The organism is Bowmanella yangjiangensis (assembly GCF_018531185.1).
GTDB lineage: Bacteria > Pseudomonadota > Gammaproteobacteria > Enterobacterales > Alteromonadaceae > Bowmanella > Bowmanella yangjiangensis.
Map to the genome: position 1 here is coordinate 288,358 of NZ_JAHDJU010000002.1, position 55,658 is coordinate 344,015.

The window sequence follows — 55,658 nt, forward strand, 5'->3', positions numbered from 1 at the left end:
ATTTCAGTATTCTGGTTGGCAGAGTGGCGCTGCTCGGCGAGTTTCTCCGGCTGACACATATAAGTGGACAACGCCATGATACCAGCCAGTTTGTGCTCAAAGCGCAAACCAAGGTGGTAAGCAATAACCCCCCCCTGAGAGAAGCCGGCCAACAGAATGCGTTCTGAGGGAATGCCACTGGCCATCTGCGCTTCAACCAATTCTCTCACCAGTGCCATCGACTCGGTGACGCCTTCAACATCGGCGCGGTTTTCAAAGTCCAGTGACTTGATGTCATACCAGGCGCGCATTTGCATACCATTGTTGATGGTCACCGGGCGCACCGGTGCATGGGGAAACAAGAAGCGGATATTTAAGCTTTCCGGTAACTTAAGCTCCGGCACTATAGGGGCAAAACCATTACCTGAATCGCCCAGCCCATGCAGCCAGATAACCACGGCGTCCGCTTTGCCTTTGGGATTAACTTCTACGTATGGCAGGGTTGAACTCATATAGTGCTCCTTGTCGGTGTGGGTCCGCTGCTTGCGGTTATTGGTTTGATATGCATGTAAAAACTTATGCTAACATTGCTTTTTTGTAGCCTCACGAGTTTTTATCTGCCCATGGCTTCTGGAAACCTGTTTATCCTCGCGGCGCCTTCTGGTGCCGGTAAGTCCAGCTTAATTAAGGCCCTGCTTGAACGTCATCAGGACCGTTCTATGCAAGTGTCTGTGTCTCATACCACTCGTCAGCCGAGACCGGGTGAGCAGAACGGTGTGCATTATCATTTCGTTGATAAGAGCGAGTTCGAACAATTAATTAAGCAAGACGCGTTTTTTGAGTGGGCCGAGGTATTTGGTAACTATTACGGTACATCTAAACAAGCCATTGCTGACACCCTTGAGCGCGGTATTGATGTGTTTCTGGATATCGACTGGCAGGGCGCTCGTCAAGTTAAGGCCTTGATGCCACAAACCATTACGGTATTTATCGCGCCGCCATCTCGTGCCGAGTTGTTGCGTCGTTTGCAATCACGGGGTCAGGATAGCGAGGCAGTGATTGCTGATCGTATGGACAAAGCCCGGGCGGAAATTTCCCACTACAACGAGTTTGACTATGTGGTGGTCAACGAAGATTTTGATCGCGCGCTGAATGAGATTGAAGCTTTGGTTATCAGCCAGCGCTTGCAACAAAGCAAGCAAGCCGTTCGTCATGCGGAATTGTTTAGCGAGTTATTGAAAGAAGACTGAGTAATAAGGCCTATTGTTTAAGCTTTGACCTTTTCATTGGTCGCGAATATCGGTAAACTACGCGACCTTTTTCGAATCATGCCTGACGGAGTGTTTAATGGCCCGTGTAACCGTAGAAGATGCAGTAGAACAGATTGGCAATCGTTTTGACCTAGTGCTGGTCGCCGCCCGTCGTGCGCGCCAACTGGCCACCGAAGGCAGAGACGCCAAAGTTGAATGGGAAAATGACAAGCCTACCGTTGTCGCCCTGCGCGAAATCGAAAAAGGCCTGGTCACTGCTGACAGCATGGACGCCGATGAAATCCGCGTTCAGGAAGAACAAGAGCGCGCTGAATTCGCCTCTGTTGCCAATATCCTGGCTGGCCAGCAATAAGGTCATTCCTTTCTGGTGGAACGTTAATCGCCTGGGCCTATTGTCCCGATTGACGTTCCGTCATTGGCTTCACGCCAAAATCTCCGTATTCTATCCACAAACCCTGCAGCTGATTTGAAACAACGTGTATCTGTTTGAAGGACTGAAGCTAAAAGTCTCCGAGTATCTGCCTGCTGAGCAGGTGTCAGATATACAGCGCGCCTATGTGGTCGCGCGGGATGCCCACGACGGGCAAATGCGTTCAAGTGGCGACCCTTATATCACTCACCCTGTTGCCGTTGCTGGCATCCTGGCAGATATGCGCCTGGATCATGAAACCCTGATGTCGGCCTTATTGCACGACACCATCGAAGATACGCCAATTTCCAAAGCCGACCTGATTGATCATTTTGGCGAATCTGTTGCCGATTTGGTGGAAGGGGTAAGTAAGCTGGACAAGATCCAGTTTCGCAGCAAAAAAGAAGCTCAGGCCGAGAATTTCCGTAAAATGATCATGGCCATGACTCAGGATATCCGGGTTATTCTGATCAAGCTGGCGGATCGCACTCACAATATGCGCACCCTGGGCTCACTGCGCCCGGATAAGCGCCGCCGTATTGCCCTGGAAACCCTCGAAATTTACGCGCCAATTGCCCACCGTCTGGGTATTCACGACATTAAAAACGAATTGGAAGACCTTGGTTTTCAGGCCATGTATCCAATGCGTTACCGTGCCTTGAAGTCGGCGGTTAAACAAGCGCGTGGCAACCGTAAAGAGATTATTGAAAACACCCAGGGCGAGATTGAATCGCGTCTGCAGGAAAGTGGCCTGTATGCCGAAGTAAAAGGCCGGGAAAAACACCTTTATTCCATATACCGCAAGATGAAGAACAAAGAGCTGTTGTTCAATGAGGTGATGGATATTTATGCCTTTAGACTGATAGTGGAAAGCATCGACAGTTGCTACCGGGCACTGGGCTCAATGCACGGTTTGTATAAGCCTATCGAAGGGCGTTTTAAAGATTACATCGCCATTCCCCGTACCAATGGTTATCAGTCACTGCATACCTCGCTGGTCGGCCCTCATGGTATTCCGGTAGAGATTCAGATCCGTACCCTGGAAATGGATCATATGGCCGACAAAGGGGTAGCCGCCCACTGGTTGTATAAAGAGCCGGGGGATACCCGTGGCACCACCGCGCAGGTCCGGGCCAGAAAATGGATGCAGTCGCTGCTGGAATTGCAACACAGTGCCAGCTCGTCGGTGGAGTTTATTGAGAACGTTAAAACCGACCTGTTCCCTGAAGAGATTTATGTGTTTACCCCGGATGGCCGGATTATCGAATTACCCATGGGCGCCACAGCAGTGGATTTTGCCTATGCAGTGCATTCCGATATCGGCAATTCCTGTGTGGGTGTGCGGGTCGACAGGCGTAATTACTCGTTAAACCGACCACTGGAAAACGGTCAGTCGGTAGAAATTATTACCTCGCCGCGGGCCAAACCTAATGCCAGTTGGCTGAACTTTGTGGTGAGCGCCAAGGCCCGTTCCTATATTCGCCAATACCTTAAAAAGCAGCGTTCGGAAGAAGCCATCAGCATGGGCGGTCGATTGCTGCGTCATGCTCTGGGTAGTGTAAAGCTGGACGATATTCCTGAAGCGGATATCGACAGAGTGGTAAAAGAAACCAAACACGATAACTTCTATTCATTGCTGGCAGATATCGGCCTGGGTAACGAATTGTCGGCTATTGTGGCCCGTCGCTTACTGGGCGATAACGACCCGGATGCCTCTGATCGTAGCCGTAAAGTGGCGATTAAAGGCACCGAAGGTTTGCTGGTTAGCTATGGTCGCTGTTGCCATCCAATCCCAGGGGACGATATTATCGCCATCCTTAGCCCAGGCAGGGGCATGGTAATTCACCAGAGCGGGTGTCGTAATATCCGCAAACTGGCGAAGGAAGAACCCCACAGGGTGTTGCCAATGAACTGGGAAGCAGATGCCCAGGGTGAATTTAAGGCATCGGTTCGGGTTGAGCTGGTAAACCGTCAGGGTACCCTGGCCAAGCTGACCAATGCCATTGCAGCGGCTGATGCCGATGTCATCAGCCTGCAGACAGAAGAAAAAGAAAGTAACATTTACTATATTGATTTGGAGCTTACGACAAGCAACCGCATCCATCTGGCAAATATCATGCGAAAGATTCGCACCATGCCGGAAGTGCAAAAAGTCTCTCGTCATAGCCAATCAAAACAAAATTCCTAAGGAAGTTTTTATGTCTAAGTCCGTTATTCACACAGACCGGGCCCCCAAAGCTATTGGTACTTACAGCCAGGCCGTTAAGTCTGGAACCACCGTTTACCTGTCAGGCCAGATCCCGCTGGTACCTGAAACCATGGAAATGGTCTCTGAAGACTTTGAAGCCCAGGCGCGTCAGGTGTTTGAAAACGTCAAAGCCGTGTGTGAAGCCGCTGGTGGTAGCACTAACGATCTGACCAAGGTCAATATTTTCCTGACTGACCTGTCAAACTTTGCCAAAGTTAACGAGATCATGAGCCAGTACTTCAAGCAGCCCTATCCGGCTCGTGCGGCCATTGGCGTGAAAGAGCTGCCAAAAGGTTCACAGATCGAAATCGACGGCGTGATGGAACTGCCGGAGTAAGGCAGGCCAGTGACTCCGAATCGTTATCGGCGCATCCGCCATATGCTGGGGTTGCGCCAACCTGACCTGGCCGTGTGCCTGGAAAAGGTTCACAAGCCGCATAATCTGGCGGCCATGATGAGAAACTGCGACGCCACCGGTGTTCACCACCTGCACGCTATCTGGGCAACCAAGCATCAGATCCGGCGTGGCACCGCGGTGGGTAGCCAAAACTGGTTGAAGTTGCACTCCCACAAAACCACGGCTGATGCCCTGGCGCATTTTAAAGCGCAGGGGATGCAGGTGTTGGTCACCCACCTGTCTGACAAAGCGGTGGATTTTCGTGAGGTGGATTACACCAAGCCAACCGCCATACTCTTTGGTCAGGAACGCACCGGTGCCAGCGACGAAGCCATCGCTGCGGCAGATCAGGAAATCATTATTCCTATGCTGGGTATGGTGCAGTCCCTGAATGTCTCAGTGGCGGGTTCGCTTATCCTCTACGAAGCCCAGCGTCAGCGCCAGCAGGCCGGTATGTTTGCACAGCCGCGGCTGGACGAAACGGAATGCCAGCGCATTTTGTTTGAAGGGGGTTACCCCAAGCTTGCTTATATGTGCCGTTTAAAAGGCCTGGACTACCCGCATATCGACGATGAAGGCCAGATTCAAGCCGATGCCGAGTGGTGGCTGGTGATGCAGCAGGATGGCCGGGTGGAGCTGGAAGAACAAATCAGCATACGTACTGGCTGGCAACGTAAGATGGCCGAGTCCGGTCAGGCTGATTAAAGCTGATATCTAACGCGGCTTTTGAAAGAAAGCCGTCATATCCAAGGTCAATAGAGGGTCTTAATAAAAAACGGAGCCCTCCAATATGTTGATTCGACGTCTGGCCCTAATCTTGGTGCTGATCGCCAGCCCCTTGTATGCCCTTGATCGCAGCCAGGTGGCTGACAGCCCCGAAAATGTGACCCCACTTTTAAATGGTCAGCAGATCCCGGATATCACTCTTAAAACGGCCCAGGGTGAAGCGGTAAACCTGCGTGAGCTGGTGGCCAGCAAGCCCACAGTTATCCTGTTTTATCGTGGCGGCTGGTGCCCATACTGCAATGCGCAGCTAGCCGGTTTTCAGCCGGTGGAAAAACAGTTTACTGCGCTGGGCTATCAGATCCTGGCGGTGTCACCTGACTCACCCGAACGCCTAAACGAGCAAAAGTTTGATACTGACTATCAGGTCAAGCTATTGTCTGACCCTACTCTTGAGGCTATTCGCGCCTTTGGTCTGGCGTTTTATCTGCCGGATGACGTAGCGGCAAAGTACCGCGAATGGAAAGGCAATACCTTCCCCACCCTGCCTGGCAGTGACCGTATTGTGTTACCGGTACCGGCGGCTTACGTGCTGGATAAAGACGGAATGATTCAATTTCAGTACGTGAACCCTAACTACAAGGTACGAGTCGACCCGCAGTTGATGTATTATGCGGCCAAACTGGCGATAAAATCATGATGGATGCAGTCACTGGCATATCGGAAAGTTACCGAACTTAAAGGGGTAGGAAGCAAGGTCGCGGAAAAGCTGCAGAAGCTTGGCTTAGTGACAGTGCAGGATTTGCTGTTTCATCTGCCACTGCGCTACGAAGATCGCACCCGTATCTATCCTATTGCGAACTTGATGCCGCTGATCCACGCCACCATAGAGGCCGAGATTCAGTCCAGCGACATCCAGTTTGGTAAAAAACGAATGCTGACCGTCAGGGTCAAGGATGCCACCGGCAGCCTGACCCTGAGGTTTTTTCATTTTAACGCTGCCCAGCGTGAAGCCCTCAAACCGGGTCTGAGTATTCGTTGTTTTGGCGAGGTCAGACGCGGCAAATACGGTCTGGAAATGATGCATCCGGAATACCGGGTGCAGCGCGAAGACAGCCTTGACCAGCCGGTTGAAGACGCTTACACACCGATCTATCCCACCACCGAAGGGCTCAAGCAGCTAAGTTTGCGCAGTCTCACCGACCAGGCCCTGGCCTTATTACAAAAAGGTGGCCTGGCTGAGCTGCTGCCGGATGGTATGTACAACAACCAAATCAGCCTGGAAAAGGCCCTGATGTTGGTACACCGTCCCGGTCCTGATGTCAGTTTGGCGTTATTGGAAAATGGCGAACACCCGGCCCAGCAGCGGCTGATTCTGGAAGAGCTGCTGGCTCACCACCTTAGCGTACTTAAGGTCAGACAGAACAGCGATGCCCAACTGGCGTTGTCGCTCAAACCAGATTTTGCCCTGCTGGAACGCTTTCTTGGCAGCTTGCCTTTTTCACCCACCAACGCCCAGCGCCGGGTGGTGGAAGAAATTCAGCAAGACTTACTCAAGCCTTGCCCCATGATGCGCTTGGTGCAAGGGGATGTTGGCTCGGGTAAAACCCTGGTGGCGGCATTGGCGGCGTTAACCGCCATAGGCAACGGCTATCAGGTAGCGCTGATGGCGCCTACCGAACTTTTGGCCGAGCAGCATGCCAATAACTTCCGCCAGTGGCTTGAGCCGTTGGGGATTGAAGTGGGCTGGCTGGCTGGCAAATTGAAAGGTAAAGCCCGTGAAGCGCTGCTGGAACGTTTGCAAAGTGGCGAGATAAAAATGCTGGTGGGCACCCATGCGATTTTCCAGCAAAGCGTGAATTTCCATCATCTGGCGTTAGTGATTATCGACGAGCAGCACAGATTCGGCGTACACCAGCGCCTGGCGTTGCGAGAAAAAGGCCAGCAACAGGGTATGGCACCGCATCAGCTGATTATGACCGCCACCCCCATTCCCCGGACTTTGGCCATGACCGCCTACGCCGATTTGGACACCTCGGTTATCGACGAATTACCACCTGGGCGCACACCAGTGAAAACCGTAGTGATCCCGGACAGCCGCCGTGACGAAGTGGTGTACCGGGTACGTCAGGCCTGTCAAACCGAAGGCCGTCAGGTGTATTGGGTCTGTACCCTGATTGAAGAATCTGAAGTCTTGCAATGTCAGGCCGCCGAAGATACCGCCCAGGCCTTAGCCATGGCCTTGCCTGAACTGCGCGTGGCGCTGGTGCATGGCCGCCTGAAAGCCGCCGAAAAACAAGGGGTAATGCAGGCTTTTAAGGATGGTGAGCTGGATCTGCTGGTGGCCACCACAGTGATAGAAGTGGGGGTGGATGTGCCCAATGCCAGCCTGATGATTATCGAAAACCCCGAGCGCCTGGGGCTGGCACAATTGCACCAGCTGCGCGGCCGGGTGGGACGCGGCTCGGTGGAAAGCCATTGTGTGCTGATGTACCAATCGCCGCTGTCAAAAACTGCCAGTAAGCGCCTGGCGGTGCTGCGTGAAAGCAACGATGGGTTTTATATTGCCCAGCGCGACCTGGAAATACGTGGGCCGGGTGAGCTGCTTGGCACCAAGCAAACTGGCCTGGCCGACCTGAAAATTGCCGATCTGGTGCGCGACGCGCATTTGATCCCCCAAGTTCAACAGCTGGCCAATCAACTTTGGCAGCATTATCCGGCCAAGGCCCAGGCGATTATTAATCGCTGGTTGGCACACCGGGAAGACTACGGACACGCCTGATGACGGTTATTTCCATTCTTGCCGCACAACCGGAATATGTTGCCCAGGCCAAATTGCTGGCCCAGCGCTGGCAGCTTGATTTTGCTGAGCAGGTCGACAGTGGGCTGGTGCTGTGGCTGGATGGTCAGGGTTTGCACCTAAAAACCCTGGACGATTTAAAAATGGGTACGGTGCAGGTGGATTTTGCCAGTGATGCCATGGCCTGGCGACGCCAGCACGGTGGCGGTAAAAATGAAGCAGTGGCCAAAGCGGTAGGAATGAAACCTGGATTTAAACCGCAAGTGCTGGATGCCACCGCCGGCCTGGGGCGTGATGCTTTTATTCTGGCCAGCCTGGGGTGTCAGGTAACTATGCTGGAGCGGGTCAATGCCGTTGCTGCGCTACTGGAAGATGGTCTGCAGCGCGCCGCCAATGACCCTGAGCTTAGCCAGTGGCTACCGCAGCGGTTAAAGTTATTACCGGCCTCGGCGCTGGATACCTTAAGCGCCTGGGAAGGTGAGGTGCCGGATGTGGTGTATCTGGATCCTATGTTCCCGCACCGGAAAAAAGCTGCCCTGGTAAAAAAGGAAATGCGTTTATTCCAGTTACTGCTCGGGCCGGATCTTGACGCCGATGCCCTGTTGACCCCGGCCCTGTGTTTGGCCAAAAAGCGCGTGGTGGTGAAGCGCCCTTCCGGCGCGCCTTATCTGAACAATCAAAAACCTTCTTTGGAGATGCAGGGTAAGGCCAACCGCTTCGATATTTATCTGCGCTAATCTGTGGTGACGGCTGCCTTAGCTGACAGGCTGTCGCATCACAGCAGCGCGTCTTCTAATAAAACCGCTACCCAATAATACGCCGCTAATCACCAGTAACATGCCCAATAGTTGGGCGGCATTGGGATAATGGCCCATGGCCAAGCCTATCAACAGGGTAAACACCGGCACAAAGTTAAAACACAGAGACAAACGCCCGGGGGCGATGCCCTGTAATGCTTTCATCCAGCAGGCATAAGCCACAAAGGTGCCGAACACCCCCATGTAAATCAGCAACAGGTGACTCTTTAGGCTAATAGTCGGTAGTTGCTGTAGCGGCTGCTCAATCAGCACTGCGAACAAGCAAAGCAGCACTGTACCTACCACTATGGTCCAACGGGTTAACTGCAGGGGGGGGACCTGGGGGGCGTGTTTTTTACTCAGCACAGTAAAACTGCACATACATAGACAGGCCAGCACCATATACAAATCACCGGGGGCAATACGTAGGTTTTGCCATTCATTACCTGTTATCACCAGGCTTACCCCAGCTAGTCCTATGGCGATGCCCAAGGCACTAAGTAAAGTGATGCGGGTGTTAAGCAGCCAGGCTGAGAGGATATTGGTCACCAGTGGGCTGGCGGCCATAATCAGGGCACCGTTGAGTGCCGAGGTTTGTTGTAAGCCAAGAAAAAATGCATAGTTAAACCCAAACACGCCGATGACACCCAGCGCCACAAGCCAGCCAATCTGGTGCTGATTGAGCGCGGACTCGCGCTTGTTTTGCACTAATCTCAGTGCCAGTAGGATTATCGCGGCAATCAGAAAGCGCTCGGCTGCCGCGGTCAGCGCCGTTACTTCCCCCGCAAGGGCTTCAGCGGCATTGAAATTACCGCCCCAGAAAAAAATACAGGTCATGGCCATCAGCCATAACCAGGGCTCTCGAACTTGCATGGACGCTTGGGGTTTGAGGAAGAGAATGGCAGCTTACCTATTTCGTACTTTGCAAGATATGTCTATTTGCTTGATACGCCATAAAGTGGCGTGCCCGTTGAGTTGATGTAATGCGCGTCTTCTAGACAGACCTACCGCTCTTATATCGAATTCTTATAGCGGGTATAAATCTTATTAGGTGATCTTGTGGAAGACTTGATAAATACTGATTCACTCTCTTATCAGTCAGGAACTGCAATGATTCAACAAGGTCAATCTCTGCCTCAGGTCAGCCTGAGTTTACGCGCAAATGGCGAAACCAAACACTTGAGTAACGACGAGTTGTTTAAAGGGAAAAAAGTGGTGCTTTTTGCGGTGCCGGGTGCCTTCACTCCAACCTGTTCGAATTCACATTTACCCGGTTATGTGGCGCTGGCTGACAAGCTACAGGCCAAAGGTGTCGACAGCATTATCTGCGTATCAGTGAACGACGCTTTTGTTATGGAAGCCTGGGGTAAAAGCCAGAACGCTGAGGAACTGCTGATGTTAGGTGACGGCGACGCCAGTTTTACTAAAGCCCTGGGTCTGGACAAAGACACCGGCGCTTTTGGTGGAGTGCGCTCGCAGCGTTATTCCATGTTGGTGGTCGATGGCGTGGTGGAAAAGCTTAATCTGGAAGTGGCCGGCATGTTCGAAGTGAGCGATGCCCAAACTATGCTGGAGCAACTCTAAAAAAGAGGCGCCAAGGCGCCTCCTTTTTACCTTAGTTGGCGTTTAGTCTGTCAACCAGCGCCAAGCCTGTGGCGCTTTTTAAATGGCCGTTAGCTTCGGCCCACTGTTCAACGGTACTGCCGTCCTTCTCGGTTTTTTGCAGATCACTGCGCGACATGGATTTCACCATATATTCGCCGGCATCATCGGCACTATTGAGCATGGCATAGCGAATCAGGCTTAGCCCTTCACAGCTGATACCTTCATACACATCACCCAGCTTCAGATTGTAATCATCCCTGACTTTTTTCATTTTCTTGCGAAGCTCTGACTTGTCATTGTTTTTCACAATAGTGCAGATGTTTTGCAAGTCGGCATTGATGTCCGCCAGGCTGGGAACACTAAACGCTGCCGCTAAAATTGCCGTAACCAAAGTGCGTTTGTACATGGAGTGGCTCCAATAATGTTAGGGGGCAAGAATTAGCGTAGCGAGGCTTGTAAAATCCGCCAGTTGTCTGGCATTTTTTTGCTGCGCATCAATGGGCCAAATTCGCTATACTCGCGCGGTTTTGACGCTTACGCCTGCGGGTTGGAGAATTGCTTTGTTAAAGCTGGATGTGATTGTCATCGGTGCCGGTGCGGCCGGATTATTCTGTGCGGCGCAGGCCGGTCAACGTGGCCGTTCGGTTATGGTGCTGGATCATGCCAAACGCATCGGCGGCAAAATCCTGATGTCCGGCGGTGGGCGCTGCAATTTCACCAATATGTATGCCTCAGCGGAAAACTATCTGTCGGCGAATCCGCATTTTTGTAAGTCAGCCTTAAGCCAATATACCCAGTGGGACTTTATCGCCCTGGTGGCCGAGTATGGCATTGCTTACCATGAGAAAACCCTGGGCCAGTTATTCTGTGATGACTCCGCCAAAGACATCCTTAATCTGCTGATGCGCGAATGTGACAAGGCCAACGTGCAGGTGCGTCACCCGGTTGAGGTAGTGCAGATAGACAAAACCGAACAAGGCTTTGTGCTACAGACCAGTCAGGGTGAGTTCGCTTGTCAGTCGCTGGTGATTGCCACCGGCGGTTTGTCCATGCCGAAGCTGGGCGCCAGCCCCTTTGGCTACAAGGTGGCAGAGCAATTCGGTTTGACGGTGTTACCCACTCGGGCAGGTTTGGTGCCTTTCACCTTGCATGACCAGGATAAGCAAGTGCTGGCTGAGTTAAGCGGTATCTCGCTGGATGCCACCGCCGCAGTGGAAAACACCAGTTTCAGGGAAAATATTCTGTTTACCCACCGCGGTCTGTCAGGCCCGGCGGTGTTACAGATTTCGTCTTTCTGGCACCCCGGTCAGGCGGTGCAATTTAATTTATCACCGCAGCAAAATCTGCATGAGTGGCTGCAAGCAGAACAAACCGCCCATCCAGATGCACAGCTCAGTACGGCGCTGGCCAAGCTCTATCCCAAACGTTTCGTGCAGGTGGCGATTGAGTATTTTCAGCTCAGCAATAAGCCACTTAAGCAATATCAGGGTAAACAGCTTGAGCAGGTAGCGGCCGCCTTTGAAGAATGGGCATTGAAGCCCAACGGCACCGAAGGCTACCGCACCGCCGAAGTGACCTTAGGGGGCGTGGATACCAACGAGCTGTCGTCCAAAACCATGGAAGCCAGAAAGGTGCCGGGTTTGTACTTTATCGGCGAAGTCATGGACGTCACCGGTTGGTTGGGGGGCTACAACTTCCAATGGGCCTGGAGCAGCGGCTGGGTGGCTGGCCAGGTGGTGTAGGCAGGTTACTCATCAGGCTTTGCGATATTGCTTGGGTGTCATGCCCACGTATTTGCTGAAGGTTTTATTAAATGCTCTTTCCGAGTCGTAACCCACGCTGGTGGCTATGTCGTCAATCATCAGTGGTGTGGTTTTAATCAGCTCTTTGGCTTTTTGAACCCGTAGCATCGACAGGTAGTTGAAAACTGTTTCGCCGACCAGCTGGTTAAAGCGTTTCGAAAACGAAGCCCGTGACATTCCTACCATGTTGGCCAGGCTTTCAATTGTCCAATGCTCCTGGGGTCCGTCGTGCATAAGCTGTAAGGCTTTTCTTATTCTTTTGTCTTTGAGGGCATTTACAAATGCTGCAGATTCCTGACGCGCAAAGTTGATGCGAATCAGTTCCACCAGTATGACCTCAGTAAGCTTGTTCACTATGATTTGTGCGCCTGGATGTTGCGCCATGTATTCTGCACTAATCTGATCAAAGGTACTTTTGAGCCAGGGATGTTCAACAAGCTCCTCTTCTCTGACGATAGTCACATCGGTCAAAGCGGACTTTAGCGGTGTAAGGGTGTCGTCATCAAAACTGCAGTCTCCGCATAACAGCAAGGTTGGCTGTTTACTGGCTATCGTGGCTTCAAATGGATGTTCGCTGGACAAATGATGATCAATCCCCGGTCCCAGGAATACCAGATCACCTGCCTGCAAATGTTCTACTCGTTCCCCCAGGGTTAACCAACAAGCGCCACGTCTAATCAAATGGAAAGCGGCGGTCTCCTTGTTGGCGAAGGTTTTTTTCCAGGGGGGCTCGATGTGACTGCAAAAATACACACTGCCTGTCACCCGTAATGAATTCAATATATCGCTTAAAATATCCACTGCACTTTTCCGTCTTATGGTTAGACGATTGATGTAATAAAACGCGACTATAACGCATTGATGGCTTTTTTTAACTATTCATAATTACCTCATCAATGACGAAGTGAGGAATCAATCATGCCACTAAAGATAGAAGTTTATAGCAAAGACTACTGCCCGTTTTGTAAGAAAACCAAACAAACCCTGGAATTCCTGGGCTTACCTTTCGAGGAGTTCGACATTACCCGGAATGCGGCCTTGACCAGCGAAATGCACACTCGCAGCCAGCGCAAAACTGTCCCGCAGATATTTATTAATGGCAAGCATATAGGTGGCAGTGACGATTTTCACCAGGCTCTACGCAATGGCTTGCTGAAAGATTTGGCTAATGGCGTTGTGCAATAGCCCCCTTGTTTACACTTGTTTATTTCGTTCAAAAGCCAGGCCAGAAGGCCTTAGTTAAAAGGAATCAATGATGCATACCACTACTCTAAAAGATGTTTCAAATCAGTCGCAATCCCAAGCTATTGGTGTTCAAGCCGACAACAAACTGGCGCACAGCGTTATCAAGCTAGGGGACAATGCATTGCGCTATTCAGTCGCCCTTATATTGTTCTGGATAGGGGCAATGAAATTCAGTGGCTATGAAGCCGGGGCCATTGAGGGGTTGGTTGCGTCCAGTCCCTTCACAAGCTGGCTTTATAGCCTGTTTAGCCTGCAAGGCGCTTCAAATCTGATTGGCTCGGTTGAGATCGCTACAGCGTTAGCCATAGTGCTCGCACCCTTGCATCGGGTCATCGGCATAGTAGGAAGTGCTGCTGCCATCTTGACCTTTGCGGTGACGTCGAGCTTTTTAATCTCCGCACCGGTTTGGGAAGCCAGTCTGGGAGGCTTTCCGGCTCTGAATGTAGTGCCTGGTCAATTCTTGTTGAAAGACTTGGTATTACTTGCCGCGGCTATATCCCTGTTAGGCAAAGCGCTGCTGAACAAATCGGCATAGCGGATGGTCGCTAAGCCCCACAGACCTGTGTGGGGCTGTTTTCCTGTCAATCTCATCTAAATCCAGCCTCAACTCAGTGTTAACTCACCTCTTTCGCCAGTTTATCTGCCGCCAGGGCAATGGCTTTGCGAATTCTCACGTAAGTGCCACAGCGACAGATATTGGTCATGGCGGCTTCCACTTGCTGGTCGGTGGGTCTGGGGGTGGCTTTTAGCATGGCAGCGGCGGCCATGATTTGGCCAGTCTGACAGTAACCACACTGGGGTACGTCCAGCTCCATCCAGGCTTCTTGCACTGGGTGGAGTTTTTCCCGATCGGTAGCCAGGCCCTCTATGGTCAGGATATCCGCGCCTTGCAACTGGCCCAAAGTCACCGAGCAGGAACGCATGGCCTGCCCATTGTAATGCACAGTACAAGCACCACACTGGCCTATACCGCAGCCAAACTTCGTGCCCTTTAAACCTTGTTGTTCGCGTAAAAACCACAGCAAAGGCATGTCTTTGTCGGTGTCGGCAATCTCTACCTGCTGATGGTTTATGGTGAGCTTAATTGGCATGGCACTGTCCTTAAATGTGAATGGCGTCAGACAGCGGCAGGCGGCGAATACGCTTACCACTGGCGGCAAAAATGGCATTGGCGAGCGCGGCGGCGGCAGGGCCGATAGGGGGTTCGCCGACACCGGTGGGCGGGGCATCGCTGGCCACAATATGCACATTGATCTGAGGCGGTGCTTCGCTGAGGCGGATCATATGCAGTTGATGGAAGTTCTTGCTGGTGATTTCCCCGCCCTCTACTTTGGCACTGTTAAACAGCGCCGCCCCTAAGCCATCAATAAAACCGCCCTGCATTTGGTTTTCGATATGATTGGGATTGACCGCCAGACCACAGTCGATAGCGCCCCAGGCGTTATGGATACGCAGACGGTTGTCTTTATCTACTTCTACTTCCAGCACAAAGGCGGCATAACTGCCAAAGGTAAAATGCCCGGCGATGCCAAGCCCGATACCTTTGCGCCGCGGGCGCTGCCAGTCGGCCAGGCGGGCGGCTTGTTCATAGCAATTCGCCATACGCCCGGAGTCTATGACCTCACCGCCAAAGCCCTCATGGGGATAGGCTTTATGCGGTTGCATTAACTTCAACCTGAATGCCAGTGGATCTTGCCCTGCCTCGTGGGCCAGTTCATCCAGCATGGATTCGGCAGCAAAGGCCCATTGCATATGGGCGGGTGCACGCCAGGCGCCGGTGGCAATCTGCGACGGGTAATCGTAGTGTTCTGACAGGTAGTTGGGCACCAATTTAAACGGAAAACAGTTGTCGCGCGCCCCTCCACGGGTTTGTGCCTGGCAATGATGCCAGGCGGTAACCTGATGGTTTTTGTCCATACCGGCCCGCACTCGCATGACATAGGCAGAGGCAAAATAATCCTGCTCTATTTCATCCTCGCGCATCCAGGTCACTTTCACCGGCTGCTTAATTTGCTGAGACAAGTACACGGCCTCCAGCACAAAATCGCTTTCCCAGCGCCGCCCAAAGCCACCGCCCATGCGATGGCTGACGATATTGATGGCCAGCGGCGACAAGCCGGTCATGGCAGCCACGTCATTAGCCACTTTATCGGGAAATTGATGGCCAACCACTATGGTGGCTTTGTCACTGCTCACATCGGCAATGCAGTTAAATGGCTCCATACAGGCGTGGGCGAATAACGGGGTTTCATAGGTGGCATCCAAGCGCACAGCCGCTTGCTCAAAGGCCTTGGCTGCATCCCCTTCCTGCAACCTGACCCGGTGGCGGTAGCCTGATTTGGCTGCATACTCCGGGTCACTGACCAGTTTATGAAACTCGGCCAACTGCGCGGCCGAGTCCTGGTTTTTGCCTTCGGGCCCGGCCTGCCACTTTGCCTCTAATGCGCGCTTACCTTGCATGGCGGCCCACAGGCTATCGGCGATCACCGCCACGCCGGGCGGGATAAGCTGTTTGGTGGTGTCGTTACCGTACTTCTCTGTGCGCCTTGGCACCAACACCACCTGCCTGACACCCGCAATGCGTTTGGCGGCGTCGCTATTGTGGCTAACCAATTGGCCGTCAATAAAAGGACTACGGGCAACCACCGCATGCAACATGCCGGGGTACTCGGCATCCATGCCAAACAGCGGTGCGCCGGTGACCATTTTATGAATATCTACCGTGGTTTTAGGTTTGCCGATAATCTTGAAATCCGCGAAGGATTTGACCTTAACCTGTTCAGGCAGCACTTGTCTGCCAGCGGCCTTTTCTGCCAGTTCGCCATAGCTGAAACGCTGCTCGTTATCCGGGTGATATACGTGGCTATTGGCCGTGCGAATCCGCTCGGGTGAAACTTGCCAGCGTGCGGCCGCTTCTTCTACCAACATTTGCCTGACCGTAGCCCCGGCACTGCGCATATAGTCCCAGTTACGCCTCAGTGCATGGCTACCGCCGGTGTTCATATCTGAAAAGGCGTATTCGGCCTTGCCTTCAGCATTAAGTTTAAAATAGGCCGGGCAGGTATCGGCAAACTCGATCAGCGACCAGTCGAGATCCAGCTCCTCGGCAAGCAGCATGGGCCCGGCGGTTTTCATATGCTGCCCCATATCCATCACTGGCGAGGCCATCAGCACCGAATTATCCGGCCTTATGCTGATATACACGCACCACTGGCTGGCAGTTTCAGCCGCCGCGGCTTTGGGCATACCCGGCAAGGTCAGAGTGAGTAATAGCGCACCGCCATAAGCGGAGGTCTTCAGGAACTGGCGTCGACTAGGGTTATTGGTTGCTTCAATGCGGCGATAGGGCATAACGGCTTTCCTGTTATCAAAGTGTTAACAGGAATAGCAGCCGAATTGATGATTAAACAGGCCGTTAATCGCACGAGTAGGCTGTTGGTCTCAGCCGTGGTATTTGGTCGTATCAGGCCGTAATTCAGCGTTTGGAGGCTTATTGAGTGCGGCTTAAATAGTCAGTTATACCTTGTGCGGCTAAGTAACCCGTGGCAAAACAAGCTGTCAGCAGATAGCCGCCGGTGGGCGCTTCCCAGTCCAGCATTTCGCCGGCGCAGAATACCCCGGGCAGGTTTTTTAGCATCAGCTTTGCATCCACACTGTGTTGGCACACTCCGCCTGCGCTGGAAATCGCCTCATCTACCGGCTTAGTGGCATAAAACTGCACCGGCAGGGCTTTAATACAAGCCGCCAGTTGCGCGGGTTCTAGCTGCTGCGGGTGAGGCTGGCATTCATATAACAAGGCTGCCTTTACCCCGCTTAGGCCAGCGCAGCGCTTCAGGTATTTGGCAAAAGACTCTTTACTACGTTTTTTGGCAAGCTTTTGGCTAAGCTGGGGCAGGCTTTGGTCGGGCAGCAGGTCTATATGCAGTTGCGCCTGACCACACTCTTCCAACTGCTCACGCAGGTATTTGGCAAAGGCGTACACCAGGCTGCCTTCCATGCCGCTCTGACTTATCACGCACTCACCGTGTTTTTCTATGCGTTGACCATTAGCTTGTACCTTAAACCGCACATTTTTCAGCGGGCTGCCGGCATGCTGTTGTTTAAGATGCTCACTCCAATCACATAGCATGCCGCAATTGGCGGCGCGCAGCGGGGCCTGCTCAATCTGTTGCTCAGCCAGCATGGACTGCCATAAACCGTCGGATCCCAGCTTGGGCCAGCTTGCACCGCCCAGCGCCAGCAAGACTGCATCGGCCTGGGTGCGAATGGTTTCTCCATTGTGCTCAAATTCGAGGCGGGTACCTTGTATGGCCACCAAACGATGGCGCATATAAAACTCCACCCCGGCCGCCCGTAAACGTTTAAGCCAGTTACGTACTAAAGGCGCGGCTTTCATTTGTTCGGTAAATACCCGCCCGGAGCTGCCAACAAAAGTGCTGACACCCAGACCCTGGCACCAATTACGCAGGGCATCGGCATCAAACTGGCGCAACGCGCTGTCCAGCCAGGCAGCTTTGTCGTAGTAACGCTGAATAAACTCGCCATAAGGCTCGGAATGGGTGATGTTCATGCCGCTGGTACCGGCCAGCAGAAACTTGCGACAGGCGCTGGGCTTGGCGTCATAAACCCGAACTTGATAGCCCGCCAAGCTAAGCTGCTCGGCTGCCATCAGACCGGCTGGCCCGGCCCCGACAATAATCACCTGTTGTTTGCTTTGCACTGATAACGCCCGCTGATTCAGGCGGCTTGGGCCGCCTGTGCATTGATTCGCGCGGAATTATCGCATTGCTTGGGATGAATGTCCGCGCTGGCTTAAGGCAAAGTGCAGAAAAGCTTAAAACAGCCCGTTAATGGCGGGGTAATTGAGTGCCGGATATGCGGCATCCTGTAAATTTACCAGTTGCTGATATGCCTTCACAAACGGTACCGGGCCCATGCTAAAGCGCCGAATACCGGCCTGAGACAGTGCCTCGATGGGCTCAGAAGAGGCCACCATCAGGTTAAGGGGGATGGACAGGCTTGCTGCCAACTGCCGGGCTGTTTGTATGTCCTGCAAGCCGGGAATAAAACCGCCATCGGCCCCGGTTTGCTGATATAAGCGCAGTCGCTCTATGGCCATATCCAGGGCAGTTTGCCCTTCGGCCAATCCGCGCAGATACACATCGGTACGTGCATTGATATAAATGCTCTCGCCAACCTTATGGCGAATGGCTTGTATTTTCTCAGCCAGCAGCGCTGGCGCGTTGGTGCCGTCTTCCAGGTTGATACCGGCCACGCCCATGGCTTGCAAACGGGCAACTAAATCAGCTACCTGCGCGGGAGAATCGCTGTAGCCCTCTTCAATATCTATGGTTAGCGGAACCCGGCTAACTCTGAGAATACGCCCAACGGCGTTAAGCAGTTCGTCGGTGGGTAGCTGATTACCGTCCGCATAGCCTAGCGACCACGCCAGTGACGCACTGCCTGTGGCCAGCGCTTTGGCACCGGCCGCTTGCACCAGCACTGCGCTGCCCGCATCCCAGATATTCACCAATACCAGCGGTGTGTCTGCGTAATGAAGTTGCTTGAAGGTGGAAAATAGCTCGCCTTGCATGATTATCTCCTTTGTGAATCTTGCGGCTAAAGTAGCAGTATTTTGCTTCTCTGATATGACGAAAACGGAACTCAACACATAAAAGCCCCTTTACGGGGCAACGGCTTTAGCTGGTGTGCGCTGTGAACAGATAGTCAGTTGCGCTTGTATAAAAGCTTGCTCACTGGCCTGATACACCAGCTGGTACTTTTGCACCATGCTGTCAAAGCGCTGAATATATTCGCACTGATACGCCTGATTGGGCGGTAGCCATTGATCCGGTCCTTGTGCCCCTTTGGCACGGTTAAGGCTATTGCTGACCACCAACAGATTATCCATGTCGTTGGCAAACTGGCGTTTCATATCACGATGCCAGGCAGCGCCGCCATGGGCGTTGGCCCATTTCAGCGGCACGATATGATCCACATCGATATCGCCAGCCGACGACAGTACCTCGCCGGAAAAGGGATCTAACCAAGTACCCAGCAGTACCCGGCAGGTTTCGCCGTCATCAAAGTTCACTTCAATTTGTGAGGCGGCAATCAAGGCCTCGGCCCGGGTGTTCTGGCAATCACCATCGCTGTCTACCCAATGTGGCCAGTCATTGCGGTCATAATTCTGCCCGTCATCTTCATTTGCTTCTGTCTGGCTGACAATGGCCGAAGCAGGAAGCTCGCCCCCGGCATCAAGGCAGGCCTTAAGGTCGGCGTAGGCAGTGAAATTTTTGGTACGTTGGTAGAAACGACTTTCGGGTGTGTGGCATAGGCCGGAGCTGGATAACTTGACTGGTTGGTTTGCCCACACCAGGCCACAGACTAACCAGAGCCCCAGTAATAAACGACTGAACTGCTTCAATTTTTAGCGCACTTTTTAGATTTATTGTGCGCATACTACCCGAGCTTGCCGCCCCGACCAAGAGGCGGCTGCTCAAGGTATTGGTCAGGCCAAGTGAGCTTGTTTAGGCAGAATATTCACCAGTTTGCCGTTTTCAAGCTGCACAATCTGGTCTGCATGGCTAAACAACGAGTGATCGTGGCTGATCATCAAGACCAGCTTGCTCTGGGCGAGATCAATGAGGGTACTCATCATTTGCTTAGCATTTTGTGTATCAAGCGCAGAAGTGGGTTCATCCAATAACAACAGGTCAAATGGCCGCACTAAGGCTCTGGCAAGGGCAAATCGTTGCTTTTCGCCGCCAGACAGTTGGTGGTTTTGCTCAGTTATCAGCATATCCAAATTACCACCAATGCGTTCCAGCCAGGCAGCCAGGCCCACCTTATGCAACACCTGTATCACCTCGGCGTCATCAACCTGTGTTTTTCCCAAACATAAGTTGTCGCGTACCGTCGCCTGGAATAATGCCGGTTCCTGTTCAACCCAAGCCATACGGTGTCGCCAGCTACCCAGTTGTGTAAGGCTAAGCGGCTGGTTATTAACATAAATCTGGCCATGGGTGAGAGGATACAAACCCAGTAAGGTACGCAGCAGGCTGGTTTTTCCGCTGCCGCTTGAACCGCTAACCATTACCAACCCCCTTTGCATGTCCGGCAAGGTCAGATTCTGTAGTATCTGTTGCTCGCCCAACTGCAGCCCGGCCTCCTCAACATGCAGCGTACGAATACGAGCCGCCGCTGAACCTGGCTTCAGATTTTCTGTGGGTAAGTTGGCCAGGGCATGCAAACGTTCGGCTGCGCCATTTGCCTTCTGGTAGTTGGCAAAGAACATGCCCATGCCGATAAGCGGAAATGTCAGGCCGAACAAGTAGAGTAAGAAGGCGGTGAAAGTGCCCATGCTTAGCGTACCTTCGGCAATCCAATAGGCCGAGGTGGCTATCAGTGCAATCATGCTGGTCATTAGCATCATATTGCTGATGGGGCCGATCAACGCCAGCGCTCGCGCTTCCCGAAGAGCAAGCTTGTAATAACGATCCAGAGCGGCCTGAGCCTGTTCCTCGACCTGTGGGGTTGCGCCATAGACTTTGACCAGTTCATGATGGCGAAACCACTCAGTGCATTGGCGAGTCAGCTCGGCATGCTGTTGCAGTATTTGTTTGTTCAGCGACGACATAGACAAAGCGATAGGAGTAATTAACAGAGCCCCAATCAACAGGCAGCCGAGTAACACCAGGGTCAGCCGCCATTCCATCCACAGCAGCAACGCGATGACGGCAACGAAAGATAAAACGCCACCTATCAGAGCCGCCAGATCACTGCTGAAGATATCTTTTAGTTCATCAGTGTCGGTCATCACCTGGGCAGCCAGTTCGCTACTATGCTGGTCATGTAACTTAATAGTTTGTACGTTGACCAGATGGCCAATCAGGCGAAAGCGCAGCCTTTGTACTGTACTCAGCCCCATCTTGCTGGCATGCACTGCGGCAAAATATTCTGCGATGGCCGCGACAATGACCGCTGCCGCCAAAATGGCCATGACCATTTGGTCAATGCTGCCGATGCTTAAACGGTCAATTAGCTCGCGGGCAATCAAAGGAATGCCTAGTTCAAACAATGTGGCTAACAGTGTAAGTACCATAAGGCCTGAAATAGCTCGCTTACTTGGCAAGTAAGGGCGTGAAAAGCCCAGTACAGATTTTGATATTGAATCAGGCATAGTTAATCTCTTTTTGACTTTATGGTCAAAAGACTAATTGACCAATTGGTCAATGTCAAATGACTTGATGGTCAATGGCATTGTGTTAGATTGTCATTCGGAGGACAGACTATGACTGATAAGCGCACCCTGATTCTGCAAGTGGCAGACAAACTCTTTGTCGAACAGGGAATTAAAGGCACAACTATTGCCCAGATTGCTGACACGGCCGGCATTGCAAAAGGCTCGGTGTATTCCTATTTCAAAAACAAAGCTGAGATTGTGCGGGCCTTGTTTATTCAGTCCTTCGAGCGTAGCCAGCAAGAGGCAGAGCAGCTGCTGAATAACAGTGAAATCAACGGCTTAGCGCTGCTGGAAGCCTTTATTGTTAAACAGCTTTGTCAGGTGGAAGAAGAGCGCGCGTTTCAGCAGGCCTGGATGACTGATGACTCAATGGTCATGGAAAACGGCTTACTGCAAGTAGTTCAGGATTGCCGCACCGAGATTTACCAGGTTCAGTTGGCAATACTGGCGCGGGCGCTTGGGCAAGAATGTACTCCCTGGCGCTATGACTTGCTGACGATGATCAACGGTCAGATCCAGGAATTTGCCATGCTGATTTTGCTGGATAACATGGCGTACTCGCACCTCAATTGTGCGGCATTTATTGCTCGCTCGGCACGTTGGACGCTTATTGGGCTGCTGGAAGAGAATCGGCCGCCGGTGTTGGATGAAAGTAGTTTTGTGCTGGAAACGGTACCGGGCGGCAAGGACATGCAGCTAAAAAGATTGCTCACCCAAATGCGCAGTAAATGTGTGAGTCTGGACGGCGAGGAACAATCCTTGGTCAGTCAAACGCTGGATTTAATTGAACAACAAATTGCCGCTGAATCACCCAATACCACTTTGTTGCGCGCCCTTATCGCTAACCTTAGGCCTTATCTGGAGCTTGCTGACGAGCGGGCCAAGCTGGCTGAACTGTTGGATGTGGCGCTGATTTAAAGGGAAGATTTGTGGGCTGCTGAAAACAGCCCACTTACAGACATTGATTTGCTATTACTGGCAAAGTTGCTCGGCTTCGCGGGCCTGGCGTTTAAGTTCGTCCACCAAACTGGGAGACAGGCGCAGTTGGCGCACCAGTTCTTCTAAATAGCTGCGTTCCATAAAGCTTTCTTCGTCTATCACCAGCACGCTGGCCAGGTACATTTCCGCGGCCAGTTCTTCTGAGCTGGCCAGCGCCGCTATTTGAGCAGGATCCAGCGGCGCTTTGATTTGCGCATCCACCCACTGAATAAAGGCCTGATCACGGGTGAACTTGGCCACTTCCTGGTCGATAAGTTCGCGTTCACGATCATCAATATGACCATCGGCTTTTGCCGCGGCAATCACCGCCGCCAGAATCGCCCGGCCATGTTGCTCGGCTTGCGGGGGCGGCAAACGGTCAATGGTTTGCGGTTCATGTTGTGCAACCCCTTGCTGGTTCTTCTGCCAGTTGCCATAGGCTTTATAGGCCACCACGCCAAGGGCGGCTAACCCGCCGTAGGTCAGCACTTTGCCACCTAATTTGCGGCCTTTTTTACTGCCCAGCAACAACCCCAATACACCGCCACCCAGCGCTGCACCGCCTTTACCCGACAGCATTTGGGATAACCCCGATAACGCAGAACCACCCGTGGTTGACGCCTGTTGTCCGCCAGCGCTTTGGGAGCTGCCTGACTTCAATAATTGATCCAGCAATTTCAACGTATTCATCGCCTCTCCTTGTAAATACCTGATTGGCCTGACTTCGAGGGTATCGTTATTTACCTTAGGGTAAAAGCCAAGCCGCAGGGCAAAATTGTTAGGGGATAAGACAAGTGCAATGGCTATTTAGTTGCGGATCCTTGCACCGAATGCTGGGCCACTGGGTGTGGGTTTGATTTATCAGGTAGCTCAACAAATACTACATTCTGATTCAATCAAATCTTCTGACGTAAATACATTCAAAAATGCGGCTGAAACATTACGTCTTATCTATAAAGTAAAATATCCAAAAGACCTTGTCCTGGTTAAATTCGTTAAGAGCGGCAATGAGATAGTTAAACAAATTAATAGTGTCCCTCTAGGGTTGCTAATAAGTCTCGACATTATATCCCATGGTAATCAAAGTGGGATTCATATTGCTAGGAAACTGATTACTCGAGAAAAGTCAGGGATACTGCAACGTAATGCACATGTACAAATTAGAAGATATACCAATGCTCCTCAAACTGACTTAGATGCTACAGATATGGATTAGTTAATGTATAAAAGGATGGTGGATTGATATTTGAAAAGACTGAAAGAGCTAAATTTGTGTTTAATAATTCATCAACACCAAAGTTAAATTAATGCATTAAAAGGATCATTAATGAAAAAGTTCTTTCTGATTACGATCAGTATCATATTGGCAGTTTTTTTTTGGCTGTTTCAACCGTTCAGCAGTTTCAGCGAAGAGAGATTAAGTAGTCAGCCGGAAAGGGTTACAGTCGTCTATGTTACTGTTACCGGCGACCCTCAGTGTACAAAATTGTATAAGCTGGATTCGTGGCAAGACAATAAGCCAATTGCGAGCAAAGAGCCTGTTCTGTTGGCATTACCTGAGCGCCTGCCTTCCCCTGAAGACGGCGACTACGCCTATGCTGACAATGTGTTTGAACTAACAGGTTTTCGATATCAGTTTCAGGAGTCAAATAGACTGACGGGCAGTGTTGCAGTAAGGCCATCAAACAGGTTCGACTTGGTTGCATGGACAATAGTCACGCCTTACAAGCGTTGGAAGACTGTTACCACAGATCCCAATGACCCCTTCGAAACCAGCAACCAACCTCTAGATTTTAGTGTTGAGGAAGGCGGTTTTGAGCCTGAGGACTTTACTAAAGTGAACTCTATTGATTGCCTAAACTAACGTTTCTTTGCTGTTGCGTTTTCCTTCGAGTAAAAGATTCGTAAGCGCAATACTCATACCGCTATTTCTCTTACGGCAGATAAGGGCTACTTAGTTGGGGGTCCTTGCACCGAACGTTGGGCGACTTGATAGCAAATGGCATTGATTTGCTCTTGGCTTAATTGGGTATTACCCGATCGCGGTAAGGCGCTAGCTAACTGTTTATGGTTGAGAATAGGGAAAGGCGGACGGGATTGCAGATTGATAAACCAACCAGGGAAAACCAGCACAGGTACGGCGGTGATTTTCATTCCGCTGGCTTTTGATAGCCATTGCGTTACCCACTTAGCTTGGCGAAGTGCCTGATCTATCGGGTCTGTTTCTGTCCAAGACGGGAATACTAACTTACCGTCTTTAAACGCCATTTTATGGCTTTCCTTGCTGTCTTCGGTGCGTTTATGTCTGCCTTTGGTTTCTAAAGCAAATACGCCGTTAGGGCCAATAGCCAAGTGATCGATATTAAACTTATCCGCCTGAATATCATGAAATATTTGATAGCCCTGCGCTTGAAGAAGCATCAGCTCTCCTGCGGTGGCCAGCTCTGCAGCATGCCCAAGGCGTAGCTTGGTCAGTTGATTAAAATTCCGAACAGTTTTGAATGCGACGAAGAGCAAGCCGCTCAATGCTGTAATACATAACAAGTAAGGAAAGTTACCTGCTTTGATATGTGTTTGAATCGAAACGAAAGCAAAAGGGCTAAGCACCATATACAAGCCGAGCACCAGATAGCCGAGTATCGCAAACTGCTTGTCTCGCAGTTCCTCTTGCAAGCCATAACCAGGGAGTCGTAGGAGCTGTTCTTTGTCTATTGGAAGTCGCAGGTTTTTCTCACGTTGTCTAATCAAGATATACATGGGAACTAGAGTGGCACTCATTGCCGCAATCACGACGCTAACACTAATTAAGACTGATACTACCTCTGACATGGTATCCATTCCTATGTTGTTCCCGCTATTCATGCTACGCCGCAATACTCTTTATGCAAATACCATCCTAAATAGGTTGGTGCCTTAACCGGAAAACTACTTCATCTAACTGTATTTAAAAGAAAATCTGATTCGAGTATGCTCGACTAGTGTTATTGATTTTTTGGTAGAACCAAGGAGCGCTATGGCAAGGCCGGATAGTTGGAGTGAGCAGGAGGTTTTCGCTACTGTTGCTGATTATATGCGTATGCTTACCTTGGAGCTTACCGGACAGAGTTACAATAAAGCCGAGCATCGCAGAAAGTTGCTGACCAAGCTGAATAATCGCAGCGAAGCGGCTGTAGAGCTGAAGCATCAGAATATCAGTGCGGTATTGCGAGAACTTGGCTGTGTTTGGATATGCGGCTATAAGCCACGCAGCAACTATCAGCAGGCGCTGGCCCAATGTATTGAAACTTGGATTAACCAGCATCCCGAATTTGATCAAATCGGCCTCGCCGCCGTGACTCAACCAGCCGTACTGCCAGATGTGCAGGATTTTTCCCGGCTGCTAGTTGCGCCACCCAACTCGCGAAAGTCAGAAATTAACGAAGCGGCCAAATCGTATTCTTCCGCAACAAACCAAGCTATAAAGCGTGACTATCTGGCGCTGGAAGCCAGGAATGCAGCACTTGGCTTGGCCGGTGAACAATTGATTTTGGAATATGAAGATTACCGGCTAAGACAAGCTGGCAAGAAAGTCTTGGCCAACAAGATAGAACATGTTTCCAGTACCCAAGGCGATGGCTTGGGCTACGATATTTTGTCATTTGAAGAAAGTGGCAAAGAACGTTTTATCGAAGTCAAAACCACCGCCTTCGCCAAAGAAACGCCCTTCTTTGCTTCTCGCAACGAGGTAAATTTCGCTGAAGCCAGGGCAGAGCAGTTCTACCTATACCGCCTTTTTGAGTTTAAGAAATCCCCCAAGTTATTTGCTTTGCAGGGGGATTTGAAGATGCACTGCCGTCTTGATCCGGTTAGTTTTATTTGCCGGTTTTAGTACGTAATTAAACCTGATTGCTCAATCACCAATCTTCCGCACCATCCGACATTTGGGTAATGTCGAGCAGCCCCAAAACTGATTACCAACATTTTTGCCTTTAGACGAAGTGCGGAGCACCATTTCACTCCCGCATTTAGGGCATTTTCTATTTGAAGGTGGGTCGTTGCGTGATTGAAGATGTCGAACATGTTGTTGATGGGTTTGCCATGTGGCGTCCAGCTTTGTTGAAATGACTCGATCTACTATGCGTTGAACATCAGCTTCAGATAGAACATGCGTTTTGAAAGACTTGATGTATGAGATGTAACTGCCTGCTTGTGTCACATTAGCTGGCATCGCGGTTTTAAAAGTGCAGTCCCCTGTAAAAACTACCACTGAATGTATTACTTCAGAAGACAGTTCCATTAGTTGCTCCAGTGTTTTCACATGCTTAAAGTTCTGGTGCAGTGGGTTTTGAAACTTAAAGGACTGTTTGAAGATTTTTTGGGTCCACTGGGCTTGGCGTTCGTTACCGTATATCCAACCTTTCATATTTTTGGTTTCAACCACGAAGATGCCGAAACGTGATACAAAAATATGGTCAATCTGAGTCGTACCATCGGCCACTGGCAGGGTAACGTTATGAATAGGGTGATAGACATCCTTAGGTAGTCTGAACTTGGCAAAGAGTTTGACCAATGCTTCACCAAACCAACCTTTAAACCAGGGAGACTTTATGAATCCGGCCAGCAATGCAATGGGTACCAGCCACCACATCATCTTGACGGTTTCACTTAGACTCTGCTCCATGCTAACACTCCATGTGTACTTAAAACCTATGTAAGAACACTCTGAATAACAGTTTGAATTATAAAAAATTTATTTGTTATGTACCGACCATACCGGATTTTTCCTAATAAAATGCTATTGGAATATCGTTAGCAAGCACCCAAATGCTACTGATTTCCTAAATGCGGTCCGTTTCTTCTCTACTAATGTGTGCATTTTTTCGTGTCCCTTCGGTTCTTCGTGGTGATATTGGTTTTTGCCACGAAGGACACGCAAAATACGAAGGAGAATATTGGGTAGTGTTTTGCCTATATGAAATAGAGCATGAGGTTTGAGGCTATTGCATACGTTGCAGATTGTAGGTGCCTATTGGGGTAAGGATCTCCATGTAGCTATCTTCGGCTTTGATAATTTCCCACTTCAAATCGCTGTTATCAGACCCAAGCACCAGAACCGAGCCTTTGCGGGTATATAGGTAACTGCGGCTGCCATGTCCTTTAATTTGCTCAACAATTTCGTTTTTACTGAAAATAACCAGATTTCCCTCCCCCACATCATTGACTGAGCCATCATCGTAAATCACGGTCTGTAGTTTCCATTTACCAATGATATCCGCCTCTGCGGTAGCACAAGCACTTAGTATGAACAGCTGTAATGCAGCGATTAAAAGGTAACCTGTTTTTGCAATCATGGTCAGAACTCCGAAACCGAACTTGTAAATTTGGCTGTCGCTAACAGTCTGGCAATATCTTCCGGCAACTCGTCAAGTTTGTACCGTCTAGCCGATCTTGCTTCAGCGACAACTTTATCCTCATGATTGATAGATTTTGATGAGATGGTTTGAATTAGTTCTCTTTGTCCCCACGGATGAGGCGACCATTTAAACTGATGAACAAATTCAACTTGATAAGACCAACCACGGTACATTTTGGGGTATGGAATCTTTGCCTGAAGTTCGTCTTTAAAAATGGCGGCAAGGGTACCTACAGCAATTCCGGCGGCACCCCCTGTCGCTAATCCTACAGCTGTGGTTAGTGCAGCAGTACCTATATGTCCTGCATACCTAATGTTTGTCTCCCATTCAGTATTCCATCTGTTCGCAGACTGATCCGTTGGAAACTTTACAGTGTGTGTTAAACGACTACTTGTTTGTTCATTTATAAAACAATTGGGTTTACGACCAACTCCGACCCAGTGGCCACCGTCAGACCAATTGAGTTGATTGTGACATTTACGTTTCAGCTCATTACGGTCATGATCGTTTAACTTCTGGAGTGGAGGGATTGTACTCATGTGAAGATTCCATTCAAACTTTCATCCATAAGGTGAAAGTTTTGGCAACGGCTATTGAAATGTCAAATTTGATTAGCCAGCCAGTAAAACCCTTGTTTTGTGGTGAAACAGATACCTTTCTGAATCTGTGGGAGCAAAAGCCCTATTCGGCTCAGCAAAGGTAGGCAGCGATTTTGACAACTTTGATTCAGACTTGCTCTTCCTCAGCGCCCTGCGGTGAAACTATTTCTCTGCGAAAAACCTTAATTCAAGGACGGCGGTTAATCGCCGGTTCGTCATAAAACGCATCCAGGGACTGTTCTTTGAGTTTGCTGAGTCGCTCTTTGCGCTCTCGGCGCTGTGCGATGCTTTCACCGAATGCATCTTGATGCAAAGACTCGATTAGCTCCCTGGCTTCCTCTCTGCTTATCAGGCCAATATACTCCCCTGCATTCATAAAGCCTTCGGTCCGATACTTTAGCGTGTCATCAGGCTTGCCAGCCTTAGTGAGCTCATACACTTTGCGAATTCGGGTTTGGCATTCGGCTAAGAAGGCGTGCTTGTCCATATGCTGTTCCTGCTATTTTTCTCAGAATTTATCATGTGGGAGACAAATTCAATAGCCACTTACTGGCAGGGCAAATTGTCCAGATTGGATTTCTGTCCTATACCCTTCCTATCTGGTGTTAGTGGTAAAGCAATGATGGATTTACGGGTTCGGATCAGTGAGTACAAGCAGCAGGACCCAATGCGGGCGTCCAGCCAGCTATTGGATGCGATCAGTCGCAGTTTGTCGTTGCTGCAGCATAGTGATGTTAAGCGCCAGGCGCTAAAAGAGGGGGATGTTGCCCCGCAGGTCAGATTTAAGGATTTGCAAAATCAGCTTGTGCTGTTAAGTGACTTGCTGACCAATGGGCCGTTGATTCTAAGCTTTTATCGTGGCGGTTGGTGCCCTTATTGTGTTTTGGAACTTAAGGCCTGGCATGATGCCATTGCGGCGTGTCAGCAGCCGGTGAATTTTGTTGCCGTTACGCCGGAAATCGCTGTGCATGCAAAACAGACCCATAGTGATAACAATCTGCAATTTCCCATTTTGGTCGACAGCAAGAACCAGGCGGCCAATCAATTCGGCCTGACCTGGCATATTGACGATGATATGCGCGAGTTAATGGAAAAGTGGCATATAGACCTGACCAAGCGTAACTGTACCCAGGGCTTTGAATTGCCAATTCCCGCGACTTATGTGCTGGGTGCCGATGGCAGGATTCTGTATGCCTTTATTGAAGAAGATTACACCCAACGGGCAGAGCCTGCTGAAGTGTTGGCTATTGCGGGTTGGCATTCAGCCAAACAGGTTTAGAGCCAAAGCCGCCCCCCTTACTAAGCCAGAATCGTCACCCGCCAGGGCGGATTCAGGCGGTTGTCACCGGCATGGAAGAGTTTGATTTTATTGCCTGCCGGGTCATGGAGTATGGCTTCTCTCCATAGGTAGGGCATGTCCTGCGGTGCTTGGTCGAAGCTGATACCTTTGTCTTGCAGTTCGCTTACCTGTTCGTCCAGATTGTCGGATTCAAAATAGATCACTGACTGGTTTTGCACCGCCTCGGCTTGCAAAGCCAGCGAGAAGGTGCTGTCGCCTTGCGGGCAGCTAAAGCGCGCGTAGTGCGGAGTATCGACTATTTGTGTCATGCCCAGTTGCAGATAGAAAGTGACGGCGGCCTGCATATCGTTCACCGGCAGAGTAATTTGGTTCAAGTTCATGGTGCTTGTCCTTATTCGTAGTGATTACGCTGGCTGGGCAGATCGCTGTGGTATTGCACGAATTCCACTTCGAAGCCGTCGGCATCAATAAAGTAGGCATTGCTACGATAGGTGCTTTGCGCGCCTTTGCTGGGCTCAAAGCCGGCAGCATGCATACGGCTAATCAGGGCGTCGAGGTTGTGGGTAACAAAGGCAAAATGGGCCAGGCCTACCTGATTGCTACTGAGGTCGCGATTTTCCCCTTTACCGCTGTCGTTGAGGGTCAGGTAGTGATAGTCATCACCAAAGTGCAGCCAGTTACGCTCGGTGCCATACCAGTTCTGGCGGCCACCGCCGCGTACCTGCCAATGGGGAAAGGCGGCGCCGTAGAAGGCTAGCGCCTTGTCCATATCCCGCACAACCAGATTTAAGTGTTCTAAATGCATGATGTTTTATCCTCCTTTCAATTTTCAGGTAGGATAAAACCTCAAGCATGGTTGAGGTAAAGTGCCGGGGCTAAGAGAAAAACCTATTAAGGCATTCGACCCTGGCGATTAGCGCCCCGGCTGTCACTTGTTACTAGCGCGGGTCAGCCAGCTCGGCCTGAACCTTTTCAATGCTGTCGATAATCTGCAAAAAGTGCTGACCAAAGTCGGTAAATTGATACTCCACTCTGGGGGGGCTTTCCGGATAGATATGCTTTTTCACAATGCCAAAGCGGGTTAGCTTAACCAGACGCTCGTTCAGCACTTTGGTGGTCAGGCCTTCCACTTCACGCTGCATGGCACCGGGGCGATTAATACCCTGACGAATCAAACTGATCACGGTTAACGACCATTTACAGCCCACAATGCTTTCCACCATGGCATGCACCGTCATATTTGTTTGAATTTTTTTCTCTTTATTAATCAAAAAGATGCTCCATTTAGTACCTGGCTTACCAGTTTGTGCCTGCTATTTTTCCGGATGCTGTGGGGGTGTAATAGCCATGCTTTTAACCCACAGGAGAATATCATGAAAAGCAATGTAGTTTTCTATCACGCCGGTTGTCCAGTATGTGTTGATGCCGAACAAAGCCTGGCAGCCGCTTTGGATCCCAGCCGTTTTAATGTAGAGGTTGTGCACTTTGGCGACCAGCCACAGCGCGTGGCTGAAGCCGATAAGCTGGGTGTTAAGTCTGTGCCTGCTTTGGTCGTAGACGGTCAGGTGTTTCACATTAATTTTGGTGCGGCACTGAGCGATTTGCGTTAGTGGCAATGGCGGCGACTCAGGTTGCCGCCTTAATTTGATTAAGGAAGAGACATGCAAGTTCTGGTTTACGATACCCATGTAAATACAAAAAGCGGTGAGTACTATCATTTTGATGTGCTGGTTACCGAACAAGCCCGCCACCAGGCGGCACAATTTGCCGACGCTTATTTGCGAGATATCGGTGTGAGTGAGGCTGAGATAAGTCAGCAGCGTTGTGATTTTTGCCATTCTGAAATGGCCAATGCTGCGGTACGGTCCAGTATTGAACAACAAGGCTTTGCTATTATTCCGATGCAAGGCTGCCCGTCAGGCGATTAAATGGCAGCTCCCGCAAAGGCCTGTTTGGGGCGGGCGTTATTAAATACGAAGAACAGGAAATACACCAAGGGATCATAAACGCCACCAAACCCTTGTAAGATATTGCTTTTCTTCGTGTTCTTGGTGTACTTCGTGGTGAGAAATAAAAACTCAATAAACACGAAGGACACGAAAAGCACGAAGGGATCAAGAAATCCAACAAGCCTTTGAAAGATATTGTTTTTCTTCGTGCTCTTGGTGTACTTCGTGGTGAGAAATAAAAACCAATCAACAAGAAGAGCACGAAAAGCACGAAGGGATCAAGAAAGCCATCAAGCCTTTGAAAGATATTGTTTTTCTTCGTGTTCTTGGTGTACTTCGTGGTGAGAAATAAAAAACCAATCAACAAGAAGAGCACGAAAAGCACGAAGGGATCAAGAAAGCCATCAAGCCTTTGAAAGATATTGTTTTTCTTCGTGCTCTTAGTGTACTTCGTGGTGAGAAAGCAAGATCTCAGATAAACACTAAGAACAGGAAATGCACCAAGGAGTTAAGAACCTCCAGGTCATTTAAGGTATTAATGCTCTTGGTGTTCTCTGTGTACTTAGTGGTGAGCGTATAAGGTTGGATAAACTGATGAAAACCCCGACTAGCAAGATCATAGACTGCGCCGTGCATGACTATATCGAAGTGGCCTGCTTATATGCTTACGAGCTGGAGCTACGGATGCTGGACGGCCAGCAAAACCAGGGTAAGGCCATAACTACCCGCACACAAGCAGGGCGAGAGTGGTTAGTGATGCAAGGTGAGCAAGGGAAATTTGAGGTAGAACTAAACCAAGTGCGCAGCATTAAGGCGCTGACGGCAAACCGTTACTTTACTGAGGTTGAAGTGAGTAGCGGTGCCTGTTCGCTGGATTAGTCGCTACTTTTTGTGCGGCTTAACCTGATAATACTGCGGGTGGTCAGCGGCAAACTGATGTATCGCGGCTTCAAATCTGCCTGCTGCAAAGGCGGCTTCCACTTTTGGGCGAATTTCTTCCAACCGGGCAGCATGGATGGAGTGTTTGGAAAAACCAAAATACGCCAGACGGTTTAACTCATGGGTAAAAGGCTGAATAAGAATTTTGTCTTTTAATTCAGGGGCGCTGGCAAAAATTGCGGTGAGGTTTTCCAGACTGCTGATCACTGTATCCACCCTGCCTGCCAGCAAGAGTTTGTAGGTCAGGTGTACATCGTTCAGGGCAACTTTTTGCAACGACGTATCCTGATCAAACTGTTCAAAGTAATACACATTTTCGGTCACGCCTATCAAGCGGCCGTGCAGATCGTTATAACTCTCAATAGGGGGCGCATCTGGGCGCGTGGCAAAGATGTAAGCAGTGTCGTGGCGCATGGGCAACAGATGCAGAAACTCACGACGTTCTTCGCGATCCAGCACACCGGCAATAACATCGGCTGTGCCCTGTTTGATTCGTTTCAGACAATGATCGAAGTTAGGCTCGGTGACAAACTGCACTTCTAATTGCAGTTCTTCACCTAACTGAATAAGGGCCGACACATGCTCGCCAATGGGCGGTTCGGTGAGGATCTGGTAAGGCGGAAACTCGTCCAAACAGGCCAGCAATTGCTCACGCCCTGAACTGGCAAAAGCCATAGCGGATAGTAAGAGTAAAACCCCTATGCGCACCTGACGAGCTCCTGATTATTATCGTTTGCCAAGCCTAGCATATCTGGCAGTGGATGATGATAGGCCTTTTTAACTCAGTTAGGGGTTGTGCACTTTATTTATGCATTGATGAATCGGCTCAATTAACAAGGGGCTTAAATCAATGGCATTGGAGAAATGCGCAATGCTGTTGCTGGTGGCCAGGGCCTGCAAACCTGCTTCAAGCAGCATTGGCGCAGCGCCCTCGGCAAAAATACCGTGCACGGCGGCACATTCCTGCTGGGTAATGCCAGCCAGGTTCAGGGCTTGCATACATTGCAATATGGTCTGGCCGCTGGAAATCACATCATCAATAATCACGGCGGTGCGATGCTGATGAGCAGCCAGATCCGGCAGGGTAATTTCCACATCACGGTCCCCATGGCGCTGTTTTTCACCAATGACAAAGGGGTGTCCGCAACGTTCGGCGATACCAGCTACCCACTGCTCGCTTTCCGCATCCGGGCCTACCAGCAACAAATTGTCCCTGCCTTTCAGCCAGTTAGCCAAAGCTGGCGCGCCTTGTACCACTTCACTGGGCACGGTATAGATTTGATCCAGGCTGTGATAGCGGTGCAAGTGCGGGTCGACCGTGACCAGGTAGTCCATATGTTTTGACAGGGCGGCAGCAAAGATCTTGGAGGTAATCGCTTCACCGTCATGGAAGCGAATGTCCTGGCGCATATAGCTCAAATAAGGGGCGAGTAAGCCTACTGAGGCGGCGCCAAATTCTTTTAGGGTATCGAGCAGGAATATCAGCGGCAGGTATTTATCATTGGGGTGAACCAGGTCGACCAGTACCAGGACATCTTTGCCTTTTACCTCGCTGAGAATACGCAGATAAGACTCGCCGTCGGGGAACAATCTACTTTCCAGTTTGCCCTGCTCCGCACCCAATTGTTTGCACAGTGGAAGTTGCAAGGGATGTGGCGCGGGACTGAATAACACCAATGGGCGGCTCAAACTCATACGGGTTCCTCAATACAGAACATATCCTGATTATTGTGATAATACTCCATGGCGTATTCCTGTTCGCCAAGGCTGTCAGAATATAGGGTAAACAGCGGTTGATGCAATGTCAGGCGGTCGCCAACCTCGGCATGCAAACGCAGCCCCGCGGCTTTGTCGAACGGCGCGCCCGCGAGTTTGGCCAGCCGCGCCAGACGGCGATTATCAATGCGGGTCAATACACCGGTTTGCTGGCTGATTTGCAGATGTTGATAAGGTGCTTCAGGCAATGAAAACAGGCCACCTTGCGCTTCCACAATCAGCTTAAACTGCGCCCAGGCACGGCCGGATTCGAGAACATCAGTGGCTTGCAGCAAAGCTGCTTCCGGCCCGCAGTTTTGCGCTAAATCCAGCATATGGGAGGCCAGTAACAACGAGCGATGGCGCAAATCGCGCGGCGCATCAGTCTCACATTGTAAAACTGCCAGTAAGTCACGAGCCTCTTCTACCGGGCCGATGCCACGGCCAATTGGCCGACTACCGTCGGTGATCACGCAGCGCACATAAATACCGCAGGCTTCCCCAACTTGGGTGAACAGGGCTGACAGGCGGTCTGCCTGCTGGCGGGTACGTACCTTGGCGGTATCGCCGACTGGTATATCGATCACCACATGGGTGGAGCCGGCAGCGATTTTTTTTGACAGTACTGAGGCAATCAACTGCCCCTCGCCGTCCAAATCCAGCGCCCGTTCAATACGGATCAGTAAGTCATCCGCCGGGCTGAGATTGACCGCACCGCCCCAGGCCAGACAGGCGCCAGTTTGGGCGACTACGCGCTGTATATCAGCCAGTTGCAGATCAACCTTGGTTAACACTTCCATGGTATCCGCCGTGCCAGCCGGCGAGGTGATGGCTCTGGATGAGGTTTTGGGAACAGTCAGACCCGCAGCACTGGCGATGGACACCACAATAGGAGTGGTGCGATTGCCGGGAATGCCGCCAATGCAGTGTTTGTCGAAGACTTGTGATTCACCGGGCCAGCTTAAGCGCTTGCCACATCTGACCATGGCCTGGGTCAGGCTAACGATTTCATCGAGGTTTAAGCGACTGCCGGCGCAGACACTGAGAAAACTGGCTATCTCGATGTCGCTGTATCTGTGGGCGGCGATATCCTCGACGATTTCCTGCATTTCTTCATCGCTAAGGGCATGTCCAAAGACTTTCTTGCGCACCGCGCTCATGGATTGCAACAGTGGCGCATGGCCAATACACAGCTTGTCACCGTCTTTGGCGCGTAAACGTTGCACGGCGATATTAGACAAACCCACAGTACCGGGCTCAAGAACCTGCTGTTCCACTACGTTAAGAGTCGCCACCATCATATAACTGCCGTGGGTGACTAACACCCGGCTGCTGGCGGTAAAGCCTTCAGCCTTACACACGTGGCAGTCTTCCCGCATATACACCACAGGTTCCTGGTGGGTGTCTATGCCCATTTTTACCGCATTGAGGGTATGTACCGTTTCCATTATGTTTCCCTATCACTGCCACAGGGGCACGTCTGAGCTTAGCCCTGCCTGCAGGGTATTACAGTCAGCATAGAAGCTGGTTGATCCCAATCAAGGGGAATCACAGCATCCTTTTCAATGCCTGTCGGTGGAGGACAGGCGTCTTGTTCTGTGACCTGATTGGCGGCTATAGTGCCGCTGTCACTTTAATCAGTAAAGCCCTATGAAAACCTGCGCCTTTTTAAGTATGGACAACCTGGATGGCTATTTTGTTTATGATGAACTGCTGGTTGCCCCCTTGGCGGCCAAAGGCTGGCAGGTTGAAACGGTCTCCTGGCGAGATCCAAGTGTAGATTGGAGCCGTTTTAATGTGGTGGTGATCCGCAGCCCCTGGGACTACCAGCAAGCCCCCGAGGCTTTTTTAGCTTGTCTTAAACGCATTGAACAATCCGGTGCCCTGCTTGCCAATTCGTTGCCGCTGGTTAGTTGGAATATCAATAAGGGCTATTTGCGGGATGTGCAGGCCAGTGGTTTGCCTATTGTGCCGACCCTATGGCAGACGGATTTCAATCGGGATAACTGCTTGGCGGCTTTTGCGCAGTTTGGATGTCATGAGCTGATAATCAAGCCGCTGGTGAGCGCCAATGCCGATGATACCTACCGACTGGATGCGAAAGGGCTGGAAGATATGGCTGAGCTACTGGCAGCCAGATTCAAACAGCGCCCACATATGTTGCAGCCTTTTATACAAAGTGTATTGAGCGAAGGTGAGTATTCACTGTTCTTTTTTGCTCAGGACTACAGTCATTGCATACTTAAGCGCCCGGCCAGTGGCGATTTCAGAGTGCAGGAGGAACACGGTGGGCGTTTACAAGCGGTTGAACCTGAGCCAGCGCTTCTCACCCTGGCCAAACGCACCATGGCGGCCTTGCCGGATGAGCCTCTGTATGCCCGTCTCGACTTTATTCGCACACCACAGGGTTTTGCCGTGATGGAGCTGGAATTGATTGAGCCGTCGCTGTATTTCAATATGGATGCGGCATCACCAAACCGCTTTACCCAAGCTTTTGTGCGCAAATTTGGTCTGGGTACTTAATGCTGCGGTTTGATTGAAGCATGAATGGCAGCACTGATGATTTGCGCTGCCAACATCAGGATCTGCCCGTCCACATCGTCAAAGGCATCTGTGGTGGTTGAGAATACTTTGATCACGCCGACAACATCCTGCTGGTGGTTCAGCGGTACCACCAACATGGAATTGAGGCCCACTTTCTGACAGGCCTCCTTGTCTACTCTGGGATCATTCATCGCATCCTGGCAGTTCAGCAGCCGGTTTTCTTTGATACATAAACCAGACAGGCTTTTGTCTTTATGCAGGCGCATACCGAGGCGGTCTTTGGCTTTGCCGGTGGCCGCCCGATAGACCATTTCCTCACCATCCAGAATTTCTACCACTGCACCGGAGGCGAAAGTGAGTTGCTCAGCTAGGGTAGCCATTTTCTGCATAACCTCAGACAGGGAGGCTTTGCTGCCAATGATGTCTGTCTGGGCTTCAATAATGGTGAGCAACTGTTCTTTGGTCAGTGCTGACATGGACTCTGTTGACAGTGCCAACATAACAATCACCGTGATTTAGCAGCCTGTTACTTTAAAGCATAACGCAAAAATGCTCGCTGAACAGGCTGGAAATGATTACTTCAGTAAGTGCGGGTCAAACTCATGACCAAGCTTTTGCGTTTTGGTCCGGATGTAACCTTTGTTGTCATCCGTGATGCCATGATCGATAGGCGTGCGGCTGACCACCTCAATGCCTAAGTCTGTCAGCGCCTTTATCTTACGCGGGTTGTTGGTCATCAACTGAACCTTGCGGATATTCAGGTGATCCAGCATAAAACGACAAATGCGGTAATCGCGCAGGTCAGCGTCAAAACCCAGGTGTTCGTTGGCTTCCACAGTATCCATGCCATTATCTTGCAGATGATAAGCCCGGATCTTATTCAACAGGCCAATACCCCGACCTTCCTGACGTAAATACAGGATCACCCCTTTGCCATGTTCAACAATATTCTGCAGGGCTTTTTCCAACTGGAAACCACAGTCGCAACGGGTACTGAATAGTGCATCACCGGTCAGACATTCAGAATGGATGCGGATCGGCACGACCTCGTCGTCCTGCCATTCGCCGTAAGACAGGGCAACATGCTCCTGATCCGTGGCGACTTCTACAAAGCCATGGATAGTGAACTGGCCAAAACGGGTGGGTAGTTTGGCACTGCTGATGTATTCAAAAGGCGAATCCGCGTTGGTCATGATCTGATTCAGGTTGTTTTCTCGAGTTTAGTACAGGATCGGCTTGGGCTGGAATGTCAGGCCGCCAAAGGACGCACAATATAACGGCATTGCTGCTGAATGGAAAATCAAAAAAGTGAATTGGTTAATCTAATAAGTTGAACTGTGGGAAATACCTCTCGCCGAGAGATTATTTGGGCAGAGCGTTATTGAACATCAAGGGCACGAAACACACTAAGTGAGGCCGTTCACACCACTGCTGTGTTGATCTTCTTGGCGAGAATGAAAACCCAGTTAAGCCAGAGGGCTGAAGTCACGCAGGGGCGCCGGTCTGGCAACGCCATAACCCTGCGCATAATCAACGCCCATTTTGCCCAGCTCCACCATAATTTCTTTGCTCTCGACAAATTCCGCCACGGTTTTCATGCCCATGGCCTTGGCGACGTCTTTAATGGAGCTGACCATGGCCATATCAACAGGGTCAACCAGCAGATCCTTCACAAAGCCGCCGTCAATTTTTACGTAGTTGACCGGCAGGCTTTTGAGATAGCCGTAGGAAGAGAAACCACTACCGAAATCATCCAGCGCAAAGGTACACCCCAATTGGTGGAAGGTTTTAATAAACTGTAGCGTTTCATCCATTTTGATAATCGCCATGCTTTCGGTGATTTCAAAGCAGATCTTGTTGTAGGGAATACCGTATTTTTCAAAGGCATTGAGCACAAACAGACGCAGTTCCTTGTCACCCAGCGAGTGGCCGCTGAGGTTAATATTGGCGCGCACTAAGTTTTCTTTATGTTCAGGATGCTCGGCCAGCCAACGGAAATAATGTTCCACTACCCAGCGGTCTATCTGGGCGGTCAGGTTGTAATGCTCTGCGGCGGGTAAAAAGGCCACGGGCGAAACCATTTGCTCTTCATCGTCCCCTTGCATGCGCAGCAGGATTTCGTAGTGGTGGCCGCGAGATATCTTATTCAAGGGGTGATAGTGCTGGTAATACAGCACAAATCTGTCGTCCTGCAGAGCCTTGTTTATTAACGACACCCAGTGCAATTCAGTTTCATAACGCTGAATTTTGTCGTCCTGCTTGGAGTAAACATGCACCTGGTTTCGGCCCTGCTCTTTGGCCATATAACAGGCCGAGTCGGCCATGCTTAATAACTGCTCGGGTGAATGAATGGCCTTGTGATAAGGCACCAGGCCAATACTGATACCTAAGGTAAAGATGCGGTTATCCCATACAAAACGGAATTGCTGCACCACATTCAGCAGTTTGTTGGCCAGCAGATAGGCATTTTCGTCACTGGCTTGCTCGCTTTCCAGTAACACACCAAATTCGTCACCGCCCAGGCGGGCCAGAATGCCGCGCCCCTCAACGACTTGGTTTAGCTGCTGAGATAATTGTTTGATGAGAATGTCACCCGCCTTGTGTCCGCAGGTATCGTTAACCACCTTAAACTGGTCAAGATCCATGTATAACAAGGTAAGTTCCTGATCGGCATCCCTGGCCTGATTTAAGCCATTACGCAGTCGCTGTTCAAACTCACGGCGATTATAGACGCCGGTGAGCGGGTCATGGGTAGCCATATATTCCAGGCTCATGCTGGTTTCTTTGCGCTCGGTAATGTCGAAAATGGTACCGAACAGATAATCTTCATTATGTTCGTGACGAAGCTGTACCGAGATAGAAAACCAGAACTGGCTGCCGTCACGACGCACGCCACGGATTTCGCGACCCATCACTACCCCTTGTTTAACCAGCTCTTCAACCAGGGTCAGGCGGTCGGTTTGATTGGCGTAAAACTGCGAGGTATTGCTGCATTCCTTGAGCATTTGTTGCTCATTGTCATAGCCGAATAGCTTACACATGGCCGGGTTGGTGGTAATAAGCTTGCCGCTTAAGGTCGACGTATAAAGCCCTTCGGCAGAATTACGGAATAGCTCGTAAAAGCGACGCAGGTCGTTAATGGTATTGCTTTGCCGCTCATAGCGGGACAACACCTGGGCTTGCTGATGGGTTTCCACCGCTAAGGCAATCAGCAATATCCCCAGCAGCATCAGCAGGGTCAGATACAGACTGAAGGTATTACCAAGCAGTATGCCGCTGACATAAAACGCGGATTGCACTAGTGCAATCACGCTGATGGTTGACCAACCGATGGCATACAGCCGGTTTGGACGCCCGTCTTTGCGGTCGCTGTAGCGCCAGGACAAACCAAGCTGCACGACCAGGGTGGAACCAGCCAGGCCGATGGCCGTAATGATCTGCCAGTAATCATCCAGAATAAAGGCGCTGAGCAGCAATAAATAAGATGCGCTGTAAGAGACGTAGCGCCAATACAAGGGTACGCCGCGCAGCATCAAATGCGAGACTTTGGAGGCATTAAACAGCGCTAAGGCCACCAAACTCAAGGTCAGTATGGAAATGTAGTTGGAAAGCGGTGGGACGATTTGCACCAGCAGGCCTTCCACATTGAGAAACAGCAGCAGGAAGCTAAAACTGGCCATGGAAAACCAGAAGCGCACAGGGCTTCTCAGCAGCACATAGGTAATCAGATAGTAAAATGCCAGTATGGCCAGTGCGCCGCCAATCATGCCAATCTTGGCCAGATTGCCTTGTTCCTCAGCGATCAGCGCCTCATCCCGCCATAGGTCAATGGGGAACACCAACGGCCCTTTGTCGGCCACCCTAAAATAGATATCCAGCTTTTCGCCCGCGGTCATTTCAAGGCGGATTAAAAAGTTTCTGTGATTGATTTCCCGGGCACTGAACGGTCGCATCGCTCCCATCATCAAAGAGCGGCGAATACGGCCTCTGTCATCCAGCAAGTACAGATCAACTTCGTCGAGCGTGGGGTTGGCGATAACAAAGGCAAAACGGGCATGGTTACCGGCCTGCTGCACTACACTGAAACGTCCCCACAGGCTTTGGTTTGGTTCCAGCGGGCTGATGTCCAGATTGGTATGCCAATCAGGATTGGATTGCACGTCGGAAAGCTGCGCGTATTTTTCGGCACGCAAATACTCTACCTGACCTTGCAATTCCTGGTGTGTGAAGGTCGAGTCCAAAAGCAGCGGCTTGGCCTGAGAAGGCAATGTCAGGCCTAATAGCAGATACCCAAGCAGCAGTAGTAAAGGCGCAGATTTCAACGTCAGTTTTGATTATAGTTATGACGACTTGATGTCAGTATAAAGTCTTTGGCTGCGCATAAAAGCCCTGATTTTTATTGGGTGTATATTATTTGGCTTAAAATGCTGTTTCATTGCCTTCAGTCAGCTCTGCACCGACCAGTTTTAACTGACTGATAAAATAGGGAAAATCACCTTCTTTGAGGGCTTCAACCCAGACCGATTCACACAAAGACTCCATGCATAACAAGTAGAGCCTGCCATCCAGCTCAAAGCGCTGCTGCCAGCGGTCTGCGCCCCATTCCAGTGCCAGCATATCCGCACCCAGGATGTTGGCCAACTGAGCTGATAATGCCTGTATGCCGGACTCGGAAAAATCTGTGACGCCAGGCAGATTCACGCAGTCAGGTGTCGATACAAAGTGAATTCCGTTTAGCTGCTGCATGATATTTCCATACTCTTGCCCCAATCCGGCGGTGGCTTGGCATAATGGGCATTGGTTGGTTGTTCATCAAAAGGTGCGCTCAACACCGTAAATAGTCTTTCAAATTCACTGAAATCACCTTGCTCCGCCTGTTCAATGGCTTGTTGAGCCAGGTAATTACGCAGCACATATTTGGGGTTGGCTGCCTGCATCTGCTGGTGGCGAAGCTGGTGTGAGCCACTTTGCTGATTAAGGCGCTGAATGTACCTGTCCAACCAGGCCTTGGCCTGATTGCGGTCGACGAAGTGATCCAGTAACAGATTGGGCTGCTCGGGCTGGAAATGACTCAGCAGCCGGAAACTTTGGTGGTAATCCCGCCGCTCTCTGGCCAGCAGATTCAGCCAGTCACTAATCAGTGGTTCGTCCTGTTCGCTGGCTGCTTGCAAGCCCAATTTATCTGCCATCAGCGCGAAGTAATGGCTAAGCAGTCTGGGCTCGTACTGGCCCAGCGCCTGTTTTATTTCCTCTAGGCTCAAATGGCCGCTAAAGGCATGCGCCAACGCATTGAGGTTCCACAAGGCGATGCCTGGCTGGCGGTCAAAGGCGTAACGGCCCTGATGGTCAGAATGATTGCAGATATAGTCCTGCTGAAAATCATCCAAAAAGGCGTATGGGCCAAAGTCAAAACTGATGCCGTGAATAGACATATTGTCGGTATTCATGACGCCGTGTGCAAAACCAAAGGCCTGCCATTTGGCAATCAGCTCGGCAGTATCCACTACTATCTGCTCAAGCAGACGGTAATATCGGTCTTCGCTGTCGTTAAGATGCGGAAAATGCTGGGTAAAGCAATAATCAAATAAGCGCTGCAGCTTATCGCTCTGGCCGCTGTGAAAGAAATATTCAAAGTGACCGAAGCGTATATGGCTCTGACAGGTACGAATCATCATGGCGGCAGTTTCCTGACGCTCACGCATCACAGGTTCGCTACTGCTGATCAGACACAGAGACCGGGAGCTGGGAATGCCCAAATGATACATGGCTTCACCCACCAGATATTCGCGAAGGGTGGAGCGCAATACCGCGCGCCCATCACCAAAGCGCGAGTATGGGGTTTGCCCCGCGCCTTTTAAATGCAAATCGACCGGCTTACCTTGTTTATCGCGTGTTTCCCCAAGCAGCAGGCCGCGCCCGTCACCCAGTTGCGGATTCCACTGGCCGAATTGGTGGCCACCGTACTTTTGCGCCATGGCCAGACGATTCAAACGCCCGGTTTCGCTAAACAACTCGTGAAATAACTGCTGTTCAACAAATAGTTGTGGATCCAGATCAAGGTCTGCCAATAAAGACTGGTTAACATGCACCAATCTTGGATTTTGCGGTGGCTGGACGCTGACCTGGCTACCCAGATCGGCTAATGTTTGAGCATAAGTGTGAGCCAAATACACAGGCGCGCCGTATAGAAAATGAAAAACTTAGGCTATTGTAACCTTGTAACTAACCTTAATCACAATCTGGAGTAAAGATGAAAAAACTCGCTGTATTGATTGCTATGTGTGTGGCCATGCCAGCTGTTGCTGGCGATATTGCTGCCGGGAAAGCGAAATCTGCGACTTGCGCGGCATGTCATGGCGCGAACGGGATTTCACAAATCCCAATGTATCCAAATCTGGCAGGTCAGAAAGAGCAGTACTTAGTACTGCAAATGAAAGCCTTTCGGGATGGTGAGCGCAAGAACATGGTAATGGCGCCAATGGCCAAACCCTTGTCTGACGATGATATCGCCAATCTGTCCGCTTACTACGCCAGCTTGGATCCGGCAGGCAAATAATGCCTTTGCGTATCCTGCTGATTGAGCCGGATGCAACCCTGAAGAAGGATCTTGCCCTGGTGCTGCAAAGCACCGGGGGCTATGAGGTCGAAACACTCGACAGCCCACAACAGGCCACCCCTTTACTGATTTCCCGACCTTTTGCGGTGTTACTGGGTAAGCAGCCCGCACTTAGTAACATGCCTGCCAGTATGCTGAAAATTGGCTACGGTACCTATAGATCTCCGCCGCCGGAACATTGTCTTGGCTGGATTGAACACTGGCAGCCTCTGCCAGGATTTGCCGAACGGGTGCGTTTGTTGCTCGAGGGTTAACCGGCCAGATGTTCGCGGATTAAATTAAGGAAGGCCTCGCCATAGCGAGCCAGTTTAGTTTGGCCGACCCCGCTGACGTTTAGCATCTCTCGCGCACTGGTAGGCAGAATCTCAGCCATATGGGACAAGGTCATATCCGAGAACACCACAAATGGCGGTACTTCGTCTTCCTCGGCAATGGATTTACGCAGCTTTTTCAGTTTGGCAAACAAGGCTCTGTCGTAGTTGCGATTATCCAGCTTGGCTTTTTTACCCAGATTCAGGTTCATTCTGGGTACGGCCAGGCTCACGGGTAACTCTCCCTTAAGCACGGCGCGCGCCGCCTCATTTAGCTTCAGTACCGCATGCTGAGTGATATCCACCCGAATCAGCCCTTGATGAATCAACTGATTAATCAGGTTATGCCACCAGGCATCGCTTTCGTCTTTACCTATGCCGTAGGTACTGAGCTGGTCATGACCGCTGTCGATAATGCGCTTGAGTTTTTTGCCACGTAGCACGTCAATCAAATACTGGCTGGCGGCGGACTGATTGAGCCGGTAGATACAGGACAGCACTTTCTGGGCGGCTACTGTGCCATCAAAGGCTTTAGGTGGGTCGAGGCAAATATCGCAGTTGCCGCAGGCCGAGGCGTTGTATTCACCAAAGTAGTTCAGCAGTACTTGGCGTCGGCAGGTTTGGGCTTCGGCAAAAGCTTCCATGGCGGCAAAACGTTGTAATTCCACTTCCTGACGATGGGGATTGTCAGTCAGGCTGATCCACTCGCGGATGCGGGCCACGTCTTTTTCATCAAACAGTAGCAGCGCCTCGGCCGGGCTGCCGTCACGCCCGGCGCGGCCGGTTTCCTGATAGTAGGATTCAATAGTGCGGGGCAGATCATGATGCACCACATAGCGTACGTTCGGCTTATTGATACCCATGCCGAAGGCCACAGTGGCGACAATCACGTCAATATTGTCTTTTAGGAAGTTTCGCTGGGTGATGTCGCGAATTTCCGCTTCCATACCGGCATGATAACCCGCGCAATTGATGCCGCGATTAGCCAGTTTAAAGGCCACATCTTCCACTTTCTTTCTGCTGTTGCAGTAAATAATGCCGCTACCTTCCTGGCCCTTAATGTAGCTTTCCAGTTGCTCCAGCGGTTTGTATTTCTGCAGCTGGGTATAGCGGATGTTGGGCCTGTCGAAGCTGCCCTGGTGGACCATTGGCTGTTGCAAGCGCAACTGCTGCAAGATATCCAGGCGGGTGGCCGGGTCGGCGGTGGCGGTTAGTCCCATCATGGGCACATGGGGGAAGAAATGCTTAAGTTGCCCTAAAGCCATATAGTCCTGACGAAAATCATGGCCCCAGTGCGATACACAGTGGGCTTCGTCTATAGCAAACAGGCTAATTTGAATATGCTGCAGGCGCTGAATAAACTCAGGCCTCACTAATCGCTCCGGCGCTACATACAAGAGTTTGTACTTACCGTCCTGAACCCCTGCCAATACTTCTAACTGCTCCGGACGAGACAAGGCGGAGGTTAAGTAAGCTGCGCTGACGCCCGAGGCATGCAGCGCATCGACCTGATCTTTCATCAGTGAGATCAGTGGCGAGACTACCAGCGTTAGCCCAGGTAACAGCAGCGCTGGCACCTGATAACACAGGGATTTTCCGCCGCCTGTGGGCATTAGCACTAAGCTGTCCCGGCCATCCAGGCAGGCCTGAATGACTTGCTCCTGGCCGGGTCTGAAACTGTCATAGCCGAAAACATCCCGCAACACACTTTGTGGGCTGGACTGTACTGGATTGGTGGCCAAAACGTCGGACATGGGCAAAGGAGCTGGAAAACAGGGCCGCTAGTCTACCCCAAAGTTACTCAGAATTCATGACGACAATGGCTTGCAATACCGGGTAAAAAGCCTGCTATGATGCCAACAGGTCAAACCAGAGGGTGCTGATGTGCAAACGCAAGGGTTACTGGATAGCAAGCAATTAGGCGAGTATGTGGCCGCGGTGTTCCGTGAACATATGCCGTTTAATCAATTGCTTGGGCTGCAAATCAGCCAGTTTGACGGCGATGGTGTAGAGGTTCGTCTGCCCTGGCATGACGGTTTGATGGGTAATCCTATTCAGAAAATTCTGCATGGCGGAGTGACTGCCGCGGTACTGGATACTGTCGGTGGCTTGATGGCCATTTTGCATGTGGTAAAGGACATGCCGGAACTAACTCTTGAGCAGTTTCAGCAGAGACTGGCGCGTATCGGCACTATTGATATGCGGGTAGATTACCTGCGCCCAGGTAAGGGCAGCGAATTTGTTGCCACAGCCAGTGTGATACGTAAGGGTAGCCGTGTGGCGGTTTGTCGGATGGAGCTGCATAACGAACTGGGCGAGCATATCGCTTTTGGCACTGGTACTTATATGGTGGGATAGACACCATGTTGGAAGCTTGTGGTCGTGCCAGTCCTTGCGCTTACCTCGTTCAAATTGCATCGCTGTGCGAACACGAGGATACTGTACAGCTATGACCGTTCAAGCAGATTGAATGGAACACCATAAGTTACGAAGGAGAGTCTGATGAAGTGGGTGCTTGGCAGTGTTAGCCTGGTTTTGTTGTTAACACTGGCCGCCTGTAGCAGTCCGCCATCACAGGAGTCTTTAGCGCGAACTCCCCGACCTTTTTGTCCCACACCCACCGAGCAGGCTGAGCGGTTAGATCAGGCGCTAACCAGTGAACACAGCCAAGGCACCTTCGACGGCACAGTGCGTATCGTTCAGCATCAGCAACTGGTGTTTGAGTGTGGTTACGGTGATGCGGACCGTGCTCTGCATAAACACAATGATGTGGACAGTCTGAGCGACATGGGCTCCATCGCTAAAACCTTCACGGCCGCCGCTGTTTTGCAACTGCATATTGAGGGCCGGTTACCCCTGACTGCCCGTCTTTCCGAGTTTTATCCAGAAGCGCCAGTCGATAAGCGTGATATCAGCATTGAACAGTTGCTGGCTCATCAAAGCGGTTTGGACAACTTTCACAATCAGTCTGATTTTGACCCGATGAACAGGGACGAAGCGGAGAAACTTATTCTAAGCATGCCGCTGCTGAGTGTGCCAGGTGGCGACATCGCCTACTCCAATGCCGCCTATACATTGTTGGCTGCTATTGTTGAGCGGGTATCCGGTGTCGCGTTTCGTGACTATGTGCATCAGCAGTTACTTGCTCCACTGAAACTGAACAGTACTGGTTTTTACGGCGATAAGAATCTTGATGTCGAGCGGCTTGCCAAAGGTTATGGTGGTCAGGACAGCGGTCAATCCACTTTTGCCAAGCCCTTAACCTGGGCTTTGATGGGCGCTGGCGGCATGGTATCCAGCGTGGCTGATTTGCAGCGTTGGTTTGACGCACTGCAAGGCGGTGGCCAGCTTCCTGCTGAATTGACCAGCTTGTTGTTTCAGCCGGTGAATAAGAAATGGACCTTGGGAAACTGGGCGATCAGCGGCAGCAACGGCATGTCTATCTGGCAAATGGGCGGCAGTAATGATTATGGCTACACGGCGCTGGTGCAGTACGTGCCAGAACGGGACTTGCTTGTGGTACTGATGTTTAACGCTTACTCGAAAAAATACGCCAATGCCACGCACCACAGAATTAGCCGCAACGTACTCTTACCCCTGCTGATCTGACGATAGCTTAACGGAGTTGGTATATGGACATACTGTTATTCTCGGGCCTGCTGGCTGCAATATGGATGGTGGTGGGCGTTGCTGTAGCAGCCAGTCGCTACCCTGGCTACAGCCACAGTCGTCAGTTTTGCAGTGAGTTAGGGGCGGCAGGTAGCCCTACCCAGAAATTTTCCCCCTTGATCAACAATTATCCGCTGGGGATATTATTCTGCCTGTTTGGCTACTACTTACTGACCTTACCGGATGCCCCTGGTGGCTTACAGTGGATGGGTGGGCTGATTATTCTGCATGGTGTGGCTACCTGGGTTGCCGGGTATTTTCCTATGGATGCGGATGCCTACACTGCAACCCCGAGCTGGCACTGTCAGATTCATTCGTGGGCCGGCATGCTGATGCTGCTGAGCCTATTGATTGCCCCGCTATTAAGCTTCACCTTATCGGATAGTCCTTATCTGCCTGGATGGTTTCAATGGTTCTCTTTGGCGTGTGTTATCGCCACGCTATTTTTTACCCTGACCCTCGCAAAGGCTTACAAAGCTCAGTCCAATCCTGGTCTGCATCAGCGGCTTAGTTATGGTGCGCAGTTGGTGTGGTTGGCAGGGTTGTCTGTGACCTTGTGGATGGCATGATGGACTACCAGATTGTCAATGCTACTGAATACGGGGTTGATGCTGCAGCAGATTATTTTCATAGCAAATGGGGTAACAGCCACAATCACCGTTTTTATTTGGATGCTATTCGGCATTCGGACAAGCCTGGGCAGTTACCTAAGTTCTTTTTAATGTTGAAGCATCAACAGGTGGTGGGCTGCTACGGCCTGATTACCAATGATTTTATTAGCCGTTGCGATTTATGGCCGTGGCTGGCCTGCCTGTTTATTGACGAGTCAGAGCGTGGGCAGGGCCTGAGTCAGCGCTTTTTTGAGCATGCCGCGGAACAAGCTTTGGCAATGGGATTTAAGCAGCTCTATCTGACCACAGATCATGATGGCTTATACGAAAAATCAGGTTGGCAACGCCTTGCCGACGGCTACTCACTTTTCGGTGCCAGTACCCGAATTTACCAACATTCGGTGCAAGCCTTGCTTTGCCAGAATAAATAAATTCCAGAGGGCTGTCGAAATCGGATCCAGACGTTCGATTAAAAGAGCAAAACGTTCTAGTTCAATCGGAGATCTTTATGTCAGGCCAAACGATTCGTCTTCACCGTATATTGCGTACCACCCCAGATAAAGTGTATCGCGCCTTTATTGACCCAGCAGCTATGGTTAAATGGCTGCCACCTCATGGCTTTACCGGCGAGGTTCAGGCAATGGACGCCAGGGTAGGCGGTGGCTACAAGATGTCTTTTTGCAATTTTTCTACCGGGCAAAGTCACGGCTTTGGTGGTCGTTATCTGGCGCTGGAGCCGGGTAAGCTAATTCGTTACACCGATCAGTTTGATAATCCTGAATTGCCAGACCAGATGCAGGTCACTATTCAATTCAAGGAGGTGTTATGTGGCACTGAACTGACCATAGTGCAGGAAGGCGTGCCGGACGCTATCCCTGCCGAGTTTTGCTATGCGGGCTGGCAGGAGTCCCTGGCATTACTTGCGTTGTTGGTCGAAGCAGATATTCCCGACCAATAATTCAGCCTTTGTCCAGCTAGTTGACAGATTGTTGGAGAATGATTGTCGACAATCTTGGCGATTATCCTTAAGTCTAATGCCAAAATCCGCGTGTTTTGTCTACAGTTGCATAATAAATATTCAGCCCTGCGTAAAATAACAAGGGTTAACCCTGCAACAAGGTGAAACGAACATGTCATATCAAAGCGAGTACCAACGCGCAATCCAGGAGCCCGAGCATTTCTGGCAAGAAAAAGCGGCCAAGTTACCCTGGTATCGCCAGCCCCAAAACATTCTCAGCACGGACGCGCAGGGTATGCAGCGCTGGTTTGCGGATGGGCAAATGAATACCGCCTATATGGCCCTCGACTGGCATGTTGAACAAGGCCGTGGCGAGCAAACGGCGGTTATCTACGACTCACCTGTCACTAACCAGAAGATTAAAATCAGCTATGCCAGCCTGCTCAAACAAGTGGCCTTGTTTGCTGGTGTGCTTAAAGCGCAGGGCGTGGAAAAAGGCGACCGGGTGGTCATCTATATGCCGATGATACCCGAAGCAGTGGTAGCTATGCTGGCAGTTGCCAGGCTTGGGGCGATTCACTCTGTGGTGTTTGGTGGTTTTGCGCCCCATGAGTTGGCGCTGAGAATTGAAGATGCACAGCCCAAAGTGGTGGTGTCGGCGTCTTGTGGCATAGAAGTGAATAAGGTCATTGAATATAAGCCGATGTTGGATGCTGCTATTGAGCGTTCCAGCCACAAACCTGAGCGCTGCATTATCCTGGAGCGCGAACAAGCGCCAGTGCATCTTACCCAAACTTGGGATTTGGATTGGCACGAAGCGATGGCGAAAGCCACGCCTGCTGATTGTGTGCCAGTGGCGGGAACTGACCCGCTTTATATTCTCTATACCTCGGGTACCACAGGGAAACCCAAGGGAGTCGTCAGGGATAACGGCGGCCATGCGGTGGCGCTCCATTATTCAATGCAGGCCATTTACAATATGCAGCCAGGTGAAGTGTTCTGGGCTGCTTCTGATGTGGGTTGGGTGGTAGGCCATTCCTATATTGTCTACGGGCCGCTATTGGCCGGTTGTACCACAGTATTGTACGAAGGCAAGCCGGTCCGCACACCGGATGCCGGGGCATTCTGGCGGCTGGTGCAGGAATATGGCGTTAAGGTTCTGTTTGCCGCCCCGACGGCATTCAGGGCGATAAAAAAAGAAGATCCGGAAGCGACCAAACTGACTCGTTATAACATTGGCAAGCTGCGGGCCATCTTTATGGCCGGTGAGCGCCTTGATCCGCCTACTTACGATTGGGTAGTGAAGCATACCGGCAAGCCGGTGATCGACCATTGGTGGCAAACTGAAACTGGCTGGGCCATTTGCGCCAATCCTACCGGTATTGAAGATATGCCGCCCAAACCCGGTTCTTCTACCTTGCCGGTGCCAGGATTTGATGTGCAGGTGCTGGACGGCAACGGCCAACCCATGGCCGCTGGTCAGCAAGGCGCCATTGCCATTAAGTTACCTTTGCCGCCAGGCTGTCTGCCAACCATTTGGGGAAATCACGAACGCTTCTGCGCGGGTTATCTGCGTGATTATCCTGGTTATTATTGTTCCGGCGACGGTGGTTACAAAGACCAGGATGGCTACGTGTTTATTATGGGACGTACCGACGATGTGATTAATGTCGCGGGCCACCGACTGTCCACTGGTGAGATGGAAGAGATTCTGGCTGCCCACTCGGCCGTCGCTGAATGCAGCGTGATAGGTATTCAGGATGAATTGAAAGGTCAGGTGCCTATTGGTTTGGTGCTGTTGAAAGATGGCGTAGTGATCGATGAAGCCAGATTACAGGAAGAGTTAGTGGCCATGGTGCGCAGCGAAATAGGCCCTATTGCCTGTTTCCAGCGTGCAGTTGTGGTGCAGCGACTACCCAAAACCCGTTCCGGTAAGATTCTGCGTAAGTTGCTGCGTCAGATAGCCGATGGGCAGGAGTACGTGGTGCCATCCACTATTGATGACCCGGCCAGCTTGTCTGAGATTGAGTCGGTGATGCAGTCGCAGGGCGTAGCGCGCTCATCCTGAGATGATGATGTTCACTATTCGGGGTATAGATCATGTGGTACTGCGGGTCGTGGATTTAGACCGCAGTATCCGTTTTTACCAGTTGGTGCTGGGCTGTGACGTGGTCAAGCGGCAAGCACACTTGGGCTTAGTGCATCTTCGCGCCGGCACTTGTCTGATTGATCTGATTAGCCTGGACGGCAAATTAGGACAGCAAGGGGGAGTGGGCCCCGGTCAGGAAGGGCACAATGTTGATCATTTCTGTTTGCGCATTGACCCTTTTGATGAAGCCGAGCTGGTGGCGCATTTGGCGGGTTTTGGGATTAGCCCGCTGGGGCCTGCCAGCATAAACTTTGGCGCTGAGGGTAATGGCTTGTCCTTGTACTTTAGAGATCCAGACAACAACCTGATAGAGCTTAAAGGCCCGACAATTCCAGCCGGGTAATTTGCGTATCCGCATTTCGCCCAACATACTCTGAGCTAGTCGTTGACAAGGATGTGCCGGCCGCTCCCATTATGACCACAGACTATGACGGTATCGCCGATGAGTATCGCCGGGCTAAATTGCAACCCTGGCGACAGCATATTGAAATGTTTATGTTATCCGAGCTGGTGGGTGATTTAAGCGGCCAAAGCGTATTGGATCTTGCTTGTGGTGAAGGGTTTCACACCCGTATGTTGCGCTATCGTGGAGCGAAGAAAGTGGTGGGGGTAGATATCTCGTCGGCCATGGTTAGCCTGGCTCAGCAACAAGAGATGAAACGCCCACTAGGTATTGATTTTATCCGCTGTGATGTGCGGGATTTGCAGTTGTCTCAACAATTCGATCTGGTGTTTGCCAGTTACCTGCTCAACTATGCGCAATCCGCGCAAGACCTTCAACAGATGTGCCAGACGGTAGCCAGGCATCTGAGACCGGGCGGGCGCTTTATCGGTATTAACAGCAACCCGGACTACAGTGGTGAGCTGCTGAGTATGCGGCCTTATGGATTTACCCGCGACCCCGCGCCTTGTGAGGAAGGTATGCCGTTCAGCTACCATTTCTTTCTGCCCGGCGATCAGATGATTACCGTGACTAACTACCATCTTAGTCGCGCAACTCATGAACAGGCGTTTAACCAGGCGGGACTTGAGGATTTGCAATGGCTGAATCCTCAGGTGTCCCCCGCGGCCCAGGCTGATTACCTGCCCGGCTACTGGGATGCTTTTATTCAATACAAACCTGTGGTGTGTTTCCAAAGCCGTTTTGCTCAGTCCTCGGTCGGGCCGTAGAGTAAGGTTTGTATGTCAACCGCTTCGGCCATGGCCTGATATCCGACGTCACCCGGATGCAAATGATCTCCTGAGTCGAAGCGTGGCAGGAACAGAGCAGGCTGCTGGGGGTCTCTGGTCAGGGCATCAAAATCCACTACGCCATCAAATTCCCCTGCGCTGCGGATCCAATCATTCACCTGCTGACGGACTTGTTCTTTTTGTGCCGTGTAATAGCCTTGCATCGGCGTGCCTTGCAGGGCGCCTTCAAAGGGCGTCAACGTTGCACCTATAATGCGTATCTGATGGAGATGCGCCAAACTAATCAACTGCTGGTAGGCGGTAATTATCTGCTTGGCCGAGACCGGCGGTTTATCCGGGGCTAGTGCAGAGCCGGGCCAGCCGATATCATTTATACCCATCATCAGGATTACGCTGCTTACCCCGGGCTGCGCAAGCACATCCTGTTCAAATCGGGCCAGGGCATTTTCGCCCATACCGCTATCTAGCAAGCGGGCTCCCGAGATGCCGGCGTTTACCACCGCAACATTGTGCGCCGCCAAGCGACTGGCTAAAAAGTCGGGCCAGCGATGATTGCGGCCAATGCTCGAGGCATTGCCATCGGTAATAGAGTCTCCAAAAGCCACCACCACCTTGGCTGAGTCGTTGCGCTGCACGTACAGGGCACTGACAAACATACGGGTTGTTGATGTGCTATCGACCTGCATATCAAGGGAATCCACTTGATTACCAGAACCTATATAAGCCGTTTGCAGACCATCCCAGTGAAAAGTGTCGGGGGAGGTTGGGCGGGGCAAATACATGCTCAAGGTGATATCCGCGTTGTTATCAACCGCCACACTGATCGGATCGCTGATAGCCGAGGCCCCCGCCGGTATAGTCACATCGCGCTGCCCACCAAAATGCACAGGGTAAGCACTGTGTATTGTGGCGCCGTCTTTTGTGATGGCCGCAGAAGTCGCGCCAATGTTAAGGGGTTGTGTGCCGTATTGGTTTGAAATCCGTAGCCGCAGTTGCTGGCCGCCCAGGCTCAGATGCAGCACCTGGCGTAGGGTTTGGTCCCACAGCTGAGGTGGTACCCTGATCGGCAGGGCAAAGTCGCCCTTCCAGGTTGGTTGCGGGCTGGCTGCCCAACTCGTTACCCAGCTTTGCGCAGCCGGGGCGGCTTGGCTGGGCATGTACGTACTCACCAGTAGCAGTAGCATAGCGAAGGCGCTGTGCGCGGCCTTAAAAGGCCGGCGCTGCAAGGTTTGCATAGGTATTCTCCCTGGTTGCCTCTGTGCTGACAGCACTTTGGATTTAACTGATACTGTCAACGACGCCTCCGTCTACCCTTAGGGCCGCGCCCGTGGTGGCGCTGGCTTGCGGCGAGGCCAGATAGGTGACCATGCTGGCGACTTCTGCAACGGTAGCGGGACGTTGAATAATCGAGGTGGGTCTGTGTTCACGGACAAAATTGGTTCCAAACTCTTCCAGACATTGGCCTGCCTGCTTAGCTCCTTCACGGAAGAAGGTTTCTACCCCTTCAGATAATGTTGGACCGGGAAGTACCGCGTTGACCGTCACGCCAGAGCCAGCAACCCGTTTGGCTAATCCTCGTGACACCGCCAGATTGGCGGTTTTAGTCATGCCGTAATGAATCATATCGGCAGGAATTTGCAGACCGGACTCGGAGGAAATAAAGATCACCCTGCCCCAGTTTCGGCTCAGCATGCCTGGTACATAAGCACGTGACAGGCGTATGCCGCTCAACACATTGACGTCAAAAAACCGCTGCCATTCCTCATCCGGGGTGGCAAAAAAGTCCATCAGGCCGTAGATGCCCAGATTGTTGATCAGAATATCGGCATGGGGCTCTTGTGCCAGCAAGGTCTGACAACCTTCAGCAGTGGCAAGGTCGGCCGCTACACCGCGGATAGTGGGCTGGGGAAACTCCTCGCGGAGTTTTGCTATTGCCTCAGTGACGGCCTGCGGTTTACGACCGTTGATGACTACAGTGGCGCCACAAGCCAGCAGCCCCTGGGCGATGGCAAAGCCGATGCCTAGAGTAGACCCTGAGATAAAGGCCGTTTTATTGGTTAAGTTTATTTGCATAGAGATTCCAAGTTATTCACAAACACAGGGTTGACCCTGCAAAGAAGTGGATTGAGAGGCGCTTGCCTCCAAATAGCGACTCAGCAAGGCTGTGGCTATAGCCGCCATGGGGACCAAAGCCGCTACCCAAGTAATGGCCGACAACCCAGGGCCAGATTCAATTACCCAGCCACCCAACCAGGCACCCAGAGCATTCCCCAAATTGAAGGCTGCAATATTGAAACTGGAGATCAGACTTTGACTACCGCCCTGGGCTTTGTTTAACACCCACATTTGTAAGGGGGCTGCCGTGGCAAAGGAAGCCACGCCAAGCAGCAGAACAAACAACAGCATCAACATCTGGTTTTCGAGAACCAGGCTCATCAGCGCCATCACTAGTGCCAGGATCAGCATGCTTGCCAACACACTGAACATCAGGTGCTTATCAGCAGCTTTGCCGCCCAGCAAGTTACCGATAATCATGCCCAGACCAAACAGCAGCAGAATGGGCGAGACGGCATTCTCGGAAAAGCCGCTTAGTTGAGTGAGTAGTGGTGCGATGTATGTCAGTACCGCAAATACGCCACCAAAACCCAGCACTGTGGTGAGCAGCCCTAGTAATACCGGAGCCCGGCGCAATACTTTGAGGTCTTGACGCCAGTTGACACTTTCTGTGTTGGTGTGTTGACCGGGGACAAAACGCCATAGCACCAATAGTGCCAGCACGCCGATTATACTGACGGCCCAGAAGGTGGCACGCCAGCTGACCATTTGTCCAAGCCAGGTACCAAAAGGTACCCCTAGAATATTGGCAACGGTCAAACCAGTGAACATGATGGCGATGGCCGACGCCTTGCGTTCAGGGGCAACCAGCGATGTCGCCACAATGGCGCCCACACCAAAAAAGGTACCATGGGCAAAGGCGGTGACCACCCGTGCCAGCATCAGGCTGGTGTAATCCGGCGCCAGCGCGCAGCCGATGTTGCCCAGGGTAAACACCAGCATTAACACCAATAACGTTCGCTTATGTGGCCAGGCCGCAGTCAGGCTGGTCATCAACGGTGCCCCTACCACCACGCCCAGGGCATAACCTGAGATCAGCATGCCGGCGTCCGGTACGCTG

At 51.2% G+C, this 55,658-nt stretch carries 62 protein-coding genes (2 of these 62 only partly in view); 31 read left to right on the plus strand and 31 right to left on the minus strand.

Annotation, left to right across the window (positions count from 1 at the left end; genetic code table 11):
- Nucleotides 1-491, minus strand: the 5' portion of a protein-coding gene (locus KJY73_RS10785) for an alpha/beta hydrolase (protein ID WP_214343763.1). Its footprint begins 181 nt before the window's first position; 491 of the gene's 672 nt are visible here — the first part of the coding sequence; the start codon lies at nt 489-491; its stop codon lies off the left edge, out of view.
- 66 nt (nt 492-557) lie between these two features.
- Here KJY73_RS10785 and gmk point away from each other — a divergent pair, with 66 nt between their 5' ends.
- The 8 genes from gmk (at nt 558) to KJY73_RS10825 (ending at nt 8,564) form a co-directional block, all read left to right on the plus strand.
- On the plus strand, nt 558-1,229 hold the full coding sequence (gmk, locus tag KJY73_RS10790; RefSeq protein WP_408611372.1) for a guanylate kinase: 672 nt from the start codon (nt 558-560) through the stop codon (nt 1,227-1,229).
- Nucleotides 1,230-1,326: 97 nt separating this feature from the next.
- The gene (gene rpoZ, locus KJY73_RS10795; protein WP_206594678.1) at nt 1,327-1,602 is read left to right on the plus strand and encodes a DNA-directed RNA polymerase subunit omega; all 276 of its coding nucleotides are present in this window, start codon (nt 1,327-1,329) and stop codon (nt 1,600-1,602) included.
- Nucleotides 1,603-1,726: 124 nt separating this feature from the next.
- Nucleotides 1,727-3,847, plus strand: coding sequence for a bifunctional GTP diphosphokinase/guanosine-3',5'-bis pyrophosphate 3'-pyrophosphohydrolase (gene spoT, locus KJY73_RS10800; RefSeq protein ID WP_214343764.1), 2,121 nt, complete (start codon nt 1,727-1,729; stop codon nt 3,845-3,847).
- A gap of 10 nt (nt 3,848-3,857) precedes the next feature.
- A complete protein-coding gene (locus KJY73_RS10805) occupies nt 3,858-4,244 on the plus strand; it encodes a RidA family protein (protein ID WP_206594676.1) in 387 nt (128 codons plus the stop codon).
- A gap of 9 nt (nt 4,245-4,253) precedes the next feature.
- Entirely contained in the window at nt 4,254-5,009 is a 756-nt protein-coding gene (gene trmH / locus KJY73_RS10810; RefSeq protein WP_214343765.1) for a tRNA (guanosine(18)-2'-O)-methyltransferase TrmH, read from the plus strand.
- An 85-nt stretch (nt 5,010-5,094) separates the two neighbouring features.
- Complete coding sequence (locus KJY73_RS10815) at nt 5,095-5,727, plus strand: peroxiredoxin-like family protein (RefSeq protein ID WP_214343766.1); 633 nt, start codon at nt 5,095-5,097, stop codon at nt 5,725-5,727.
- A gap of 3 nt (nt 5,728-5,730) precedes the next feature.
- Nucleotides 5,731-7,809, plus strand: a complete 2,079-nt coding sequence (gene recG / locus KJY73_RS10820) for an ATP-dependent DNA helicase RecG (protein WP_214343768.1) — start codon at nt 5,731-5,733, stop codon at nt 7,807-7,809.
- Nucleotides 7,809-8,564: a class I SAM-dependent methyltransferase gene (locus tag KJY73_RS10825; RefSeq protein ID WP_214343770.1), complete on the plus strand. Its 756-nt coding sequence runs from the start codon at nt 7,809-7,811 to the stop codon at nt 8,562-8,564. Before recG ends, KJY73_RS10825 begins: the two co-directional genes overlap by 1 nt.
- A gap of 18 nt (nt 8,565-8,582) precedes the next feature.
- Here KJY73_RS10825 and KJY73_RS10830 read toward each other — a convergent pair whose 3' ends face one another.
- Entirely contained in the window at nt 8,583-9,497 is a 915-nt protein-coding gene (locus KJY73_RS10830; RefSeq protein WP_214343772.1) for a DMT family transporter, read from the minus strand.
- A gap of 237 nt (nt 9,498-9,734) precedes the next feature.
- Here KJY73_RS10830 and KJY73_RS10835 point away from each other — a divergent pair, with 237 nt between their 5' ends.
- A complete protein-coding gene (locus tag KJY73_RS10835; protein WP_214343774.1) occupies nt 9,735-10,208 on the plus strand; it encodes a peroxiredoxin in 474 nt (157 codons plus the stop codon).
- Between the two features lie 31 nt (nt 10,209-10,239).
- On the opposite strand, the gene KJY73_RS10840 is transcribed toward KJY73_RS10835, so the two are convergent.
- Complete coding sequence (locus KJY73_RS10840) at nt 10,240-10,635, minus strand: DUF3718 domain-containing protein (protein ID WP_206594670.1); 396 nt, start codon at nt 10,633-10,635, stop codon at nt 10,240-10,242.
- A 154-nt stretch (nt 10,636-10,789) separates the two neighbouring features.
- On the opposite strand from KJY73_RS10840, the gene KJY73_RS10845 reads away from it, so the two are divergent.
- Nucleotides 10,790-11,971 carry a BaiN/RdsA family NAD(P)/FAD-dependent oxidoreductase gene (locus KJY73_RS10845; protein ID WP_214343776.1) on the plus strand — a complete coding sequence of 394 codons (1,182 nt, stop codon included), beginning with the start codon at nt 10,790-10,792 and terminating at the stop codon, nt 11,969-11,971.
- Between the two features lie 12 nt (nt 11,972-11,983).
- Here the strand turns inward: KJY73_RS10845 and KJY73_RS22015 are convergent, their stop codons facing one another.
- On the minus strand, nt 11,984-12,832 hold the full coding sequence (locus KJY73_RS22015) for an AraC family transcriptional regulator (RefSeq protein ID WP_214343778.1): 849 nt from the start codon (nt 12,830-12,832) through the stop codon (nt 11,984-11,986).
- Nucleotides 12,833-12,949: 117 nt separating this feature from the next.
- Here KJY73_RS22015 and KJY73_RS10855 point away from each other — a divergent pair, with 117 nt between their 5' ends.
- Together KJY73_RS10855 and KJY73_RS10860 are read left to right on the plus strand one after the other, a co-directional pair.
- Complete coding sequence (locus KJY73_RS10855; RefSeq protein WP_214343780.1) at nt 12,950-13,216, plus strand: glutaredoxin domain-containing protein; 267 nt, start codon at nt 12,950-12,952, stop codon at nt 13,214-13,216.
- Between the two features lie 70 nt (nt 13,217-13,286).
- On the plus strand, nt 13,287-13,811 hold the full coding sequence (locus KJY73_RS10860) for a YkgB family protein (RefSeq protein WP_214343782.1): 525 nt from the start codon (nt 13,287-13,289) through the stop codon (nt 13,809-13,811).
- Between the two features lie 79 nt (nt 13,812-13,890).
- Here KJY73_RS10860 and KJY73_RS10865 read toward each other — a convergent pair whose 3' ends face one another.
- From KJY73_RS10865 to KJY73_RS10890, 6 genes are all read right to left on the minus strand, one after another.
- Nucleotides 13,891-14,367 carry a (2Fe-2S)-binding protein gene (locus KJY73_RS10865; protein WP_214343784.1) on the minus strand — a complete coding sequence of 159 codons (477 nt, stop codon included), beginning with the start codon at nt 14,365-14,367 and terminating at the stop codon, nt 13,891-13,893.
- 10 nt (nt 14,368-14,377) lie between these two features.
- On the minus strand, nt 14,378-16,627 hold the full coding sequence (locus KJY73_RS10870) for a xanthine dehydrogenase family protein molybdopterin-binding subunit (RefSeq protein ID WP_214343786.1): 2,250 nt from the start codon (nt 16,625-16,627) through the stop codon (nt 14,378-14,380).
- A 139-nt stretch (nt 16,628-16,766) separates the two neighbouring features.
- Entirely contained in the window at nt 16,767-17,996 is a 1,230-nt protein-coding gene (locus KJY73_RS10875; RefSeq protein ID WP_332874191.1) for a TIGR03862 family flavoprotein, read from the minus strand.
- 114 nt (nt 17,997-18,110) lie between these two features.
- Complete coding sequence (locus KJY73_RS10880) at nt 18,111-18,869, minus strand: isocitrate lyase/PEP mutase family protein (RefSeq protein ID WP_214343788.1); 759 nt, start codon at nt 18,867-18,869, stop codon at nt 18,111-18,113.
- Between the two features lie 90 nt (nt 18,870-18,959).
- Nucleotides 18,960-19,703: an HNH endonuclease family protein gene (locus KJY73_RS10885; RefSeq protein ID WP_214343790.1), complete on the minus strand. Its 744-nt coding sequence runs from the start codon at nt 19,701-19,703 to the stop codon at nt 18,960-18,962.
- Nucleotides 19,704-19,787: 84 nt separating this feature from the next.
- Entirely contained in the window at nt 19,788-21,458 is a 1,671-nt protein-coding gene (locus KJY73_RS10890; RefSeq protein WP_214343792.1) for an ABC transporter ATP-binding protein, read from the minus strand.
- A 111-nt stretch (nt 21,459-21,569) separates the two neighbouring features.
- Here KJY73_RS10890 and KJY73_RS10895 point away from each other — a divergent pair, with 111 nt between their 5' ends.
- Nucleotides 21,570-22,439 carry a TetR/AcrR family transcriptional regulator gene (locus KJY73_RS10895; RefSeq protein WP_214343794.1) on the plus strand — a complete coding sequence of 290 codons (870 nt, stop codon included), beginning with the start codon at nt 21,570-21,572 and terminating at the stop codon, nt 22,437-22,439.
- A gap of 54 nt (nt 22,440-22,493) precedes the next feature.
- Here the strand turns inward: KJY73_RS10895 and KJY73_RS10900 are convergent, their stop codons facing one another.
- Nucleotides 22,494-23,189 (minus strand): tellurite resistance TerB family protein, encoded by a 696-nt coding sequence (locus KJY73_RS10900; protein WP_214343797.1) that lies wholly within the window; start codon nt 23,187-23,189, stop codon nt 22,494-22,496.
- 121 nt (nt 23,190-23,310) lie between these two features.
- On the opposite strand from KJY73_RS10900, the gene KJY73_RS10905 reads away from it, so the two are divergent.
- Both KJY73_RS10905 and KJY73_RS10910 read left to right on the plus strand, forming a co-directional pair.
- On the plus strand, nt 23,311-23,715 hold the full coding sequence (locus tag KJY73_RS10905) for a hypothetical protein (protein ID WP_214343799.1): 405 nt from the start codon (nt 23,311-23,313) through the stop codon (nt 23,713-23,715).
- A 111-nt stretch (nt 23,716-23,826) separates the two neighbouring features.
- Nucleotides 23,827-24,363, plus strand: a complete 537-nt coding sequence (locus KJY73_RS10910) for a hypothetical protein (RefSeq protein WP_214343801.1) — start codon at nt 23,827-23,829, stop codon at nt 24,361-24,363.
- 86 nt (nt 24,364-24,449) lie between these two features.
- Here KJY73_RS10910 and KJY73_RS10915 read toward each other — a convergent pair whose 3' ends face one another.
- On the minus strand, nt 24,450-25,328 hold the full coding sequence (locus KJY73_RS10915) for a nuclease-related domain-containing protein (protein ID WP_214343803.1): 879 nt from the start codon (nt 25,326-25,328) through the stop codon (nt 24,450-24,452).
- A gap of 184 nt (nt 25,329-25,512) precedes the next feature.
- Here KJY73_RS10915 and KJY73_RS10920 point away from each other — a divergent pair, with 184 nt between their 5' ends.
- Nucleotides 25,513-26,367 carry a DUF3883 domain-containing protein gene (locus KJY73_RS10920; protein ID WP_214343805.1) on the plus strand — a complete coding sequence of 285 codons (855 nt, stop codon included), beginning with the start codon at nt 25,513-25,515 and terminating at the stop codon, nt 26,365-26,367.
- A gap of 21 nt (nt 26,368-26,388) precedes the next feature.
- Here the strand turns inward: KJY73_RS10920 and KJY73_RS10925 are convergent, their stop codons facing one another.
- The 4 genes from KJY73_RS10925 to KJY73_RS10940 all read right to left on the minus strand — a co-directional run bounded on the left by KJY73_RS10925 (nt 26,389) and on the right by KJY73_RS10940 (nt 28,978).
- Complete coding sequence (locus KJY73_RS10925; protein ID WP_214343808.1) at nt 26,389-27,159, minus strand: NERD domain-containing protein; 771 nt, start codon at nt 27,157-27,159, stop codon at nt 26,389-26,391.
- A 316-nt stretch (nt 27,160-27,475) separates the two neighbouring features.
- A complete protein-coding gene (locus KJY73_RS10930) occupies nt 27,476-27,829 on the minus strand; it encodes a hypothetical protein (protein WP_214343809.1) in 354 nt (117 codons plus the stop codon).
- 2 nt (nt 27,830-27,831) lie between these two features.
- Complete coding sequence (locus KJY73_RS10935) at nt 27,832-28,431, minus strand: hypothetical protein (protein ID WP_214343810.1); 600 nt, start codon at nt 28,429-28,431, stop codon at nt 27,832-27,834.
- Nucleotides 28,432-28,678: 247 nt separating this feature from the next.
- Nucleotides 28,679-28,978 (minus strand): hypothetical protein, encoded by a 300-nt coding sequence (locus tag KJY73_RS10940; protein WP_214343811.1) that lies wholly within the window; start codon nt 28,976-28,978, stop codon nt 28,679-28,681.
- Between the two features lie 33 nt (nt 28,979-29,011).
- Between KJY73_RS10940 and KJY73_RS10945 the strand changes: the two genes are divergently transcribed.
- Nucleotides 29,012-29,770: a peroxiredoxin-like family protein gene (locus KJY73_RS10945; RefSeq protein ID WP_214343812.1), complete on the plus strand. Its 759-nt coding sequence runs from the start codon at nt 29,012-29,014 to the stop codon at nt 29,768-29,770.
- Between the two features lie 20 nt (nt 29,771-29,790).
- Here the strand turns inward: KJY73_RS10945 and KJY73_RS10950 are convergent, their stop codons facing one another.
- From KJY73_RS10950 to KJY73_RS10960, 3 genes are all read right to left on the minus strand, one after another.
- A complete protein-coding gene (locus KJY73_RS10950; RefSeq protein WP_214343813.1) occupies nt 29,791-30,171 on the minus strand; it encodes a VOC family protein in 381 nt (126 codons plus the stop codon).
- A gap of 11 nt (nt 30,172-30,182) precedes the next feature.
- Nucleotides 30,183-30,599: a VOC family protein gene (locus tag KJY73_RS10955; RefSeq protein WP_214344606.1), complete on the minus strand. Its 417-nt coding sequence runs from the start codon at nt 30,597-30,599 to the stop codon at nt 30,183-30,185.
- 130 nt (nt 30,600-30,729) lie between these two features.
- Complete coding sequence (locus tag KJY73_RS10960; RefSeq protein WP_214344608.1) at nt 30,730-31,014, minus strand: winged helix-turn-helix transcriptional regulator; 285 nt, start codon at nt 31,012-31,014, stop codon at nt 30,730-30,732.
- A 150-nt stretch (nt 31,015-31,164) separates the two neighbouring features.
- Here KJY73_RS10960 and KJY73_RS10965 point away from each other — a divergent pair, with 150 nt between their 5' ends.
- The 3 genes from KJY73_RS10965 to KJY73_RS10975 all read left to right on the plus strand — a co-directional run bounded on the left by KJY73_RS10965 (nt 31,165) and on the right by KJY73_RS10975 (nt 32,619).
- The gene (locus tag KJY73_RS10965; RefSeq protein WP_214343814.1) at nt 31,165-31,401 is read left to right on the plus strand and encodes a thioredoxin family protein; all 237 of its coding nucleotides are present in this window, start codon (nt 31,165-31,167) and stop codon (nt 31,399-31,401) included.
- 51 nt (nt 31,402-31,452) lie between these two features.
- Complete coding sequence (locus KJY73_RS10970) at nt 31,453-31,719, plus strand: DUF2024 family protein (RefSeq protein ID WP_214343815.1); 267 nt, start codon at nt 31,453-31,455, stop codon at nt 31,717-31,719.
- A gap of 615 nt (nt 31,720-32,334) precedes the next feature.
- Nucleotides 32,335-32,619, plus strand: coding sequence for a Rho-binding antiterminator (locus KJY73_RS10975; protein WP_214343816.1), 285 nt, complete (start codon nt 32,335-32,337; stop codon nt 32,617-32,619).
- Between the two features lie 3 nt (nt 32,620-32,622).
- Here KJY73_RS10975 and KJY73_RS10980 read toward each other — a convergent pair whose 3' ends face one another.
- The 3 genes from KJY73_RS10980 to KJY73_RS10990 form a co-directional block, all read right to left on the minus strand.
- Complete coding sequence (locus tag KJY73_RS10980; protein WP_214343817.1) at nt 32,623-33,387, minus strand: substrate-binding periplasmic protein; 765 nt, start codon at nt 33,385-33,387, stop codon at nt 32,623-32,625.
- A 78-nt stretch (nt 33,388-33,465) separates the two neighbouring features.
- Nucleotides 33,466-34,374 carry a ribose-phosphate diphosphokinase gene (locus tag KJY73_RS10985; protein WP_214343818.1) on the minus strand — a complete coding sequence of 303 codons (909 nt, stop codon included), beginning with the start codon at nt 34,372-34,374 and terminating at the stop codon, nt 33,466-33,468.
- The gene (locus KJY73_RS10990; protein ID WP_214343819.1) at nt 34,371-35,882 is read right to left on the minus strand and encodes a thymidine phosphorylase family protein; all 1,512 of its coding nucleotides are present in this window, start codon (nt 35,880-35,882) and stop codon (nt 34,371-34,373) included. The genes KJY73_RS10985 and KJY73_RS10990 overlap by 4 nt, the downstream gene beginning before the upstream one ends.
- 202 nt (nt 35,883-36,084) lie before the next feature.
- On the opposite strand from KJY73_RS10990, the gene KJY73_RS10995 reads away from it, so the two are divergent.
- Complete coding sequence (locus KJY73_RS10995; protein WP_214343820.1) at nt 36,085-36,957, plus strand: ATP-grasp domain-containing protein; 873 nt, start codon at nt 36,085-36,087, stop codon at nt 36,955-36,957.
- On the opposite strand, the gene KJY73_RS11000 is transcribed toward KJY73_RS10995, so the two are convergent.
- The 5 genes from KJY73_RS11000 to KJY73_RS11020 all read right to left on the minus strand — a co-directional run bounded on the left by KJY73_RS11000 (nt 36,954) and on the right by KJY73_RS11020 (nt 43,151).
- Entirely contained in the window at nt 36,954-37,478 is a 525-nt protein-coding gene (locus KJY73_RS11000; protein ID WP_214343821.1) for a GAF domain-containing protein, read from the minus strand. The two genes, KJY73_RS10995 and KJY73_RS11000, sit on opposite strands and share 4 nt — an antisense overlap.
- A gap of 75 nt (nt 37,479-37,553) precedes the next feature.
- A complete protein-coding gene (gene ribA / locus KJY73_RS11005) occupies nt 37,554-38,171 on the minus strand; it encodes a GTP cyclohydrolase II (protein ID WP_214343822.1) in 618 nt (205 codons plus the stop codon).
- 273 nt (nt 38,172-38,444) lie between these two features.
- The gene (locus tag KJY73_RS11010) at nt 38,445-41,300 is read right to left on the minus strand and encodes an EAL domain-containing protein (RefSeq protein ID WP_232848571.1); all 2,856 of its coding nucleotides are present in this window, start codon (nt 41,298-41,300) and stop codon (nt 38,445-38,447) included.
- A gap of 97 nt (nt 41,301-41,397) precedes the next feature.
- Complete coding sequence (locus KJY73_RS11015) at nt 41,398-41,724, minus strand: DUF3630 family protein (protein ID WP_214343823.1); 327 nt, start codon at nt 41,722-41,724, stop codon at nt 41,398-41,400.
- On the minus strand, nt 41,712-43,151 hold the full coding sequence (locus tag KJY73_RS11020) for a protein adenylyltransferase SelO (RefSeq protein ID WP_214343824.1): 1,440 nt from the start codon (nt 43,149-43,151) through the stop codon (nt 41,712-41,714). The genes KJY73_RS11015 and KJY73_RS11020 overlap by 13 nt, the downstream gene beginning before the upstream one ends.
- Nucleotides 43,152-43,228: 77 nt before the next feature.
- Between KJY73_RS11020 and KJY73_RS11025 the strand changes: the two genes are divergently transcribed.
- Together KJY73_RS11025 and KJY73_RS11030 are read left to right on the plus strand one after the other, a co-directional pair.
- On the plus strand, nt 43,229-43,534 hold the full coding sequence (locus KJY73_RS11025; protein WP_214343825.1) for a c-type cytochrome: 306 nt from the start codon (nt 43,229-43,231) through the stop codon (nt 43,532-43,534).
- Nucleotides 43,534-43,848, plus strand: coding sequence for a hypothetical protein (locus KJY73_RS11030; protein ID WP_206594635.1), 315 nt, complete (start codon nt 43,534-43,536; stop codon nt 43,846-43,848). Before KJY73_RS11025 ends, KJY73_RS11030 begins: the two co-directional genes overlap by 1 nt.
- On the opposite strand, the gene recQ is transcribed toward KJY73_RS11030, so the two are convergent.
- A complete protein-coding gene (recQ, locus tag KJY73_RS11035; protein WP_206594634.1) occupies nt 43,845-45,659 on the minus strand; it encodes a DNA helicase RecQ in 1,815 nt (604 codons plus the stop codon). The two genes, KJY73_RS11030 and recQ, sit on opposite strands and share 4 nt — an antisense overlap.
- A gap of 130 nt (nt 45,660-45,789) precedes the next feature.
- On the opposite strand from recQ, the gene KJY73_RS11040 reads away from it, so the two are divergent.
- The 8 genes from KJY73_RS11040 (at nt 45,790) to KJY73_RS11075 (ending at nt 52,462) form a co-directional block, all read left to right on the plus strand.
- Complete coding sequence (locus KJY73_RS11040; protein WP_332874192.1) at nt 45,790-46,263, plus strand: thioesterase family protein; 474 nt, start codon at nt 45,790-45,792, stop codon at nt 46,261-46,263.
- A 144-nt stretch (nt 46,264-46,407) separates the two neighbouring features.
- Complete coding sequence (locus KJY73_RS11045; protein WP_214343826.1) at nt 46,408-47,514, plus strand: serine hydrolase domain-containing protein; 1,107 nt, start codon at nt 46,408-46,410, stop codon at nt 47,512-47,514.
- A 23-nt stretch (nt 47,515-47,537) separates the two neighbouring features.
- The gene (locus KJY73_RS11050) at nt 47,538-48,143 is read left to right on the plus strand and encodes a DUF998 domain-containing protein (RefSeq protein ID WP_214343827.1); all 606 of its coding nucleotides are present in this window, start codon (nt 47,538-47,540) and stop codon (nt 48,141-48,143) included.
- Nucleotides 48,140-48,616 (plus strand): GNAT family N-acetyltransferase, encoded by a 477-nt coding sequence (locus KJY73_RS11055; RefSeq protein WP_214343828.1) that lies wholly within the window; start codon nt 48,140-48,142, stop codon nt 48,614-48,616. Before KJY73_RS11050 ends, KJY73_RS11055 begins: the two co-directional genes overlap by 4 nt.
- A 77-nt stretch (nt 48,617-48,693) precedes the next feature.
- On the plus strand, nt 48,694-49,143 hold the full coding sequence (locus tag KJY73_RS11060) for an SRPBCC family protein (RefSeq protein WP_214343829.1): 450 nt from the start codon (nt 48,694-48,696) through the stop codon (nt 49,141-49,143).
- Nucleotides 49,144-49,315: 172 nt separating this feature from the next.
- A complete protein-coding gene (locus tag KJY73_RS11065; RefSeq protein ID WP_214343830.1) occupies nt 49,316-51,211 on the plus strand; it encodes a propionyl-CoA synthetase in 1,896 nt (631 codons plus the stop codon).
- Between the two features lie 7 nt (nt 51,212-51,218).
- Nucleotides 51,219-51,635, plus strand: a complete 417-nt coding sequence (locus KJY73_RS11070) for a VOC family protein (RefSeq protein WP_214343831.1) — start codon at nt 51,219-51,221, stop codon at nt 51,633-51,635.
- Between the two features lie 53 nt (nt 51,636-51,688).
- Entirely contained in the window at nt 51,689-52,462 is a 774-nt protein-coding gene (locus tag KJY73_RS11075) for a class I SAM-dependent methyltransferase (protein ID WP_214343832.1), read from the plus strand.
- On the opposite strand, the gene KJY73_RS11080 is transcribed toward KJY73_RS11075, so the two are convergent.
- The 3 genes in view from KJY73_RS11080 to KJY73_RS11090 are tightly spaced (at most 43 nt apart) and all read right to left on the minus strand, a layout consistent with a single transcriptional unit that may run on beyond the window.
- The gene (locus KJY73_RS11080) at nt 52,441-53,718 is read right to left on the minus strand and encodes an SGNH/GDSL hydrolase family protein (RefSeq protein WP_214343833.1); all 1,278 of its coding nucleotides are present in this window, start codon (nt 53,716-53,718) and stop codon (nt 52,441-52,443) included. The genes KJY73_RS11075 and KJY73_RS11080 overlap by 22 nt on opposite strands.
- Nucleotides 53,719-53,761: 43 nt before the next feature.
- Complete coding sequence (locus KJY73_RS11085) at nt 53,762-54,556, minus strand: SDR family NAD(P)-dependent oxidoreductase (protein WP_214343834.1); 795 nt, start codon at nt 54,554-54,556, stop codon at nt 53,762-53,764.
- A gap of 12 nt (nt 54,557-54,568) precedes the next feature.
- Nucleotides 54,569-55,658, minus strand: partial view of an MFS transporter gene (locus KJY73_RS11090; RefSeq protein WP_214343835.1) — the 3' portion only. The gene runs 128 nt beyond the window's last position; 1,090 of the gene's 1,218 nt are visible here — the last part of the coding sequence; the start codon falls outside the window, past its right edge — the gene reads right to left on this strand; it ends in the stop codon at nt 54,569-54,571.

Bases quoted from the DNA above. Each gene is read 5' to 3' on its own strand.
- KJY73_RS10930 (WP_214343809.1), bottom strand. From the start codon at position 27,829: ATGATTGCAAAAACAGGTTACCTTTTAATCGCTGCATTACAGCTGTTC.
- recG (WP_214343768.1), top strand. From the start codon at position 5,731: ATGCAGTCACTGGCATATCGGAAAGTTACCGAACTTAAAGGGGTAGGA.
- KJY73_RS10805 (WP_206594676.1), top strand. From the start codon at position 3,858: ATGTCTAAGTCCGTTATTCACACAGACCGGGCCCCCAAAGCTATTGGT.
- KJY73_RS10830 (WP_214343772.1), bottom strand. From the start codon at position 9,497: ATGCAAGTTCGAGAGCCCTGGTTATGGCTGATGGCCATGACCTGTATT.
- KJY73_RS11080 (WP_214343833.1), bottom strand. From the start codon at position 53,718: ATGCAAACCTTGCAGCGCCGGCCTTTTAAGGCCGCGCACAGCGCCTTC.
- KJY73_RS10900 (WP_214343797.1), bottom strand. From the start codon at position 23,189: ATGAATACGTTGAAATTGCTGGATCAATTATTGAAGTCAGGCAGCTCC.
- KJY73_RS10935 (WP_214343810.1), bottom strand. From the start codon at position 28,431: ATGAGTACAATCCCTCCACTCCAGAAGTTAAACGATCATGACCGTAAT.
- KJY73_RS10840 (WP_206594670.1), bottom strand. From the start codon at position 10,635: ATGTACAAACGCACTTTGGTTACGGCAATTTTAGCGGCAGCGTTTAGT.
- KJY73_RS10925 (WP_214343808.1), bottom strand. From the start codon at position 27,159: ATGGAGCAGAGTCTAAGTGAAACCGTCAAGATGATGTGGTGGCTGGTA.
- KJY73_RS10860 (WP_214343782.1), top strand. From the start codon at position 13,287: ATGCATACCACTACTCTAAAAGATGTTTCAAATCAGTCGCAATCCCAA.
- KJY73_RS10825 (WP_214343770.1), top strand. From the start codon at position 7,809: ATGACGGTTATTTCCATTCTTGCCGCACAACCGGAATATGTTGCCCAG.
- KJY73_RS11050 (WP_214343827.1), top strand. From the start codon at position 47,538: ATGGACATACTGTTATTCTCGGGCCTGCTGGCTGCAATATGGATGGTG.
- KJY73_RS10915 (WP_214343803.1), bottom strand. From the start codon at position 25,328: ATGTCAGAGGTAGTATCAGTCTTAATTAGTGTTAGCGTCGTGATTGCG.
- KJY73_RS10910 (WP_214343801.1), top strand. From the start codon at position 23,827: ATGAAAAAGTTCTTTCTGATTACGATCAGTATCATATTGGCAGTTTTT.
- KJY73_RS10855 (WP_214343780.1), top strand. From the start codon at position 12,950: ATGCCACTAAAGATAGAAGTTTATAGCAAAGACTACTGCCCGTTTTGT.
- gmk (WP_408611372.1), top strand. From the start codon at position 558: ATGCTAACATTGCTTTTTTGTAGCCTCACGAGTTTTTATCTGCCCATG.
- KJY73_RS11085 (WP_214343834.1), bottom strand. From the start codon at position 54,556: ATGCAAATAAACTTAACCAATAAAACGGCCTTTATCTCAGGGTCTACT.
- KJY73_RS10865 (WP_214343784.1), bottom strand. From the start codon at position 14,367: ATGCCAATTAAGCTCACCATAAACCATCAGCAGGTAGAGATTGCCGAC.
- KJY73_RS10990 (WP_214343819.1), bottom strand. From the start codon at position 35,882: ATGGAAACGGTACATACCCTCAATGCGGTAAAAATGGGCATAGACACC.
- KJY73_RS10985 (WP_214343818.1), bottom strand. From the start codon at position 34,374: ATGAGTTTGAGCCGCCCATTGGTGTTATTCAGTCCCGCGCCACATCCC.
- KJY73_RS10975 (WP_214343816.1), top strand. From the start codon at position 32,335: ATGAAAACCCCGACTAGCAAGATCATAGACTGCGCCGTGCATGACTAT.
- KJY73_RS11060 (WP_214343829.1), top strand. From the start codon at position 48,694: ATGTCAGGCCAAACGATTCGTCTTCACCGTATATTGCGTACCACCCCA.
- KJY73_RS10950 (WP_214343813.1), bottom strand. From the start codon at position 30,171: ATGAACTTGAACCAAATTACTCTGCCGGTGAACGATATGCAGGCCGCC.
- KJY73_RS11070 (WP_214343831.1), top strand. From the start codon at position 51,219: ATGTTCACTATTCGGGGTATAGATCATGTGGTACTGCGGGTCGTGGAT.
- KJY73_RS10815 (WP_214343766.1), top strand. From the start codon at position 5,095: ATGTTGATTCGACGTCTGGCCCTAATCTTGGTGCTGATCGCCAGCCCC.
- KJY73_RS11055 (WP_214343828.1), top strand. From the start codon at position 48,140: ATGATGGACTACCAGATTGTCAATGCTACTGAATACGGGGTTGATGCT.
- KJY73_RS10895 (WP_214343794.1), top strand. From the start codon at position 21,570: ATGACTGATAAGCGCACCCTGATTCTGCAAGTGGCAGACAAACTCTTT.
- KJY73_RS11065 (WP_214343830.1), top strand. From the start codon at position 49,316: ATGTCATATCAAAGCGAGTACCAACGCGCAATCCAGGAGCCCGAGCAT.
- KJY73_RS10870 (WP_214343786.1), bottom strand. From the start codon at position 16,627: ATGCCCTATCGCCGCATTGAAGCAACCAATAACCCTAGTCGACGCCAG.
- KJY73_RS10940 (WP_214343811.1), bottom strand. From the start codon at position 28,978: ATGGACAAGCACGCCTTCTTAGCCGAATGCCAAACCCGAATTCGCAAA.
- KJY73_RS11015 (WP_214343823.1), bottom strand. From the start codon at position 41,724: ATGCAGCAGCTAAACGGAATTCACTTTGTATCGACACCTGACTGCGTG.
- KJY73_RS11000 (WP_214343821.1), bottom strand. From the start codon at position 37,478: ATGTTGGCACTGTCAACAGAGTCCATGTCAGCACTGACCAAAGAACAG.
- rpoZ (WP_206594678.1), top strand. From the start codon at position 1,327: ATGGCCCGTGTAACCGTAGAAGATGCAGTAGAACAGATTGGCAATCGT.
- KJY73_RS10880 (WP_214343788.1), bottom strand. From the start codon at position 18,869: ATGCAAGGCGAGCTATTTTCCACCTTCAAGCAACTTCATTACGCAGAC.
- KJY73_RS10945 (WP_214343812.1), top strand. From the start codon at position 29,012: ATGTGGGAGACAAATTCAATAGCCACTTACTGGCAGGGCAAATTGTCC.
- KJY73_RS10960 (WP_214344608.1), bottom strand. From the start codon at position 31,014: ATGGTGGAAAGCATTGTGGGCTGTAAATGGTCGTTAACCGTGATCAGT.
- ribA (WP_214343822.1), bottom strand. From the start codon at position 38,171: ATGACCAACGCGGATTCGCCTTTTGAATACATCAGCAGTGCCAAACTA.
- KJY73_RS11030 (WP_206594635.1), top strand. From the start codon at position 43,534: ATGCCTTTGCGTATCCTGCTGATTGAGCCGGATGCAACCCTGAAGAAG.
- KJY73_RS11025 (WP_214343825.1), top strand. From the start codon at position 43,229: ATGAAAAAACTCGCTGTATTGATTGCTATGTGTGTGGCCATGCCAGCT.
- KJY73_RS11045 (WP_214343826.1), top strand. From the start codon at position 46,408: ATGAAGTGGGTGCTTGGCAGTGTTAGCCTGGTTTTGTTGTTAACACTG.
- KJY73_RS10970 (WP_214343815.1), top strand. From the start codon at position 31,453: ATGCAAGTTCTGGTTTACGATACCCATGTAAATACAAAAAGCGGTGAG.
- recQ (WP_206594634.1), bottom strand. From the start codon at position 45,659: ATGTCCGACGTTTTGGCCACCAATCCAGTACAGTCCAGCCCACAAAGT.
- KJY73_RS10920 (WP_214343805.1), top strand. From the start codon at position 25,513: ATGGCAAGGCCGGATAGTTGGAGTGAGCAGGAGGTTTTCGCTACTGTT.
- KJY73_RS10965 (WP_214343814.1), top strand. From the start codon at position 31,165: ATGAAAAGCAATGTAGTTTTCTATCACGCCGGTTGTCCAGTATGTGTT.
- KJY73_RS10890 (WP_214343792.1), bottom strand. From the start codon at position 21,458: ATGCCTGATTCAATATCAAAATCTGTACTGGGCTTTTCACGCCCTTAC.
- KJY73_RS10995 (WP_214343820.1), top strand. From the start codon at position 36,085: ATGAAAACCTGCGCCTTTTTAAGTATGGACAACCTGGATGGCTATTTT.
- KJY73_RS10835 (WP_214343774.1), top strand. From the start codon at position 9,735: ATGATTCAACAAGGTCAATCTCTGCCTCAGGTCAGCCTGAGTTTACGC.